This is a genomic window from Blastococcus saxobsidens (assembly GCF_002938435.1).
GTDB classification, from domain to species: domain Bacteria; phylum Actinomycetota; class Actinomycetes; order Mycobacteriales; family Geodermatophilaceae; genus Blastococcus; species Blastococcus saxobsidens.
On sequence record NZ_POQT01000026.1, the window covers coordinates 1 to 55,927 of the forward strand.

Below are 55,927 nucleotides of genomic sequence, written 5' to 3' on the forward strand. Positions count from 1 at the left end.
CCTGCCGGCCCGGGACCGCACCTGCCGGCACCCCGGCTGCACCGTGCCCGCCGGCTGGGCCGACCTGGACCACGTCATCCCGCACGCCGCCGGCGGGGAGACCTCCTGCGACAACCTCTGCTGCCTGAGCCGCCGACTCACCACCGGCTCAAGACCCACGCACCGGGGTGGGTCCACACCCTCGACGACGACGGCGTGCTCACCGTCCTCACGCCCTCCGGCGTCACCCGCACCAGCCGACCACCCGGCTACCGAGTGCTTCCCGAACCACCCCAACCGCCACCCGGACCCGGCCGAGGATCCGCCGCCCTTTTGAGGTGGACGGCTCAGCGGGGGAGGACCTCGGTGAGCCAGGACATCGCTGCCGCGGCGACGAGGTGGGGGTTCTGCTTGAGCGAGTGGTCGCCCGGCACCGCGTACACCGATGCGCCCGCGTGCTGCGCCAGAGCCGCGGCGACCTGCTCCGGCCGGCCGAAGGCGTCGGTCTCGCCCTGCACCACCAGCAGCGGCACCGCCACGGCCGTCAGCTCCGGCGCGCGGCTCTTCTCCGGCTTGCCCGGCGGGTGCAGCGGGAACGCCAGCGTCAGCACCCCGGCGGCGCCCTGCCCGGCCGCGGTCCGGCAGGCCACCCGGGCGCCGGCGCTCCGGCCGCCCAGCACCAGCCGGCCCGGCAGCCGGTCCAGAGCCCTCAGCCGGTCCAGCACCGCCTGCCAGGCCTCGTCGAGCCGAGGCGGCGCGGGGGCGATGCGCTTGCCCGCCACGCGCCACGGCTGGTCCACCCGGTGCACCAGCCAGCCCGCGTCCGCCGCCTCGCCGGCCAGCGCCGCCAGGTCCGCGGACTCCGCACCACCCCCGGCGCCGTGGCCGAGCACGAGGGTGCCTGCGCGACCGTCGCCCGCGCTGGTCACCCGGGCGGGGCCGTGCGGGGTGTCGACGAGGGTGGGCTCCCCGGTCATCCCGGCAGCGCGAGCAGGGCGTCCACCGCGCCCGCCAGGTCCGCCGCCTGCACGTGGGGGGCGTCGAAGACGGCCGGGTACGTGCGCTCGCTGCGCGGGAACCACGCGCCGGTCAGGCCGGCCCGCTGGGCACCCAGCACGTCCCAGCCGTGCGCCGCCACGAGCGCCATCCGGTCCGGCGCCACGTCGCAGGTCCCCGCGGCCCACAGGTACGCCTCGCGGTTCGGCTTCCAGGCGCGGATCACCTCGCTGGACAGGCTCCGCTCCACCAGCGGTGCGATCCCGCCCCGTTCCAGCCCGGCCTCCGCCACGCCGGGAGAGCCGTGCGACAGCGTCACCACCCGCACGCCGGCCTCCACCAGCCGCCGCAGCGCGGGCTCGACGTCCGGGTGCGGGGACAGCTCCCGGAACGTGTCGGCGACCGATCCCCGCGCCTCTTCCGACAGCTCCGTCTCCTGGGCCAGCGCCGCATCGAAGGCGCCGCGGAACGAGCACCAGGACCCGACGGTGGCGGCCGCGAAACCGGTGAGCAGCGTGCGGGCGAACACGGTGCCCAGCAGCGACCCGGGCTGCCCGGCCTCCACCAGTGCGGCCCGCACCGGGGACAGGTCCAGCAGCGTCTCGTTGACGTCGAAGGCGACGACGTCCGGGCGGCGGCGGGTCACGCCTGGTCGCGGTGATCGGCGGGGAGGTCCGCGCCCGCCGTGGGCGGACGGTCCAGCTTCCCGCTCACCTTGCGGTAGACCAGCCAGCTCACCGCGGCCACCACCGCGGCCACGACGACGTAGTCCAGGTACTTCAGGTTCTGCTCGATGAGGTCACCGGCCGCCACGCCGAGCCCGATGAGCACGCTGTTCCAGATGAGGCTGCCCGCCGCGCTGAACAGCACGAACTGCCAGAAGGGCATGCGCACGACGCCCGCCGGCACCGAGATGAAGCTCCGCACGATCGGGACCATCCGGCCGAAGAACACCGCCGAGCGCCCGTGCCGCTCGAACCAGGCGAACGTCTTGTCGACGTCCTCCGTGCTGACCAGGGGCAGCCGGTCGAGGAAGGCGTGCGAGCGGCGTGGGCCCAGCGCCCGGCCCGCGTAGTAGAAGAAGATCGCGCCCAGGATCGAGCCCAGGGTGGCGAACAGGACCACCGGCACGATCGACAGGCGGCCCTGGTTGATCAGCACCCCGGCCAGACCCAGCACCGCCTCGCTGGGGATCGGCGGGATGACGGTCTCGGCCAGGATGCTCAGGCCCACGCCGACGGCGCCCAGTCTCTCGACCAGATCGAGCAGGAAACCGGTGATCCCACCCTCGTCGGAAGAGGCGGCGGCGAGGAGGTCCATGGCCCCACGGTATCGGCGGCCCGCCGGCGCCGCCGCGACGCCGCGTGGGCACGGCGCTAGCGTCGGCAGGTATGCGCCAGCGTTTCACCGCCCGGGCCGTCGTGATCGGCGACCGCGCGGGAACCGTCGTCCCCGAAGCGGTGGTGGACGTCGCCGACGGCCTCATCACCTGGACCGGCCCGGCCGCCGAGGCGCCGCCGGTGGGAGACGCGCAGGTCACCGACCTGCCCGGCGTCCTGACCCCCGGCCTGGTCAACGCCCACTCGCACGCCGCCATGGTGCTGTTCCGCGGTCAGGGGGAGGGGCTGCCGCTGGACCGCTGGCTGCAGGAGGTGATGTGGCCGCGCGAGGCACGACTCACCCCTGAGGACGTCGAGGTCGCCATGACCGCGGCCTCGGCGGAGATGCTCGCGAACGGCATCACCACCAGCGTCGAGATGTACTTCCACCCCGAGCGGATCGCCGCCGCCGTCGCCATCACCGGTGCCCGTGCGGTCATCGCCACCCCGCTGCTGCCGCTCCCCGGCATGCCGCCCATGGCCGAGCAGCTCGCCGCCGCCGTCGCCCTGGCCCGCACCGCACCGGACGACGGCACCGTCGAGTACGGCATCGGCCCGCACGCGGCCTACACCGTCCCGCTGCCCGTCCTCGCCGACGCCGCCCGGGCCGCCCGCGAGCACGGCCTGCTCCTGCACCTGCACGTCGCGGAGACCGCCACCGAGGGGCAGGACCTGCTGGCTGCGCACGGCCTGTCCGTCCCGGCGCTGCTGGCCGCCTACGACGTGCTCGGCGGCCGGGTGCTCGCGGCGCACTGCGTGCACATGGACGACGCCGACCTCGAGCTCTGGCAGGAGTACGACGTCGCCGTCGCCCACTGCCCGGCCAGCAACGCCAAGCTCGCCAGTGGCGTCGCGCCGCTGCGCCCCATGCTCGACCGGGGCATCCGCGTGGGCCTGGGCACCGACGGCCCGGCGTCCAACGACTCCCTGGACCTCTTCGCCGACCTCCGCCTCGCCGCCGGCCTGGCGCGGTTGCGCGAGCGCTCGGCCACCGCCCTCACCGCGGCGGAGGCGTTCTGGCTGGCCACCGGCGGGGCGGCCGACGCGATCGGCCGGCCCGACCTCGGCCGGCTCGAGGCCGGACGGCGGGCGGACCTGGTGCACATCGACACCCGCGACCTGGTCTTCGAGCCGGTGGGCGACGCCGCCGACGTCCTTGCCCACCTGGTGTGGTCCGGCGCGGGCCGGCACGTGCGCGACGTCTGGGTCGGTGGCCGCCCCGTCGTGCGGGACGGCACCTCGACCACGGTCGACGTCGAGGCCCTCCGGAGCGACGTCGCCGCCCGCGCCGCGCGCCTCGCCGCCGGCTGAGCTCAGCCGGCCGCGGCCTGCAGGGCGTCGTCGGTCCAGGGGTAGAGCCGGTCGGCGAGCACGACGGTCACCCCGGCAGCGGGCAGCGCGCCATCCGGTCGTGGGCGACACTGGCGGCATGCTTCCGGTGCCGGGACGTCTTCGCAGGAGCTTGCGGCGCCTTGCCGACCGCACCCGACCGGTGCACCCGGAGACCGCCCGCGCGCTCGCCGAGCGGTGGGCCGCCCTGCCCGAGCACGTCCGGACCCCTGCCCAGACGCTCGGCCGGCACGCCGTCGGCTGCGAGGGCACCCACGGTGTCTTCCCGAAGTGCAATCTCACCTGCACGCCGTGCTACCACTCGGCCGATGCCAACAAGGTGCGCGTCGACGGCGCGCACACGGTGCGCGAGGTCGGCCGCCAGATGGCCTACCTGCGCGAGCGCCGCGGCCCCTACGCGCACGCCCAGCTCATCGGCGGGGAGGTCAGCCTGCTGGCCCCCGACGACCACGCCGCCGCCCTGCAGGTGATGCGCGACGCCGGGCGGTCACCGATGTCGATGACCCACGGCGACTTCGACCCCGACTACCTCCGCGCACTGGTCACCGGCCCCGACGGAGCCCTGCGCTTCGACCGGGTCAGCTTCGCCGCGCACGTCGACTCCCTCATGCGGGGCCGCCGGGGCGCGGTCCGCCCCCGCAGCGAGGCCGAGCTGAACCCCTTCCGTGCGCGGTTCGTGCAGATGTTCCGCGACCTGCGCGCCGAGACCGGGCTGCGCTTCTACCTGGCCCACAACATGACGGTGACGCCCGCCAACGTCGGGCAGGTGGCCGAGACCGTGCGCGAGGTGGTCGGCATGGGCTACTCGATGATGAGCTTCCAGCCGGCCGCCCACATCGGTGACGAGCGGCGGTGGAAGGAGTCCTACACCGCGGTCGATGCCGACGCCGTGTGGGCCGAGCTGGAGAAGGGCCTGGGCCAGCGGATCGCCCACGAGGGCGTCGAGTTCGGCGATCCGCGTTGCAACCGGCTGGCCTTCGGCTTCCTGGCCGGCGGACGCTGGACGCCGTTCGTCGACCCCGACTCCGCCGCCGACCGTGCCGCCCGCGACCGCTTCTTCGCCCACTGGGGCGGGCTGGCCTTCAGCGCTACCCCGCCGGTGCTCCTGCTGCTCAAGGTCGCCCGCGTCCTGCGGCACCACCCCGGCGACGCTGTGGTGGCCGTCCGCTGGGCCGCCCGGCTGGTGCGCCGGGCCGGCGGAGTGCGCCACCTGGTGCGGGCCGGACGGGCCGGCACGCTGGGGCTGATGACGTTCGAGGTGCACAGCTTCATGGACGCCGCCGACGTGGGGCCCGCGTGGGAGCTGATGCAGCAGGGCGTCGAGGCCGACGACCCGCGGATCAGGGCCACGCAGGAGCGGCTGGCGGCCTGCACCTACTCGATGGCCCACCCGGAGACCGGGCAGCTCGTCCCGGCCTGCGCCCAGCACTCGGTGCTCGATCCGGCCGAGAACGCCGGACTGCGCCGGCTGCTCCCGCTCACGCCGGTCTGACCGCGGCGGTCAGCCGGGCGGTGCGTCGCGCCCTTCCTCCCGCGCCGGCGGCGCGGTGGCCTCGACGGCGGTGAGCTCCTCGAGGATCTCGTAGGTGTGCTCGACGCCGGCCGGCACGACCCACGAGTCGCCGGGTCCGAGGTCGAGCGTGTCGTCGCCGGCCACCAGCCGGGCCCGCCCGGACACGACGTAGCCGACGGTCTCGTACTCGCGTGCGGCCTGCGGCTTGCCACTGCTGGTCGGCTGGCCGGACCACAGCCGCATGGCCACCCGCGAACCGGAGGCCAGGTACCGCTGGCCCATCTCGCCGGTGCTCGCCGCGGTCACCGTGATCTTGTCGACGCCTGTCGTCTGCTCGCTCACGGCAGGGCCCCTACCCCGACCGGTCGCGGCGCATGCCGGAGGCGCCGGCGGGCGGGCGCGCGGGCTCGCCCGCCGCGCCCTCCACCGGCACCACCCAGCGGGCCTCGACCGGCAGGCGCAGCCCTACGGGACGCCCGGTCGGCGCGTCGGAACCGGGCTCGAGCTCCGCCTCCACCGTGGCCTCCCCGCCCGCACCGACGACCTCGACGGTCACCAGCGCGCGCAGCCCCCGGCGTCGCGCGCGCACGACGGTGCCGACGACGTCGGCGGCCGGGTCGGCGGAGCCGGTGACGCGCACCGCCTCGTGCCGCACGACGAGCACCGCCGGGCCGTCCGGCACCTGCTCGGGGAGGTCCAGCGCGCCCAGCGGGGACTCGTGCCGCCCGTCGCGGACCACGCCGCGGACCTCCGTGCGCCCGCCCAGCAGCCGGCTGACCACCAGCGACGCCGGCCGGGCGTACAGCGAGCGCATCTGCCCCTGCTGCCGCAGCCGGCCTGCGTCGAGCACGGCCACGGTGTCGGCGAGGGCGTCGGCCTCGGCGTGGTCGTGGGTGACCAGCAGGATCGTCGGGTCCAGCCGCATGCGCAGATCGGCCAGCAGCTGGTGCATCTCCTCGCGCAGCGCCGCGTCCAGGGCGCTGAACGCCTCGTCCAGCAGCAGGACGCGCGGCTCGGCGGCCAGGGCCCGCGCCAGCGCGACCCGCTGCTCCTGCCCGCCCGACAGCGCCCGCACCGGTCGCCCGCCGTAGCCGCCGAGCTGGACCAGCTCGAGGAAGTCCTCCGCCCGCTGTCGCGCGACCTTCCGCGGTACGCCGCGCACCCGGTCGGCGAAGGCCACGTTGTCCCGGACGGTCAGGTGCGGGAACAGCAGCGGCCGCTGGAAGACCATGGCCATGCCGCGCCGCTCGGGGACCACCCCCGCCAGGTCGACGCCGTCGACCCGGACCGTGCCGGCAGTCGGCTCGTCGAGGCCGGCGGTGAGGCGCAGCACCGTGCTCTTGCCCGAGCCCGAGGGGCCCAGGACGGCGACGCACGAGCCGGCGGGCACGTCGAGGCTGAAGTCGTCCAGCGCGGGCGGCTGCCCGGCGTGGTGCACCCGGGTGAGCCCGGTCAGCTGCAGCGAACCCCCGGTCATCGGCGTCCCCTCCGTCCCAGCAGGGTGACGACCGCCAGCAGGGCCACCGGCGGCAGCACGGAGGTGAGCGAGAGGACCGCCACCTGGGAGTCGTTGCCGGTGGCCGACGCGGCGGAGGCCAGCACCAGCGGCAGCGTCGTGAGCCGGCCGCCCCCGATCAGCAGGGTGACGACGTAGTCGCTCCAGCCGACGAGGAAGGCGAGGAACGCCGCCCCCGCCAGCGCCGGCGCCAGCAGCGGCAGCTGCACCGAGCGCACGGTCCGCCAGCGGGAGGCGCCCAGGAGGCGGGCCTCCTCCTCGAAGCCGCGGTCGTGCGCCGCGTAGGCGGCCCGCATGGTGATCGTCGTGTAGGGCAGCGCCGCCACGACCAGCAGGACGACGACGCCGAGCACGGCGGGCACGCGCAGCCGCAGCAGCAGCACGTCCAGCCCCAGCGCGACGGCGAAGGGCGGCAGGACCAGCGGCGACATCAGGACCGCCAGCACCGCGGTGGACCCGGGCACCTGGCGCGAGGCGAGTGCCCGGCCGGCCATGGCCCCGAGGGGGGTGGCCAGCACTGCGACGACGGCCCCGAGCAGCGTCGAGCGCAGGAGCGCCGCCCCGGCGCCCGAGGCGGCGGCCTCGGTCAGCCCCCGCACCCCCCATTCCTGCGGGAGCAGCGCCGGGAAGCTCCAGCGGTCGGCGAAGGCCCAGAGCAGCAGCGGGACGACGGGCAGCACCAGCCACAGCCCGAGCAGCCCGCGTCCCACGCGGGAGGCGGCCGGCACCGCGGGCGCGGCGCTCACCGCTCGGCCGCCAGCCCGCGCAGCGCCCGCAGCGCGAGCAGGACGACGACCAGCGCGAGCAGCGCCGTCGTCACGGCGACCGCGGCCGCCTGCGGGCGGGCGGTGAGGTCGATGGAGGTGAACAGCCGGAAGGCGAGGACTGCCAGCGGTTCGGGATGGGCGCGGCCGAGCAGCGCGGCAACCTCGTAGGAGCCCAGCACGTAGACGAAGCTGATCGCCGCGGTGGCACCGAGCGCGGGCGCGGCCAACGGCAGCGTGACGTACCGCAGCCGGGCCCAGCGGCCGGCGCCGAGCAGCGCGGCGGTCTCGCCGTAGGACGCCGCCCGCGAGGACAGCACGCCGGCCACCACCAGCGCGATGAAGGCCGACTCCTTCCACGCGTACTCCGCCACCACGGCGAGCCACAGCCGTCCGCCGACCAGCGGCGGCCACGAGGAGGGGTCGACCCCGAGCAGCCGGGACAGGAAGCCGGCGTCGGCCAGCAGCAGGCCCATCGCCGCCGCGCCGACCAGGTGGGGGATGGGGATGGTGAGCGCGGCGAGCGTGCCGAGGAGGCGGCTGCGCCGGACGGCGGCGGTGACGGCCAGTGCAAGGCACAGCCCCACGAGCGTCGCGACGGCGGTGGCCGCCGCGGCGATCCCCAGCGAGACGCGCAGCGAGGTGCCCAGGTCGGTGGCGACGGCCCGGTAGGCGTCGAGGGAGAACGCCGGTTCCCCCACCAGCGGGGCCAGCCCGACGCTCAGCAGCAGGGCCGAGGTGAGCCCGGCGCCCACGACCGCCACGACCGGCACCACGGCGGGCAGCACCAGCAGGAGGGCGCGGGTGCGCGGCCGGGCCCGGCGCCGGGGGGCCTCGGGCGGCGCCGGGCGCTTCGTCGTCGTCACCGCGGGGCGCGTCAGCCGGCGGCGATCTGCCGGCGCCAGCCCTCGTCCAGCGCGGTCACCCATCCGGCGTCGACCTCGGGGTCGGCGCCGTCGCTGAGCTCCTCGTAGGGGGGCACGACCTCCGACTGCGGCAACCCGGCGAATCGTTCCCGGAACTCGCCGGGGAGGCGCTGCGGATCGAGGACGGTGTACTGGCCCCACACCTCCGGCCTGGCCTTCTGGAACTGCTGCTCGGGCGAGAGGGCCAGGTCGGCCACCACCATCGCACCGGCCTGGCTGCCCGAGGTGGCGGGGACGGCCAGGAAGGACGCGTTGCCGATCGTGCCGTCCTCGACCAGCAGCACCCGGGTGGTCGCCGGGAACGTGCCCTCGGCCACCAGGTCGGGCAGCGTGGCCGGGCCGTAGGTCATGGTGAAGTCCACCTGGCCGTCGGCGTAGAGCTGGTCCAGCTCGCCCAGCTCCTGGGGATAGCTCGAGCCCTCCCGCCACAGGGCCGGCTCGAGCTCCGCCAGCCGGTCGAACAGCTCCGGGGCGAGCTCGTCGTACGCCTCCGCCGAGAACTCCAGCGGCACCTCCCCGACCCCACCGGACACCGCGTACAGCACCTGCCGCACGAAGACCGAGCCGGTGAAGTCCGGGGGCGCCGGATAGGTGAACCGGCCCGGGTGCTCCTCGATCCAGGCCAGCAGCTCCTCGACGCTGCCCGGCGGGTCCTCGACCCGCGCCTCGTCGTAGACCAGCGCGAACTGCGCCTTGTGCCACGGCGCCTCGCAGCCGGCCACGTCGAGGCCGAAGTCCGTGCTCACCAGCGGATCGTCGGGGTCCACGTACTCCATGCTGGGCAGCATCGACGTCCAGCCGCACAGCCACGCCCCGGCTTGCTGCCCGGTCGCGAAGTTCTCCCCGTTGAGCCAGACCAGGTCCACCTCGCCGTCGGTCACGTCGGCCTGGCGCTCGGACAGCACCCGGTTGACCGCGTCACCGGTGTCGGCGATCGGCACCCGCTCGAGGGTGACGCCGAGCTCGGCGGCCGCGGGGGCCAGCACGTCGTCGACGTAGGCGTTGCCCTTGTCGTCGCCGCCGTACATCCACAGCCGCACCGTCTGCCCCTCGGCCTCGGCGAGGACGTCCTCCCAGTCGCGCGCCGTCGCGGTCGTCGGCTCGCTCGCGGGCGCGGAGCAGCCGGTGAGCGCGAGCAGGCCCGCCACCAGCGCCGTTCCCCGCGCTCGCCGGTCGGCGTGGCGCCGTGCGGACATGGACGTCTCCCGGGGCTCGGTCGCGGGCGCCGGCCGGTGCCCGCAGTCTGTTCGGCGCCGACCGCGGATGCGGATGCGGATGCTGCGGCGCGTGCGAAAGGATCGTGCCCCAGCAGATGGCGCGCCGCCACGGCGGCCGACCCGGGAGGTGCCAGTGCTGGACGCGACCGCCCGGCGGATCCTCGACGTGCCGCTGGCCCGCGCGGCCGCGGCCCTGGACCGGCCGTGGGTGAGCCCGGACCGGCTGACCGCGGCCGGGCTGGTGCTGGGCCTGGGCTCCGCGGTGGCCGCCGGCCTCCAGGCGTGGACGACCGCGCTGCTGCTGTGGCTGGTCTCCCGGCTGGCCGACGGGCTCGACGGCCCGCTGGCCCGGCGCCGGCGCGCGGCCGGGGCGGCTGCCGATGCCGGCAGCGGCGGGTTCTTCGACATCACCGCCGACTTCTGCGTCTACGGCAGCACGGTGCTGGGCGTGGCCATCGGGGCCACTCGCGGGTTCGACGCCCCGTGGGAGCCCTTCGCCGTCGTCCTGCTGGCCTACTACGTCAACGGGACGGCGTTCCTGGCGTTCTCCTCGATCGCCGAGCGCGCCGGCCGGCAGCTGGACGACGGCCGGTCGCTGTCGTTCCTCGGCGGGCTGGCCGAGGGCACCGAGACGATCGCGGTGCACGCGCTGTGGCTGCTGCTGCCCGCCGTGGCCTGGCAGGTCGCGTGGGTCTGGGCGGTCGTGGTGGCGATCAGCGCCGCGCACCGGATGCGGGTCGGCTACCGCTCGCTGCGCTGAGCGTCCCGCAGGCGCCCGCGCACCCACACCGCCGCCCGCAGCGCGCCGCGGACCAGGGGACCCGCCAGCCGGGCGCGGACGTCGTCCAGCGCGGCGTCCACCAGGGCGTCGTTGTAGGTGGGATAGGCGTGGGAGGTGCCGGCGAGGTCGGCCGTGGTGAGCCCCTTGCGGATCGCCAGGGTCAGCTCGCCGAGCGTCTCCCCGGCCCGGGGGCCGACGACGACGCCGCCGACCAGCCGGTGCCGGCGGTCGACCACGAGCGAGGTGAACCCGTCCGTCGCCCCTTCGGCGACGGCGCGGTCGACCGTGCCGTGCTCGACCCGGCGGACGGTCAGGCCGCGCTCGCGCGCGTCGGCCGGGGAGATCCCCACGGAGGCCACCTCGGGGGAGGTGTAGGTGACGCGGGGGACCACCGGGTCCACGGCGCGGCGCAGTCCGAGGACGGCGTTGCTGGCCGCGATGCTGCCGTGCATCCCGGACCGGTGGGTGAAGAACGGCCCGCCGGTGACGTCACCGGCGGCCCACACCCGGGGATTGCTGGTGCGCAGCGTGCCGTCGACGGCCACGGCGCCCCGCTCGTCCAGCTCCACGCCCGCGAGCTCGAGCCCGACGTCGTCGGTGCGCGGCCGCCGGCCGACGGCGACCAGCAGCCGGTCGAAGGCGACGGAACCGCCGTCGTCCAGGTGCAGCAGGCCGGGCTCGACGCGCGTCCCCTCGGCCCCCAGGCGCAGCCGCACGCCGTCCCGGCGCAGGGCGGCGGCCACCAGGGCGGCGGCGTCGGCGTCCTCCGGGCCGAGCACCCGGTCCGCCCCGTCGACGACGGTCACCTCCGAGCCCAGGCGGGCGTAGGCCTGGCCCAGCTCGCAGCCGATCGGGCCGCCGCCGAGCACGACCAGCCGGCCGGGCAGCTCGGCCAGGTCCCAGACCGTCTCGCTGGTGAGGACCTCGACGGCGTCGATCCCGTCGATCGGCGGCACCAGCGGAGCCGCGCCGGTGGCCAGCAGGGCCGCGCGGAAGCGGACCGGCCGGCCGTCGACGAGCGCGGTGTCGGGGCCGGTGAGCACCGCGGCGCCGAGGACGACCTCGACGCCCGCCTCGGCCAGGGACGCGGGGGAGTCCTGCGGCTGGATCGTGGCGATCGCGCGCTGCACGTGCGCGCGCACCCGGGCGAAGTCGACGGTCACCTCGCCGGTGCCGATGCCCAGGGCGCCGGCCCCGCGCGCGTCGGCGGCGGCGGTCGCGGCCGCGAGGACCGCCTTGGAGGGCACGCAACCAGTCCACAGGCAGTCACCGCCGGTGCGGTCCCGTTCGACGAGCACCGTGCGGGCGCCCAGGGCCGCGGCGGTGTGCGCCGCGACGAGCCCTGCGGTGCCACCTCCGATGACCAGGAGGTCGACGGGATCGGTGCGCAGACGGGTCACGCCCGCCACGCTAGGTGCGCCGGGGAGGATGGGCCCGGTGAGCAGGCAAGCGGGAGTTCTCGACGTCCTCGTGGTCGGGGCCGGGCAGGCGGGCCTGGGCACCGCCCACCACCTGTCCCGGGCGGGTGTCCGCGACGTCCTGGTGGTGGAGGCCGACGAGACGATCGGCCAGGTCTGGCGCGACCGGTGGGAGAGCCTGCGGCTGTTCACCCCGCGCCGGTTCAGCTCGCTGCCGGGCCTGCCCTTCCCCGAGGGGCCGGGCGCGACGCCGTCGCGGCTGGAGATGGCCGACTACCTGGCCGGGTATGCGGCGCGGTGCGGGGTCGAGGTGCGGGCGTCCGCACCGGTGCGCCGGCTCTCGGTCGACCCGGCGGGCTTCGCGGCCGAGATCCCGGGCGGCGTCGTGCGGGCCCGGCACGTCGTGCTGGCCACCGGTGCCTACCGCAGTCCCCGCGTGCCCGCCGCGGCGCGCGACCTGGACGGGTCGGTCCACCAGCTGCACTCGTCGTCCTACCGGGTACCCGCCGACCTGCCCGACGGGCCGGTGCTCGTGGTGGGCGGCGGCAACTCGGCCGCCCAGCTGGCGCTCGAGCTCGCGGAGCACCAGGAGGTGACCGTGGCCGCCCCGGTCGTCCCGCGCTTCCTGCCCGAGCGGGTGCTCGGCGTGAGCATCTACTGGTGGCTGCTGCTCAGCGGGGTGCTGAACGCCGGCGCGACGACGCCGGTGGGCCGGTTCCTGCACGAGCGGCACGAGGCGGTGCTGGGCCGGCAGCTCCGCCGGGCGATCCGGTCCGGCGCCGTGCGGCTGATCGCCTCGCCGGTGGTCGCCGCCGACGGTCCGCGGGTGCGGCTGGCCGACGGCACGGCCCTCCGGCCGCGGACGGTGCTCTGGTGCACCGGTTTCGCCCCCGACACCGGGTGGATCGACGTGCCCGGTGCGCTGGTCGACGACGGCGCTCCGCGGCACGAGCGGGGCGCCTCGCCGGTGGCCGGGCTGCACTGGATGGGCCTGCCGTGGCAGACGCGCGTCAACAGCGCGCTCATCGACGGCGTGGACCGGGACGCCCGGCGGACCGCCCGCCGCATTTCCGCCGCGCTCCGCGCGGACGCCGCCGTCAGGCGCGCAGGCTGATCGTCTCGCCGCGGTGCGCGGGGCGCACGGTGCCGGGCAGCCGGCGCCGCGCCACCTCGGCGACGAAGTCGCCCAGCGGCGAGGCGAACCGGGCGTAGTCGTCGTAGTGCACCGGCACCGTCACCGGCGGCTTCAGCAGCTCGACGAGGTCGGCGCCCTGCCGGCCGTCCATCGTGACCGTCAGCCCGAGCGCCTTCGTGCCGCCCAGGTGCGGGATGACGACGTCGAGCGGCCCGCACCGCTCCAGCACCTCGCCGAGGAACGGCCGGAACAGCGTGTCGCCGCTGATGTAGCCGCGCCAGCTCACCTCGCCGTCGCGGACGAGCTCCAGCACGCTGCCCATCACCTGCGGGAGCACCCGCGCCAGCGGGCCGGGCCCGTGCACGCCGGGCACCGAGGTGACCCGCAGCGTCTCGGGGCCGCGGGTGAACACGTGCGTGTCCCAGGCGCGCAGCTCGGCGGTGCCCGTGAACCCCCGGTCGGACAGGCACGTCGCCGCCTCCGGCGTCGTGACGACCGGCGTCTCCTTGGGCAGGGTGCGCGTGGCGACGCGGTCCCAGTGGTCGCCGTGCATGTGCGACAGCAGGATGCCGTCGAGCTCCGGCAGCTGCGTGGGCATCAGCGCCGGGTCGGTCAGCCGCCGGCTGCGCAGCCCGTACCCCAGGTGCGCCCGCTGCCCGCGGTGCAGGAAGTTCGGGTCGGTGAGCAGCGTGAAGCCGCCGATCCGCAGCAGCATCGTCGCGGTGCCGCCGAAGGTCATGGTCACGTCGTCCTCGGGGTGGGCCATGTGCACGCGGTTACCCGGGGCGTACCGCCTCACCCCTGCCCCGACGCTGGTAGACAAGGTCCGTGCCAGCACCCCGCGCCATCGACGAGGCGTTCCTCGCGCTGCCGCTGTCCGCGCTCACCGACGCCGCCCTCACCCGCGCGGTCGACCTCGGCTGCGAGCACGCCGACCTCCGCGTGGAGCGGATCCGCACCCAGGCGATCAGCCTGCGCGACGCCCGCCCCGAGGCGTTCACGCACGGCGAGGACCTCGGCCTCGCCGTCCGCGTGGTCCACGAGGGCACGTGGGGGTTCGCCGCCGGCGTCGTCCTCACCGCTGCGGAGGCCGTGCGGCTGGCGGAGGAGGCGGTCGCCGTCGCCCGGGTGGCGGCCGCGCTCAACCGCGACCGGGTGGAACTCGCCCCCGAGCCGGTGTACGCCGACGTCGAGTACGTCTCGGCCTACGACGTCGACCCGTTCACCGTCCAGGACGCCGACAAGACCGCCCTGCTCGCCGACTACTCCGAGCGGCTGATGGCCGCCGACGGCGTCGAGCACGTGCAGGCCAGCTGCCTGGTGGTGAAGGAGCAGAAGTACTACGCCGACACCGCCGGCACCCGCACCCGCCAGCAGCGCGTCCGGCTGCACCCGGAGGTCACCGCGCTGACCGTCGACCGCGCCACCGGCTCGTTCGAGAGCATGCGCACCCTCGCCCCGCCGGCCGGCCGCGGCTGGGAGTACCTCACCGGCACCGGCTGGAACTGGTCCGCCGAGCTGGCCGAGCTCCCCGAGCTGCTGCGCGAGAAGACCAAGGCGCCCTCGGTGCAGGCCGGCCGCTACGACCTCGTCGTCGACCCGTCCAACCTCTGGCTGACCATCCACGAGTCCATCGGCCACGCCACCGAGCTGGACCGGGCCCTCGGCTACGAGGCCGCCTACGCCGGCACCTCGTTCGCCACCCCGGACAAGCTCGGCACCCTGCAGTACGGCTCGCCGCTGCTGAACGTCACCGGCGACCGGACCGCGCTGCACGGCCTGTCCACCATCGGCTGGGACGACGAGGGCGTCGCCGGGCAGCAGTGGGACATCGTGGAGGACGGCGTCCTCGTGGGCTACCAGGTCGACCGCAACATGGCCCGGCTGCAGGGCATGGATCGCTCCAACGGCTGCGCCTACGCCGACTCGCCCGGGCACGTGCCCGTGCAGCGGATGGCCAACGTGTCGCTGCAGCCGGCGCCCGACGGGCCGAGCACGCAGGCGATCATCGGCGGGGTCGAACGCGGCATCTACGTCGTCGGCGACAAGAGCTGGTCGATCGACATGCAGCGCTACAACTTCCAGTTCACCGGCCAGCGCTTCTACCGGATCGAGAACGGCCGGCTGGCGGGGCAGCTGCGGGACGTCGCCTACCAGGCCACGACCACGGACTTCTGGGGCTCGATGCGCGTCGTCGGCGGCCCGCAGACCTACGTCCTGGGCGGCGCCTTCAACTGCGGCAAGGCGCAACCGGGGCAGACGGCGGCGGTCAGCCACGGCTGCCCGACCGCGCTCTTCGAGGACGTGAACATCCTGAACACCGTCGAGGAGGCCGGGCGATGAGCCAGCACCGCGCTCAGGACCTGGTCGAGCAGGCGCTGGCCGCCTCCACGGCCGACGGGCAGGTCACCTTCGTGGTCGAGGGCTCCGAGGCGAACCTGCGGTGGGCCGCCAACAGCCTCACCACCAACGGCGCCATGCGCTCCCGCCAGGTCGTCGTCGTCTCCTTCGTCGACGGCGGCGCCGGCATGGCCGCGGGCACGGTGACCCGCTCGGGCACCCCGGACATCGCCGACCTCGTCGCGGCCAGCGAGCAGGCCGCCCGCGACGCCGGCCCGGCCGAGGACGCGATGCCGCTGGTCAGCGACACCCCGCCGGGCTCGGCGGACTGGGACGCCGATCCCGCGGAGACCTCCATCGGCGTCTTCGCCGACTTCGCCCCCGCCCTGGGCCAGGCGTTCGGCGAGGCCGCGGACCGTGGCGAGCTGCTCTTCGGGTTCGCCGAGCACCAGATGGCGACCACCTACCTGGGCAGCTCCACCGGCCTGCGGCTGCGCCACGACCAGCCCACCGGCCGGGTCGAGCTCAACGGCAAGAGCTCGGACTTCGGCCGTTCCGTGTGGGCCGGCACCGGCACGCGGGACTTCGCCGACGTCTCGGTGGCCGACCTCGCCGCCGACGTCGAGCGGAAGATGGCCTGGTCGCAGCGGCGGATCGAGCTGCCCGCGGGGCGGTACGAGACGCTGCTGCCGCCGTCGGCCGTCAGCGACCTGATGATCTACCTCTACTGGACGATGGAGGCCCGGGACGCCGACGAGGGTCGCAACGTCTTCGCCCGGCCCGGCGGCGGCAACCGCATCGGGGACCGGATCGCCGGGCTGCCGCTGACGCTGCGCAGCGACCCGCAGTACCCGGGCCTGGAGGCCGCGCCGTTCCAGGTGGTCGGCGCCTCCTCGGGCGCGGCGTCGGTGTTCGACAACGGCATGGCCACGCCGGCGGTGGACTGGTTGCGGGACGGCGTCCTCGCCAACCTCGTCCGGCCGCGCGCGTGGGCCCTGAAGACGACGGCGCCGGCCACCGCCGCCGTCGACAACCTGGTGCTGGAGGACCCGACGGCGACGGCCACCCAGGAGGAGATGCTGGCCGCGACCGACCGCGGCCTGCTGCTGACGACGCTCTGGTACATCCGCGAGGTGGACCCGCAGACGCTGCTGCTGACGGGCTTGACCCGCGACGGCGTCTTCCTGGTGGAGAACGGCGAGGTGACCGGCGCGGTGAACAACTTCCGTTTCAACGAGTCGCCGGTCGACCTGCTGGGCCGCGCCGTGCAGGCCGGCCGGACGGAGCGGACGCTGCCCCGGGAGTGGAACGACTGGTTCACACGGACGGCGATGCCGACGCTGCGAGTGCCGGACTTCAACATGAGCAGCATCAGCCCCGCGAGCTGAGGCTCGGCGCGCCGCCAGTTCGATAACAATTGCGCCAAGTGGATCTCTGCACCCTGGCGGAAAGTGACGGCGACGAGCCGTGGTCACCGGCTTACTCTCGGTGGTGGAACACGAGCGAACAATTTGCTTCACCCGAGAGTCGGTTCTGCCGAAACCTCTCGTAGCTCGGAAAGTTCCGCACACCGCACGCAGGTCCCTCTTCCCGGGGGCCGTCGAGGGGAGGACTCCGTGAGCAGGAGTCGCAAGCCGTCCGTCTTCCAGGTGGGCAAGGTCCGCGACGACGGGCACACCGTCGTCATCTCCGGCTGGGGCCTCGGCCTCTGCGCCGCTGCCTGCGCCTGCCACCGCCACCCGTCCGCCGGGCACCTCGCCATCGCCGAGGACCAGGCCGGTGGCTCCATCGGTCTGGTCAGCTTCCGCGAGGACGGCTGCGACTGCTGCGAGCCGTGGACGTCCGAGGAGCTCTCGGCGATCCTGCGGGACTTCCAGGCCCTCTCCGGCCTGGCGGCCCAGGAGCCGCTCGCCGGCTGACGACGACCCCGGCTCCGTCCCCGCGGGTGCGGGGGCGGAGCCGCTGGGCAGGGACGTCCCCATGGTGGGATCCGCTGCCCCGCGAGGCGCACTGGCCGTGACGGGCCGCCCGTCCGCAACCACCTCGTGCACCGGGGCACCGGCGCCGCCGTCGGTGCCCTTCGTGGCGTCTGGGCCGCGACCGGCCTGCGGCTGCCGGGCCTCGGTCTGGCACGCCCCCGTCCGGCCGGCCACCCACCAGACTCAGGAGTTCGCCACCGGCGTCGGCGCGCCCCCGTGGACGTGGTCCCGGCGTGACCAGGTCGTCGACGTCGCCCACAAGGCCGTCTACTCGCTCGTCACCGGCGCCGTCGCCGATCGGGCTGGTGCCGTCGGCCCTCGACCGGGACGCCACCGGCACCGCTCGAGGGCCGCGTCGCTGATCCGGCACCCCCGCGTGACGGGTGCTGCCGCCCGGGGCGCGTGTGACCAGCGGGGCGGGCTCGCGGCCCCCGCCCGCGCGCCGCCCGCTACATGTCGACACCGGCTCCCTACCGTCCGTGCTGACGCGCATGGTTGAAGTCCCTTCCCCGGGCTCGGCGCGGGTGATCGGAGGCCACGGTGCAGTCGCAGCGCACAACCACCCGTCGCCGCTCGCGCGCCGTCCTCGCGGCCGCCGCCGCCGTGATGGCAGTCGCGACGGCCGTCCTGGGTTCGACGACGGCGACCGCCAACCCCGGCTCCGCCGCCGAGGCCGCGACGCTGATGGCCGAGGCCGCCCAGCAGCTGACCCTGGTGGAGGCGCAGGTCCACGAGGCCGAGGAGATCGTCGCCGCCCAGCAGGAGGCCGCCGCGACGGCCGCCGCGCAGGCGCAGGCCGCCCGCGACGCGCTCGCGGTCCACGAGCCGCAGATCCGGGCGATCGCGCAGAGCAGCTTCACCGAGAAGACCCAGTCCCGGGTGGCCGCGTTCCTCACCAGCGAGTCCGCCGACGAGCTCGTCCAGCAGATGACGACGCTGGACATGATCGCCGCGCACACCAACACGGTCATCAGCGACGCCGCCGCCGCTCGGGTCGTCGCGGAGCAGGCGCAGCAGGCCGCCGACCAGGCCGCCGCCACCGCCCGGGCCGGGCTCGACCAGCTCAAGGCCCAGGAGGCCGAGGTCGAGCGCCGGGCGGCCCAGTACCAGTCGGACTACGCCCGGCTCAGCGCGGCCGAGCAGGACCGCGTCTCGACGCTCGTCGCCGGCCCCAAGCTGCAGGCGCCCTCGGTCGCGGAGCTGCCCATCGCCCCCGGCAGCGCCGCGGCCACCGCGATCGAGGTCGCGCTCTCCAAGGTCGGCTCGCCCTACCGCAGGGGGGCCACGGGTCCCGATGCCTTCGACTGCTCCGGGCTCACGTCCTACGCCTACGCCGCCGCGGGCATCACGCTGCCGCGCACCAGCTCCGGCCAGTCCAAGATCGGCCCGCCGCTCTCCCGCGGGGAGCTGCAGCCCGGCGACCTGGTCTTCTACTACGAACCGATCAGCCACGTGGCGCTCTACATCGGCAACGGGATGATCGTGCACGCCCGCACCTACGGGACCCCGCTGTCGGTCACGACCGTCGATCAGGGTGGCTTCCGGTTCGGGGTCCGCCCGACCGGCTGACCCCCGCCGAGCGCCTGCACCGCCGCGGCGATCCGCTTCGCCCGGGTGGCCGGGGTCGTCGCGGTGTGCACCCGCCACAGCACCGAGTACCGCTCCCCGCTGCTCAGCCCGTCGAACACCGCCCGCGCCGCGGGCACGGCGTCCAGTGCCGCCGCGAGGTCGTCGGGCACCGTGACGGTGGCCGGACCGGGGTAGGCGCGTTCCCAGCGGCCGTCGGCCTTCGCCGCCTCCACCGCGGCCAGGCCGGCCGGGCGCATCCTGCCCTGCTCGATCAGCCGGGCGACCGTCTCGACGTTCCTGCGCGACCACACGCTGCGCGGTCGCCGCGGGGTGATCCGCTGCACGTACCAGGCGTCGTCCAGCCGGTTGGCCCGGCCGTCGATCCAGCCGAAGCACAGCAGGACCTCCACCATCCCGGCCCAGTCGACCGACGGGATGCCGGAGCCCTTCTTCGCGATCTTGACGTAGAGCCCGGGGGCGGTCGCGTGGTGCTCCTCCAGCCATGCCTCCAGTGCCGCCTGGTCGGCGAAGGGCAGCACGGGCAGATCGGTCGGTTCGGGCACGTCGCCATGGTGGTACCGGGGGGTGACAGAAGCGCCGTCGGCAGCCGGCGTCCGCCCCCTCGCGACACGCCCCGGTCGGGCCCGCCGTAGGTTCGGCGTTCTGCAGGCGAACCACAGCAGGAGGAGATCGGCGTGAACGGCGAGGTCCCGGCGAGCGTCCAGGCCATCTACGACGAGGTGCTGCACCGCAACGCCGGTGAGACGGAGTTCCACCAGGCCGTCCGCGAGGTGCTGGAGTCGCTGGCGGTCGTGCTCGACCGGCACAGCGAGTACACCGAGATGAAGACCGTCCAGCGCATCTGCGAGCCGGAGCGGCAGATCATCTTCCGCGTGCCGTGGCAGGACGACCGCGGCGAGGTGCAGATCAACCGCGGCTTCCGCGTGGAGTTCAACTCCGCGCTGGGCCCCTACAAGGGCGGCCTGCGGTTCCACCCGTCGGTGAACCTGGGCATCGTCAAGTTCCTCGGCTTCGAGCAGATCTTCAAGAACGCGCTCACCGGCATGCCCATCGGCGGCGGCAAGGGCGGCTCCGACTTCGACCCCAAGGGCCGCTCGGACGCCGAGATCATGCGCTTCTGCCAGTCCTTCATGACCGAGCTGTACCGCCACCTGGGCGAGTACACCGACGTCCCGGCCGGTGACATCGGCGTGGGCGCGCGCGAGATCGGTTTCCTGTTCGGGCAGTACAAGCGGATCACCAACCGCTACGAGTCCGGCGTCCTCACCGGCAAGGGCCTGGGCTGGGGCGGGGCGCTCGTGCGCACCGAGGCCACCGGCTACGGCGCGGCCTTCTTCGCCGAGGCGATGATGAAGGTCCGGGGCGAGTCGTTCGACGGCAGGCGCGTCGTGGTGAGCGGCTCCGGGAACGTCGCCGTCTACGGCATCGAGAAGGTGCACCAGCTCGGCGGGACCGCCGTCGCCTGCTCGGACTCCACCGGCTACGTGGTCGACGAGCAGGGCATCGACCTCGAGCTGCTCAAGCAGGTCAAGGAGATCGAGCGGGGCCGCATCGCCGACTACGCCGAGCGCCGCGGGTCCGCCGGCTTCGTCGCCGGCGGCAGCATCTGGGACGTGCCCTGCGACGTCGCGATGCCCAGCGCCACGCAGAACGAACTGGACGGCGACGCCGCCGCCGTCCTCGTCCGCAACGGCTGCCGCTACGTGGTGGAGGGCGCCAACATGCCGGCCACGCCGGAGGCGGTCGACGTCTTCCGCGAGGCCGGGGTCGGCTTCGCCCCCGGCAAGGCGGCCAACGCCGGCGGCGTGGCGACCTCGGCGCTGGAGATGCAGCAGAACGCCTCGCGCGACCGCTGGACCTTCGAGCACAGCGAGGCGCGGTTGGCCGAGATCATGCGCGACATCCACGCCCGGTGCCACGAGACGGCCGAGGAGTACGGCGCTCCCGGCGACCTCGTGCTCGGCGCCAACGTGGCAGGGTTCCTGCAGGTGGCCGAGGCAGTGCACGCCCACGGCCTGATCTGAGGGGATCTGCGTGACGGACAACTACATCGGGGCCCTGGAGTTCGGCTCACCCCAGATCGACGACGAGGCCTTCGTCGCGCCCACGGCGGTCGTGGTCGGGGCGGTCACGATGGGGCCGCGGTCGAGCATCTGGTACGGCGCGGTGGCCCGTGCCGACGCCGAGGTGATCGAGATCGGCGCCGACTCCAACATCCAGGACGGCTGCACGCTGCACTCCGACCCCGGCTTCCCGCTGGTCGTGGGCGAGCGCGTCTCCGTCGGGCACCGGGTCGTGCTGCACGGCGCGCGCATCGACGACGACGTGCTGGTCGGCATGGGCAGCATCGTCATGAACGGCGCCCACATCGGGTCGGGCTCGATCGTGGCCGCCGGCGCCGTCGTCACCCAGGGCAAGGTGTTCCCGCCCCGTTCGCTCATCGCCGGCGTCCCGGCCAAGGTGCTGCGCGAGGCCACCGACGACGACCAGCTGCACATCCAGGGCAACGCGATCAGCTACACCGACCGGCTGGCCTCCGCGCGGCAGGTGCGCCGGCTCTGATCAGCCGGCCAGCCACTCCCGCAGGCCGGTGAGCAGCCGGTCGACGTCGTCGTCGTCGCTGTAGGGCGCCAGGCCCACCCGCAGGCCGCCGGTGTCGCCGAGCCCTAGCCACCGGCTGGCCTCGATCGCGTAGAACGAGCCGGCCGGCGCGTTGACGCCCCGGCCGGCGAGGAACCGGTAGGCGTCGGCGGCGTCCCGCCCGTCGACGGTGAGCAGCAGCGTCGGGGTGCGCTCGGCCGCGCGCGACCACAGCCGGACGCCGGGCAGCGCGACCAGCCCGGCCTCCAGGCGCTCGCGGAGCCGGTCCTCGTGCTCCTCGACCGCGGTCATGGCGGCGACGAGCCGCTCCCGGCGGGTGCTGCCGTCACCGAGCGCGGCGAGGAAGTCCACCGCGGCAGTCGTCCCGGCGAGCAGCTCGTAGGGCAGCGTGCCCAGCTCGAACCGCTCCGGCACGGCGTCCGAGGACGGCAGCAGCTTGCCCGGCCGCAGGGTCGCCAGCAGCGCGGGGTCGGCGGCCAGGACGCCGCAGTGCGGGCCGAGGAACTTGTACGGCGAGCAGAGGTACACGTCGGCGCCGAGGGCGGCGACGTCCACCGGGGCGTGCGCGGTCAGGTGCACCCCGTCGACGACGAGCAGGGCGCCCACCGCGTGCACCCGCCCGGCGATCGCCGGCAGCGGCGGGCGGGTGCCGATCAGGTTGGACGCGCCGGTCACCGCCACCAGGCGGGTGCGGTCGGAGAGCACCGAGGCGACGTCGTCGGCGGTCAGCTCGCCGGTGGCCGGGTCGAAGGCCGCCCACCGCACGGTCGCCCCGGCCGCCTCGGCGGCGAGCACCCAGGGCCGGATGTTGGCGTCGTGGTCCAGCCGGGTGACGACGACCTCGTCGCCGGGGCCCCAGCCGGCCGACATCGTGCGGGCCAGGTCGAAGGTGAGCGCGGTGGCGCTGCGGCCGAACACGACGCCCTCGGCGTCGACGGCCAGCAGGTCTGCCATCGCGGCCCGCGCGGCCAGCACGGTGGCGTCGGCGAACCGTTCGGCCCCGGTGACCGAGCCGCGGTTGCTGATCGGCGCGGTCAGGGTCGCGGCCACCGCCCGGCCCACCGCCTGGGGAACCTGGGTCCCGCCGGGGCCGTCGAAGTGCGCCGTGCCGGCGGCCAGCGACGGGAAGCAGGTGCGCAGCGCGGCGACATCGAGGCCCATGTCCGCCGACGCTATCCGCGGCCTGCCAGCTCGGCTATCGCGGTCCGGATCTCCACCACGGTCAGGGCCAGCGTCGCGTCGCCGACCGGCAGCTCCACCCGGACGACGGCGGGGTCGCCGGTGGGCACGGCCTGCGGCCAGGTCCACAGGCCCTCGTCGGCGGCCAGCGCCCGGGCGGCCGCCGTGAAGGCGTCCGGGGTGGTGCGCAGCAGCAGGTGCAGCATCGGCGTCTGCGGGGGATCGGGGACGACGGCGACGCCGGGCAGGTCCCGCACCGCGTCGGCGATCTCCCGGGCGCGCTGCAGGTAGGCCGGCATCAGCGGCAGCCGGCGGCGCAGCGAGGTCAGCGCCGAGGCAGCCCCCGGCCACATCCCGAACAGCGTGCCGCCCAGCCGGCGGCGCCACTCCCGGACCTCGCCGACGACGTCGTCCGGTCCGGCCAGGCAGCACCCGGCCAGGGCGCCGATGCCCTTGTAGAAGCTGACGTAGGCGGTGTCGAACAGCCCGGCGATCTCGGCCGGCGTGCGGTCGTACCCGGCGGAGGCCTCCCACAGCCGGGCGCCGTCCAGGTGCGCCGCCGCGCCGCGCTCGCGCGCCCAGGCCACCTGCTCGACGAGGTCCGCCCACGGCGGGAGCTGCCCGCCGAGGTCGCGCTGCGGCAGCTCCACCAGCAACGCCGCCGGCTGCTCGGCCACGGCGTCGAGGCCGGCCCGCAGCAGCAGCCCGTGCCGGTCGCCCACCGGGCGCAGCACCATGCCGTGCAGCCGCTCGAACGCCTGCTCCTCGTGCCGGATCAGGTGGCTCTCCGGGTGGCAGACCACCGTGCGCCGGCCGCGCCGGTCGGCGTGCACCCGCAGCGCCGCCTGCTGCGCCATGACCCCGCTCGGCAGGTACGCCGCCGCGGGCAAGCCGAGCAGCCCGGCGACCTCGGTCTCCAGCTCGGTCACGACGCCGCCGTCGCCGTACCGGTCGGGTGCGGCGTCGGCCGGGATGGTGGCCAGCAGCTGGTCGGCCCGCCACTCGCCGTGCCCGGTCAGCGAGCGGTCGCAGGCGGCGCGCAGGGCGGTCAGGTCGTCGTCCACGCCGGTCAGTCTGCGGGAGGCGGTCAGCGCTCGGCGGCTCGCCGCCGGATCAGCCGTCGAGCAGCTCGCGCATCAGGGACCCGACGGCGTCGGACTCGAGCAGGAAGCCGTCATGGCCGTAGGGGGAGGGGATCAGGCGCAGCGGCACGCCGAGCGCGTCGGCCACCCGCTGCTGCTGCTCGGGCGGGTACAGCCGGTCGGTGTCCACGCCGGCCACCAGCGCCCGGGCGGTCACCCCGGCCAGCGCGGCCTCCACGCCGCCCCGGCCGCGGCCGACGTCCCAGCTGTTCATCGCCTCGGTCAGCACCACGTAGCTGCCGGCGTCGAACCGGCCGGTGAGCTTGTCGGCGTGGTGGTCGAGGTAGGAGGCGACGGCGTACCGGTCGTCGTCCTGCACGGTGCTGCCGAACCGGGCCTCCAGCTCCAGGCCGCTGCGGTAGGTGAGGTGGGCGATCCGCCGGGCGATGCCCAGGCCGTCGGCCGGCGGGTCGTCGAGCGGGTAGTCCCCGTTCCGCCAGCGGGGATCGGCCCGGACGGCGGCCTGCTGGGTGGTCTGGGTGCCGATCTGGTCGGCGGAGGCGACGGCGGCCGCCGCCAGGAAGAACAGCGCACCCACCCGGTCGGGCTCGGCGACCGCCCACTCCAGCGCCCGCATGCCGCCCATGGAGCCGCCCGCCACGGCGGCCCAGCGGGTGATGCCGAGCGCGTCGGCCAGCGCGGCCTCGACGCGGACCTGGTCCCCGACCGTCACCTCCGGGAAGCGGGCCCCCCACCGGCCGCCGTCCGGGGTGGCCGACGACGGTCCCGTCGTGCCCTGACAGCCGCCGAGCACGTTGGCGCAGACGACGAACCACCGGTCGGTGTCCAGCGCGGCGCCCGGGCCGACCAGGCCGCTCCACCAGCCGGCGGTCGGGTGGCCGGGGCCGGCCGCGCCCACCACGTGGCTGTCCCCGGTGAGCGCGTGCTCGACCAGCACGGCGTTCCCGGCGTCCGGGGCGAGCGTGCCCCACGTCTCGTAGGCGACGCGGACCCCGGGCAGCCGGCCGCCGCGCTCGAGGGCGAAGGTGCCGGGCAGGTCGAGGAAGAGCCGGTCGCCGACCGGATCGCCCTCGACCCACCCGGGCACGTCAGGCGGACTTCGCCGCGCGGAAGCCGGCCTCGAGGTCGGCCAGGATGTCCTCGATGCCCTCCAGGCCGACGGCCAGCCGCACCAGGCCCGGCGTGACACCGGTGGTGAGCTGCTCCTCGGGCGTCAGCTGCGAGTGCGTCGTCGAGGCCGGGTGGATCACCAGGCTGCGCACGTCACCGATGTTGGCCACGTGGCTGTGCAGCTCCAGCGCCTCCACGAACTTCTGGCCGGCCTCCCGGCCGCCGTGCAGCTCGAAGGTCAGCACCGCGCCGGCGCCCTGGGGGGCGTACTTCTGCTGGGCGGCGTGCCACGGGGAGGACTCCAGCGCCGGGTAGTTCACCCGGTCCACCTCGTCGTGGGCCTGCAGGAACTCCGCCACGCGCGTGGCGTTCTGGACGTGCCGCTCCATGCGCAGCGACAGCGTCTCGATGCCCTGGACCACGAGGAACGCGTTGAACGGCGAGATCGCCGGACCGAGGTCGCGCAGCAGCTGCACCCGGGCCTTCAGCGCGAAGGCCGGCGCACCCAGGTCGGCGTAGACGACCCCGTGGTACGTCGGGTCGGCCGTGGTGAACATCGGGTGCCGGCCGCCGGTCCAGTCGAACCGCCCCCCGTCGACGATGATCCCGGCGATGGCCGTGCCGTGGCCGCCCAGGTACTTGGTGGCGGAGTGGACGACGACGTCGGCGCCGAACTCGAACGGCCGGATGAGGAACGGCGTGGCGACGGTGTTGTCCACGATCAGCGGGACGCCGTTGCGGTGCGCGACCCCGGCGACGGCCTCGATGTCGAGGATGTCGCCCTTGGGGTTGCCGATCGTCTCGCCGAAGAACGCCCGGGTGTTCTCCTGCACCAGCGCCTGCCAGGCCTCCGGGTCGTCCGGGTCCTCCACGAAGGAGACCGTGATGCCCATCTTCGGCAGCGAGTGGTGCAGCAGGTTGTAGGTGCCGCCGTACAGCGAGGCCGACGCCACGATGTGGTCGCCGGCCTCGGCGAGGTTGAGGATCGCCAGCGTCGTCGCGGACTGGCCGCTGGACACTGCGAGCGCGGCGACCCCGCCCTCCAGGGAGGTCACGCGCTGCTCCAGCGCGTCCTGCGTCGGGTTCATGATCCGCGTGTAGATGTTGCCCATCTCGGCCAGCGCGAACAGGTCCGCGGCGTGCTGGCTGTCGCGGAACTGGTAGGCGGTGGTGGCGTAGATGGGCAGCGCCCGGGCGCCGGTCGTCGGGTCGGGGCTCGTGCCGGCGTGGATCTGCCGGGTCTCGAAGCTCCAGGCCTGGGGGTCGGTCATGCGCCGTCTCCTCGTCGCTCGCGGGAGATCCCGCGGCGCGCGGGAACTCCGTCCTTGCCGGGCGGCGGGCGCCGTCCAGCCGGCTCTTCCCCTGGAGCACCTCAGACGGAGTTGAGGTTGCCGGGCAGCCAGCCAGGTGCTTTGCACTGCCTCTCGTGAGCCACTGCGAATCGTAGGCGACGGATGTCCCACGTGAAACATCCGTCCCACGGCCCGGGACGCCGCGGGCTCAGCCGGGAGGGGAGCCCGGCGCCGTCTCGTCCGTCGGCTCGTCCACCGGTGGCGACGGCGTCGTGCCCGTCGTCGGCTCGGGCGTGCCCGTGGGCGTGGTCGACCCGGTGCCGGTGGGCGGCGTCGTGGTCGGCTCGCTCGACGTCGTCCGCGGAGCCGTGGTGGTGGGCTCCGCGGGCTCCGTGGGCGCCGGGTCGGTCTCCTCGGGGAGGCCGGGGACCACGGGGGCCTCCACGTTGCCGGGGTCGCTGGGCGGCCGCTCGCTGCCGTCCGTGGGTGGGCGGACGTTGAGCCAGAGCGCGAAGATCGCGACGAACAGGACGCCCAGGACGACGGTCGAGGTGCGGGCGCGGCCCAGGTGCCTGGGCACGTTGGACCACCAGCGGTGGGCGGGGGAGACGTCGGGGGTGCCGTCCGTCCCGGCGGGGGCGGTGCTCACGGTGGGGGCGGCCGGCGTCGTCGGCGTCCGGTCCTGGTCCGGCGCGCTCATCGCACCGGCTCCTGCTCGGTCGCGCCGCCGTCGGCCGCGGGCTCGTGGATGCTCGACGGCTGCGGCACCTGCATCCCCTGGCTCCGGAACGCCTGCACGACCCGGGCGCGGATGTCGCGGCCGACCTCGAACTGCTTGCCCGGCAGCGTGCGGGCGACGACCCGCACGTTGACCTCGTCCAGGCCGAGCGTCTCCACGCCCATGACGGTGGGGGTGTCGAGCAGCAGCGGGCGCATGGCCGGGTCGCGGAACGCCTGCCGGCCCACCTCGCGGAGGATCTCGTTGGCCCGGTTCACGTCCACGCTGGTCGGCACCGGGACGTCGACGACGGCTCGCGCCCAGTCGCGGGACAGGTTGACGACCTTGACGATCTGCCCGTTCGGCACCGTCACCACCTCGCCGTCGGGCGAGCGGACCCGCGTCACCCGCAGCGTGACGTCCTCCACCGTGCCGGCCGCGGGGTCGCCACCGCCGACCACCTGGATGGAGACGACGTCACCGAAGCCGTACTGCCGCTCGGTGATGATGAAGAAGCCGGCCAGCACGTCGCCGACGATGCGCTGGGCGCCGAAGCCCAGGCCCACGCCGAGCACGGTGGCCGGCGCGACCAGGCCGGTGATCGGGACCCCGATCCGGTCGAGGACGAAGAACACCGCGATCGAGTAGATGAGGACGATCGCCGCCCAGGTGAGGACCTGGGTGAGCGAGTGCCGGTGCTTGGCGGCCTCCGAGCGGACCAGCGCGTCGCCGCCGGTGGCGTTGCGGTCGATCCGGTCGGTGATCCGGGTGCCGGCCCACGAGACGAAGCGCGCCAGCAGCACGGACCCGACGATGATCAGCACCACCTCGAGACCCCGGCCGGCCAGCCAGTCCAGCACGTCTCTCAATGCGGCCACGGGCGAAGCACTCCGATCGTCGGGGGAAGAGTCGACCCCCACCCTCCCCGAAGCCCGCCGTCCGGTGCCAGTGGGACCCGCGGGTTCCGGGCGAGATGGGTCACGCCTGTGCGCGCGGCTCCACGAACAGCGACTGGCTGGACCGCCCGATCGGCCCGGCCTCGTCGAACAGCACCGCGAAGCACTGGGCTGCGCCGGTCCCGCCCAGCACCGTCCGGGCCGCCATCCCCAGCCACTCGCCGCGGGGCGGGCGGTGCAGGGCCACGCCGAGGTCGACGTTGGCGAACGTCGCGGTGTTCCAGTCCAGCGCGGCGGAGATGCCGCTGGCCGCGTCGGTCATCACCAGCAGGTGCTGCAGCGGGGTCATCGGCTCGCCGGCCACGAGCTCCGAGCGGGTGCGCGTCCAGGCGGTGGCCGGGCCGGGCGCGTTGAAGCTGCCCTCGGCGAAGCGCCACTCCAGCGCGCGGTGGTAGGCGACGTCGGTGGTGAAGAAGGCCGGCACCTCGGGGCGGCTGCCCGCCGGTTCCAGCGGGGCGGGGTGCGGCTCGGCGTCCCGGGCGACGGCGGCCGCGGGGTCGTCGGCGCGGGTGCGCATCCGCCAGGCCGACAGCCGCATGAGCGGTCGCTCCCCGACCTCCAGCACGGTCTCCACCAGTTCCACCCGCCGGCCGGGGCGGACGACGGAGCCGCGCACCCGCACCGGCCCGACCGGGACCGGCCCGCAGATGTCGTAGGCCAGTCGGACCGTCTGCCCGCCCTCGATGCCACTGACCCGCTCGGCCTCGCGCAGCAGCAGCGCCGCCGGGGGGCCGGCGTGCTGGAGGGTGACGTCCCACGGGCCGATGGTCAGCGGGGTGGCAGTGAACCCGCCGTCGTCGCCGGGCAGGTAGAGGGCGGTGGGCAACTCCATGCCCGCAGTCTGACGAGGTGGCTCAGTTCCCGGCCCGCCGGGTCTCCCGCACCGCGTACGCCGTCCAGCCGGCGGCGGCGACCGCCACCAGCGTCCAGATCCAGCGCTGCGCGGCCGTGGTGGACAGCAGCAGGAGCACCGACACCACGAACGTCGAGCCGGCCACGGGTGCGGAGCGGGCCAGCGTGCCCGCCGTGCCGGGCCCGGGGACGGCGACGAAGACGACGAGGGCAGCGACCAGCAGGAAGGCGCACAGCGCGGCGAGGAACCCGGCGGTCACGCCGTACCGGTCGGGCAGGCCGACGGCACCCAGGCCGCCGAGGACGGCGCCCATGGCGAGGACCAGCAGCGTGCGGCGGCGACGGTCGGACCACGGCGGTCGATCCCTCATGCGCATCCTTTCGCGGTGCGGCCCGTCCCTCCGTTGTAACTCGTTCGGCTACATAGATCCATGAGGTCGAGGCGCAGGCGCCCTCGGAGAGGCGTAAGCGCACGATTGCGGGCGCAGTGCCAGGCGCTGGCATCCCTCTTGTTCTCTTCTCTCACGAAGATCGACTAGGCGCCATGGCCTCGCGGCCCGACCTAGTAGGCCGTACAGTCGCCGACCGAAAGATCGACTTCGATCCGACGACGGCCGCCGCACCGACAGCTGATGACGGTGCGGACTGTGAGGACGTGAGATGAGTCCACGCCTGCAATTCATGGTGTTCCTTGCCGGCTCGGTCGCCGCGGGAATCTTCGGGGTCGTCTGGGGCCTGCAGGCCGGGGGATGGCGAGGCACGGCTGTCGTCCTCATGGCCGTGGGTCTATTCGTGCTCCTTGCCGTATTGCTCCTGGTCATGGCCCGGAAGGAGGGCTTCAAGAACCTGGGTGGTCCTGGGCCGGGGTCGTGAGAAGTGTCTGAGTGGGGGGTGGCGTGCTCGTAGCGGCGCACCGCCCGGCCGGAGATCGGAGTCATCCAGATGGCGGCGGCCCCAACTCCCGACATCTGTGGGTCGACCCGTCCATGTGGTCCTGCGCCGTCGTGTCGCTGTGGCCGGAGGGAACCGGCCGGTAGGCGGCTAGGTGACGGTTGCCCGCTACAGTGCCGCCGTGAGGTTCGCCGCTCGCCCCGGAATCGGATACGCGCTGACGCTGGCGGCCGCCGGGTTCTTCGCGATCAACGGCACCGTCTCCACGCTGGCGCTGGAGGCAGGCATCTCCGCGCCGCGGCTGACCGCGCTGCGCTGCACCGGTGCCGCCGTGGGCCTGCTCGCCGTCCTGCTGGTGGTGTCGCCGGGGCGGCTGCGGGTGAGCCGGCGGGAGGTGCCGCTGCTCGCGGTCCTCGGCGTCATCGGCATCGCCATGACCCAGTACCTGTTCTACGTGGCGATCAGCCGGCTGCCGGTGGGCATCGCGCTGGTGTTCGAGTTCACCGGGACGGTGCTCATCGCGCTGTACGTCTGGCTGGTCCGCCGCGAGCAGGTGCGCAGCCGGGTGTGGCTGGCGCTGGTGCTGTCGCTGTCGGGCCTGGCGCTGGTCACCGAGATCTGGACCGGTGGCGGATCGCTGGACGCGGTGGGCGTGGCGGCCGGGCTCGGGGCCGCCGTCGCCCTGGCGACCTACTACCTGATCGGCGAGCGGGGCACGGTCACCCGCGACCCGGTGACGCTCACCTGCTGGGCGTTCGTCGCCGCGGCGGTGTTCTGGGCCGTGGCCGCGCCGTGGTGGCAGTTCGACGCCGAGGTGCTGGGCCGCCGCGTGCCGATCTCGATCGGCGCGCTGGAGCTGCCGCTGTGGGTGCTGGTCGCCTGGATCGCGGTGATGGGCGCGATCATGCCGTTCTGGTTGTCCATCGCGGCGCTGCGCCACCTGTCGCCCACGGCGGCCGGGCTGGTGGCCACGGCCGAGCCCGTGCTGGCCTCGATCGTGGCCTGGTTGTGGGTGGAGCAGGTGCTCGGCGGCTGGCAGATCCTCGGCGGCGCCGTCGTCCTCACCGGCATCCTGCTCGCCCAGACCGCCCGCACGGCACCGTCGTCGCCCGTGCCCGAGACCCCCGCTCCGCTCGCGACGTGAGCGGGGGTCCCCGGCCGGGGTCCTCCTTCAGGCGGTGACGTCCTCCGCCTGCTCGAGGTAGCCGGCCAGCTCCTCCATGTAGGCGGCCTGGGAGACGTAGTCCGGGCCGATGTACTTCCACGGGTGCAGTTGCCCGGCCCGGACGGCGGGGAGCGCGGCGGCGGTCGGCTGCGCAGCGATCTCCTCGGGCGTCATGCTGAACCGCAGCGAGTAGAGCAGCACGTCGCTCGGGAAGCCGGGCACCTCTTCCCAGCCCACGGGCTGCCAGAAGTAGTCCTCGCCGCCGGGGTCGACGAAGGTCACGCCCAGGTCGGCGTACATCTTCAGCTGCGGGTCGTCCTGCGCCTTGGCCATCCACCAGCCGTCGGCCTGGGTGGCGAACACCGGCAGCACGCTGACGCCGCTCGACGCGGCCTCGGCGAGCGTCTCGGAGGCGGCCTCGAAGTCGGCGCGCGCCTCGGCGACCTCGCCGCCGTCGGTGTCCACGCCCAGCGCCTCGGCCAGCTCCAGGACCCGCTCGATCACGTCGGCGGCCGAGCCGGTGTAGGCGATGCGGATGATCGGCGCGATCTCGGCGACCTGCGCCTCGTGGTCGAGGTCGTCGAAGCCGTACCCCTCCTTGCCCTCGGGGATCTCGCCGGAGGAGTCGTCGGGGTAGATCGTCGCCACGATGACGTCGGGGTCCGCGGCGGCCAGCGCCTCCAGGTCGATCTCGCCGTAGGCCGAGCCGACGATCGCGACGTCGCCGAGGTCGCGGCCCTCGAAGGCGACGTCGTCCTCGGCCGACGTCTGGCCGAACGTGGCGACCGGCTCGATGCCGTAGTTCCACAGGGACGCGGTGAGGTCGTTGAGGCCGGCGATCCGCTCGGGCGCCTCGTCGAGCCTGACGGTCCGGCCCGTGTCGTCGGTGAACTCCCAGCCGCCCTCGGCGGCGGGCTCCGTGCCGGCGGCGGCGCCGCAGGCGGTCAGGCCGGCGGTCAGGCCCAGGGCGAGCAGGCCGCGGCGAAGACGGCGAGACGTGCGGTGCAACGGAACTCCCTCGGTGCGGGGATGCATGATCATCCCGATCACGAGGAAGGTTAGCCTGACCTAACCTGGTGCCGGCAGAGGGTCAGCGCAGCCGGCGCACCGGGACGACCATGGGCGTGCCGGCCACCGGGTCGGGCAGCACCCGCGCCTCCAGGTCGAAGACGTCCGCGAGCAGCTGCTCGGTGAGCACCTCCTCCGGTGTCCCGGACGCCACCAGGGCGCCGTCCTTCATGGCCACCAGACGCTTGGCGTACCGCGCCGCCAGGTTCAGGTCGTGCAGCACCACGACGACGGTGCGGCCGCGTTCGGCGTGCAGCCGGCCGACCAGCTCCAGGACGTCGATCTGGTGCGACAGGTCCAGGTAGGTCGTGGGCTCGTCGAGCAGCAGCAGGTCGGTGCCCTGGGCCAGCGCCATGGAGATCCAAGCCCGCTGTCGCTGCCCGCCGGAGAGCGCGTCGACCGGCCGCTCGGCGAGGTCAGCCATGTCGGTCCAGCTCAGGGCCTCGGTGACCACCGCCTCGTCGTCCCGGGACCACTGGCGCAGCCAGCTCTGGTGCGGGTGCCGCCCCCGGGCCACCAGGTCGCCCACGGTCAGCCCCTCCGGGGCCACCGGGGCCTGCGGCAGCAGCCCCAGCACCTTGGCCACCTCGCGGGTGGGGGTGCGGGCGATCGAGCGGCCGTCGAGCAGCACCTGGCCGGCGGCCGGGCGCAGCAGCCGGCCGAGCGCGCGCAGCAGCGTGGACTTGCCGCAGCCGTTCGGGCCGACGATCGCGGTGAACGAGCCCTCGGTGAGCTCCAGGTCGAGGTCGTCGACCACCACGCGGTCGTCGTAGGCCAGCCGCACGTGCTCGGCGGCCAGCCGCACCGGCGCCGTCGGGGCGGGGTCGCCGGTGCGCTGCAGCTCGGGGTGGATGTCGATCGTCCTCAGGTGAACCGCCGCCTTCCGCGGACCAGGAGCCAGAGCAGGTAGGGCGCGCCGATGGCGGCGGTGAGGATGCCGACCGGCAGCGCCTCGGGGAGCACGGTGCGGGTGACCAGGTCGGCACCCACGACGAGCAGCGCGCCGAGCAGCCCGGAGGCCAGCAGCGGCGGACGGGCGCCCCCGGTGAGCCGCACCGCGATCTGCGGGACGATCAGCGAGACGAAGGCGATCGGCCCGGCGGCGGAGACGGCGAACGCGACCAGCCCCACGGCGAGCAGCACGACGGCGGTCTGCGTGGGCGCCAGCCGTACGCCCAGCCCGCGCGCGGTGTCGTCGCCGAACTGCAGCACGGCCAGCAGCCGGCTCGTGGCCAGCGCGGCCGGCAGCAGCACCACCAGGGCCAGGGCCAGCGGCAGCGCGTCGTCCCAGGTCCGGGCGTTGAGCGAGCCGGTGATCCACACGTAGGCCGACGCCGCGTCGTAGATCTCGGCGTTGGTGAGCAGCCAGTCGGTGAGCGCGGTGCCCATCGCCCACAGCGCGATGCCGACCAGCACCAGCCGGTACCCGTCGATGCCCGCGCGCCAGGTGAGCAGGAACAGCAGGAACCCGGTGGTCAGCGCCCCGAGCAGCGCGGCCAGCGGGATGCCGAGCCCGCCCAGGACCGCCCCCGCCGACGTGCCCCCGGACAGCACGATCGCCGCCACGGCCCCGGCCGAGGCGCCGGTCGTGATGCCGAGGGTGTCGGGGGAGGCGAGCGGGTTGCGGGCGAAGGTCTGGAACAGCGCGCCGGCCATGCCCAGCGCCAGACCCACCAGCACCCCGACGACGACCCGCGGGGCGCGCAGCTCGAGGACGATGAACTCCTGCGGACCCTCGCCCAGCCCGGCCAGCGTGCGCAGCACGTCGACGACGCCGATGGGGAAGTCGCCGCGGCCCATGCTGACCGCCGACACCAGCACCAGCGCGATGAGCGCCACGAGCGGGACGGCGAGGTCGCGCCAGCGGACCACCCCGGAGACGCGCCCGAGCCGCACGACCCGCCCGCTGCGGACCGGCGGTGCCTGTGCCTCCGGTGCGTGGACCGGCGCCGCGACGCTCACAGCCCGGCCGCCTTGCGCCGGCGCACCAGCGCGATGAAGAACGGCGCGCCGATCAGCGCGAGCACGATGCCCACCTGCAGCTCCGCGGGCCGGGCGACGATCCGGCCGATCACGTCGGCGGCCAGCAGCAGCGCCGCGCCGAGCAGGGCCGAGCCGGGCAGCAGCCAGCGGTGGTCAGGGCCGGTCAGCGCCCGCACCACGTGCGGCACGACCAGGCCGACGAAGGCGATCGGGCCGCAGGCCGCGGTGGCCGCGCCGGCGAGCAGGGTGATCGCGGCCAGCCCGACCGCCCGGGCGAGCCAGATGCGCTGACCGAGGCCGCGGGCGACGTCCTCACCGAGGCCGAGCAGGTTGAGCGCCGGCGCGTTGACCAGCGCCAGCACCACGCCGACGGCGATGAACGGGGCGACCTGCCAGGCGACGTCGGCGCCGCGACCGGCGAGCGAGCCGACGACCCAGAACCGGAAGCTGTCCAGGGTCTGCTGGTCGCTGACCAGGATCGCCCGGACGAGGGCGTACATCAGCGCGGACAGCGCCGCGCCGGCCAGCGCCAGCGTCAGCGGGGTGGCGCCGCCGCGGCCGGCCGAGCCGATGGCGTAGACGAGCACGGTGCCGGCCAGCGCGCCGGCGAAGGCGAACCAGACGTAGCCGGCCGGGCTGGTCAGCCCCAGCAGCGAGATGGCCAGGACGACGGCCAGGCTGGCGCCCGCGGTGACGCCGAGCAGCCCCGGATCGCCGAGCGGGTTGCGGGTGTGGCCCTGCATGAGCGCCCCGGCCAGGCCGAGCGCCAGACCGACCATCAGGCCGAGCGCGGTGCGCGGCACCCGCAGCTGCCGGACGACGACGGCGTCGTCGGTGGTCAGCGCGGAGTCGAGGAGCGAGCCCCAGACGTCGCCGAGCCCGATGGACCGCGTGCCGACGGCGATGCTCGCCAGCGCGGCGGCTCCCACCAGCGCGAGCAGCAGCAGGAGCGTGCCCAGCCGCCGGGCGCGCAGCGGGCGCGCCGGCGTGCGCGCCGCGTCCCGGGCCGGGACGTCGACCGTGGTGGCCACGAGCAGCTCCCGGGACGGCGGTTGATCAGATAAGGCTTACCTTATCTCGCCGCGGCGGAGGTGCCCACCGGCGCCGTCACTTCTTCTGCCGCCGGCTGCCGCCGTGCCAGTCCTCCTCGACGCTGCCCTCGTCGGGTCGCCAGCCGAACCCGACCAGCTGCGGCCGCTCGCGGAGGCTGCGCTTGAGCTCGGCGAAGCCCGGGAACGAGGCCAGCCCGATGACGTGGTCCCACAGCGCGACGGCCTCCTCCTCGGCGGGCAGCCGGCTGATGACCGGGCCGAAGAACGCCACCCCCTCCGGCGGCTGGAACTGCAGGATCGGCGTGCCCACGTCCTTGCCGGTCAGCGACAGCGCCTCGTCGGTCTCCGCCTGGATCTGCGCGTCCCACGAGTCGTCGTCCAGGGCCGCGGCCAGGTCGATGGGCAGGCCGAGCCCGGCGAGGACCGGCTCGGCGAAATCGCGGGTGCCGCGGCGGCTCTCGTCGCCCGGCGCGTTCGGCGTCTCGAACACCTGCCCGCCGAGCGCCTCGTACAGCCGGGCGACGGCGTCCGGACCGTGCTCGGCGCGGGTGCGGGCGGCCAGGCGCAGCAGCCGGAGCCCCGAGGTGTGCCCGGCCTCGTACTCGGGCGGGAAGTGCGAGGCGTAGTCGACGTGCGCGTTGAGCAGCCGCAGCGAGATGAACCGCCACTCCACCGCGTACTCCCGCTGCGCGGCCACCATCCGGACCCACTTGCTGGTCATCCAGGCGAACGGGCACACGGGGTCGAACCAGAAGCGGAGATCGGCGTCGCTCATGGCCCGACGGTAGGGGGCGCGCCGGGTCCGCGCCGGACGACGTCAGGCGGGCAGGACCGACTCGATCGCGGCGCGGACCTCGGGCGCGTCGGGAAGGGTTCTCGGCCGGAATCGCGCGACGACCTGGCCGTGCCCGGAGACGACCCACTTCTCGAAGTTCCACGCGACCGGACCGGCCTCGCCGTCGACGTCGGGGGTGGTCGTCAGCTGCTGGAACAGCGGGTGCGCCCCCTCGCCGTTGACCTCGAGCTTCTCCGTCATCGGGAAGGTGACGCCGTAGGTGGCCGAGCAGAACTGCTCGATCTCCTCGGCGCTGCCGGGCTCCTGGCCCATGAACTGGTTGCACGGGACGCCGACGACGGCGAAGCCCCGCCCGGCGTACTCCTCGTGCAGCGCCTCCAGCGCGGTGTACTGCGGGGTCAGCCCGCAGCGGCTGGCCACGTTCACCACCAGCGCCGGGCCGCCCCGGGTCAGCTCCCGCAGGGTCGTGGGCTCGCCCTGCAGCGTGGTCACGGGCACGTCGAGGAGGTCGCTCATGGCCGCGGCAGCACCGCGGCGCCCGGCCCTATTCCAGGCTGCTGGCGTCGTCGGGCACGTCGACGGCGTGCCGCCGCAGCGCCTCCATCGGCACGATCTCCAGCGCGCGGGCGTTGGTCGCGGCCAGCACCACGCCCGACGCGGCGCCGGCCTGGTAGGCCTGCAGCCAGCGGACGGCGACGACGCACCAGCGGTCGCCCGGCTTGAGGCCCGGGAAGCCGTACTCCGGGCGCGGGGTGCTCAGGTCGTTGCCCAGCTCGCGCTGCATGGCCAGGAACTCGGTGGAGACGACGGCGCACACGGTGTGCCGGCCCAGGTCGTCGGGCCCGGTGGTGCAGTGCCCGTCGCGGTAGAAGCCGGTGACCGGGTCGGTGCCGCAGGGCTCCAGCGGGCCACCGAGGACGTTGCGCTCGTCGTCGGGATCGGGCAGCACGGTCGCTCCTGGGGGCCGGGACGGTCGGCGCCGTGGCCGGCGCGCGCCCAGGATGGCATCGTGCGGCCGTGACCGCCGCACCGTCGTCCCCCGAGGTCCTCTGGCAGCCCACCCCGGACTCGATCCGGGGCACGCAGATGGCCGCCTTCGCCGCCTTCGTGGCCGGGCGCCGCGGTCTCTCCTTCGGCGACCCGGTCGACTACGACGCCCTCTGGCGCTGGTCGGTCGAGCACCTCGACCAGTTCTGGGGCGACCTCGCGCGCTGGACGGGCGTGCTCGACGTCGCCGACGACCAGGTGCTCCCCTCGCGGGGAATGCCCGGCGCCGTCTGGTTCCCCGGGGGATGCGTGAACTACGCCGAGCAGGTGTTCCGGGCCGCCGCCGGTGGCCGGCCGGCGCTGATCGCCGTCGCCGAGGACGCCGGGCCGCGCGAGGTCAGCTGGGCGGCGCTGCGCGGGCAGGTGGGCGCGTTCGCCGCCACGCTGCGCCGGCTCGGCGTCCGCCCCGGCGACCGGGTGGCCGGCTACCTGCCGAACGTGCCCGAGACGGTCGTGGCCTTTCTCGGCGCCGCCTCGATCGGGGCGGTGTGGTCCTCCTGCGCGCCGGACTTCGGCACCCGCGCGGTGCTCGACCGGTTCGCGCAGATCGAGCCCACCGTGCTGGTCGCCGTCGACGGCTACCGGTGGGGCGGCCGTGAGCACGACCGGCGGGACGTCGTCGCCGAGCTGCGCGCCGGGCTGCCGACCGTCCGGACGACGGTCGCCGTCCCCCGGCTGTTCCCCGGCGAGGTCCCCGAGGGCGCCCTGGCGTGGGCCGACGCCGTGGCCGACGAGCAGGACCCGGTGTTCGAGGCGACGCCGTTCGACGCCCCGCTGTGGATCGTCTACAGCTCGGGCACCACCGGGCTGCCCAAGGGGATCGTGCACGGGCACGGCGGGGTGGTGCTCGAGCAACGCAAGTCCGGCACCTTGCACAGCGACCTGGGTCCCGGTGACCGCTTCTACTGGTACACCTCGACGGCCTGGATGATGTGGAACGTCGTGGTGTCCTCGCTCCTCAGCGGCGCGACCGCGGTGCTGCACGACGGCGCCCCGGCCCACCCGACGGTCGACGCGCAGTTCGCCCTCGCCGAGCGGGTGCGGTTCACCCACCTGGGCACGAGTCCCGGCTACCTCGCGGCCTGCCAGAAGGCCGGCGTCCGCCCCGGCGAGGACCACGACCTCTCCTCCGTCCGGGTGCTGTCCAGCACCGGGTCGCCGCTGCCGGCGGCGTCCTACGAGTGGGTCTACGACGCCGTGGGCGCCGACCTGCAGCTCACGTCGGCGTCCGGCGGCACCGACGTCGCGACCGGGTTCATCGGCAGCGCGCCGCTGCTCCCGGTGACGGCCGGCGAGCTGCAGCGGCCGATGCTCGGCGTCGCGGTGGCCTCCTGGAACGAGGAGGGGCAGCCGGTGGTCGGCGAGCTCGGCGAGCTGGTGGTCACCGAGCCGATGCCCTCGATGCCGCTGCACTTCTGGAACGATCCGGACGGCGCCCGCTACCGCGCCGCGTACTTCGAGCCGTGGCCCGGCGTCTGGCGGCACGGCGACTGGCTGGAGATCACCGAGCGCGGCACCTGCGTGATCACCGGCCGGTCGGACTCGACGCTCAACCGCGGCGGCGTGCGCATGGGCACCGCCGACATCTACGCCGCCGTCGAGGCGTTCCCGGAGGTGCTCGACTGCGTCGTCCTCGGCGTGGAGCTGCCCGAGGGCGGCTACTGGATGCCGCTGTTCGTGCAGCTGGCAGCGGGGGAGGAGCTCACCGCCGAGCTGGTCGACCGGCTCAGGACGGCGATCCGGACCCAGGCCAGCCCGCGGCACGTGCCCGACGAGGTCATCGCCGTACCCGGCGTGCCGCACACCCGCACCGGCAAGCGGCTGGAGGTGCCGCTCAAGCGGCTGTTCCAGGGCGTCGACCCGGCGAAGGCCGTCAACACCGGCACCGTCGACGACGCCTCGCTGGTCGAGCACTACATCGGCCTGGCGAGGGCGCGGCTCAGCTCCTGAACGGTCCGCGCAGCGCGGCCCAGTGCAGGAGCATCACGGTCTTCGCGTCGGCGATCCGGCCGTCGTCGACCATGTCCAGGGCCTCGTCGAAGGGCAGCTCGACGACCTCGATGTCCTCGCCCTCCTCGGCCAGCCCGCCGCCGGCGCCGGTGCGGTCGGCCGGCCGGTACGGGGCGGCGTAGAAGTGCAGCCGCTCGGTGACCGAGCCGGGGCTCATGAACACGTCGTACACGTGCTGGACCTCCCCGAGCGTGACCCCGAGCTCCTCCTCGGCCTCCCGCCGGATGGCGACCTCCGGGGCGTCGTCGTCCAGCAGCCCGGCGGCGGCCTCCAGCAGCAGCCCGTCCGGGTGCCCGTTGACGTAGACCGGGTAGCGGAACTGCCGGGTGAGCAGCACCGTGCGCCGTTCCGGGTCGTAGGGCAGCAGCGTCGCGCCGTTGCCCCGGTCGTAGGTCTCGCGCTGCTCGGTCACCCACTCGCCGTCGCTGCGGCGCCGGTCCAGGGTGGTCCGCCGCAGCACGTGCCAGCCGCTGGCCAGGAGCTCGACGTCCCTGACGACGACGTCGGGGTTGCCGGTCAGGTCGCGCCCGACCTGGTCCAGGCCGGTGCGGCCGCGGGAGTCGGGAACGTCGATGCCAGGCACGCTCACGGGGACATCTTGGCCGGTGAGGCTCGTCACCTGCGCGGATGATCGCGTCGTGCGCCGGGCAGTGACCACCGCCGAGGTGTACGTGCTCATCCGCCCGACCGAGGAGGCCGACGACGATGACGTCGAGCGCCAGCCCCGCCAGCGAGACCGCCGCCGAGATCTGGGAGCCGCAGCCGCCGGCGCTGCTGCCGCCGTGGCACACCCCGGAGCGCGAGGCGCTGATGGGGCAGGCGCGCCGGTTCGCGATGGACGAGGTGCTCCCGGTCGCCGGCGAGCTCGACCCGCAGAAGGGCGAGATCCCGGCCTCGCTCCTCTCCGGCATGGCCGAGCGAGGCTGGTTCGGCATCACCGTGCCGGCCGAGCAGGGCGGCCTGGGCCTCGGCGTCTTCGAGTACTGCATGGTCAGCGAGGAGCTGGCGCGTGCCTGGATGTCGACGGCCAGCATCCTGGCCCGCTCCCAGGGCCTCGGGACGGCGGTCCTCGACGCCGACCGCCGGCACGACCTGATGGCCCGCAGTGCCCGTGGCGACTGGATCGGTGCGATCGCCCTGTCCGAGCCCGACGCCGGGTCCGACCTCGCGGGCGTCACCACCCGAGCGGTCCTGGACGGCGACGAGTGGGTCGTCACCGGGCGCAAGCGCTGGTGCGGCAACGCCAAGGCCGCCGACTTCATCCAGGTGCTGGTGCGCGAGCGGGAGCCGGCCGACGGGGAGTCCCGCTCCGCCGGCCTGCTCAACCTGCTGCTGGAGAAGAAGCGCGGCGAGTTCCCCGAGGGCCTCACCGGCTCCCCGATCGACAAGATCGGCTACCACGGTTTCCTCACCTGGGACCTGACCTTCGACGGCGTCCGGATCCCTGCGGACAACGTGATCGACCAGGCCAGGGCCGCGCAGGAGGACAGCGCCGCGGAGGGCGACGCCGCCGAGCAGGCCGGGTTCGCCGAGGCGCAGAAGTTCCTGAACACCGCCCGCGTGCACACCGCCGCGCGTGCGGTGGGCCTGGCCCGCGCCGCGCTGGAGGACTCGATCCGCTACCTGCAGGAGCGCGAGCAGTTCGGCCACCCGATCGCCGACTTCCAGGCGCTGCGCTTCAACGTCGCCGAGATGGCCTCGCAGATCGAGCAGTCCCGCGCCTTCTACCGGCAGGTCGCCCACCTGCTCGACCTCGGGCTGCCGGTGGCCAAGGAGGCCTCGATGGTGAAGCTCGAGGCCACCGAGATGTCGATCCGCGTCACCAACCAGGCCATGCAGCTGCACGGCGGCAACGGCTACACGACCGAGCGGCAGGTGGAGCGGCACTGGCGCGACGCCCGCCTGACGACGATCTTCGAGGGCACCAGCGAGATCCAGAAGCGGATCATCAGCGACCGCCTGCTGCCCCGCTCGCCCCTCAGCTGAGCCGTTGCGCGCTGATCGACGTCTCGCCCCCCGCTGAGACGTCGTTCAGCGCGCACTCACGCCGGCCGGGCGGACCAGATCGCGAGCCCACCGCTGGGCAGGCACACGATCAGCTCGCCGTCCGGCCCGTCCAGCTGCCACGCCTCGTAGTCACCCTCGGGTACGCACCGGATCGTGGTTCCGGCCGCGTGAGCTGAGGGTTCCGTCCTCGCCGATGCCGACGGCGTCCAGGTCGGCGACCAGCAGCGGCATGTGCGCGGCCACGCAGGCGATGCTCGTCGGCTCGGCCGGGACCGTGTCGCCGACGCTCGTGGCGGCGCCGAGGCGCACCTCCCACGACGTGCTGGACCTGAGCACCAGCCCGCCCGCTTGGACGCCGAGCTCGTCGAGGTAGCCGCCCGCCATCGAGCGGATCATCCCGTTGGTGTTCGCGACGTCGTCCCCCCGGGCCACGCCGCAGCGTAGCCGCCGCGACTGTGCGCAGATCGTGGTGATGGAGCCGCGGTCACCACGATCTGCGCACGAGGGTCACGCCCCGCCCTGGCGGGTAGGGGCCAGCGGTGACGATGACCGCGGACCGCGCAGGATCCGGCCCTCCGCTCGTCCTCGTGCACGGTCTGGGCGGGTCGTGGCGCACCTGGCAGCCCGTGCTCGCCGGCCTGAGCGCGCACCGCACCGTCGTCGCCGTCGACCTGCCGGGGTTCGCCGGCGGCAGCCCACCGCTGCCCGATCCCTCCATGGGCACCCTCACCGACGCCCTCGAGCAATGGCTGCGTGCCGAAGGGCTGGCCGACGCGTCGCTGGTCGGGAGCTCGCTCGGCGCCCGCATGGTGCTCGAGCTCAGCCGGCGGGGGACGGGTGCGGACAACGTCGCCCTCGACCCCGGCGGGTTCTGGACCGACCGGGAGGCGGCGGTCTTCCGCGCCAGCATCGCGGCGTCGGTCGCACTCCTCCGCCGGATCCGGCCCGTCCTGCCCGCGTTGCTGGGCAACCCGGCCGGCCGGACGGCGCTGCTGGCGCAGTTCTCCGCACGCCCCTGGGCCCTGGACGCCGACGTGGTCCGCACCGAGCTCGAGGGCTACCTCGACTCGCCGTCCTTCGGCGCGGTGCTCGACGACCTGGCCCGCGGCCCGAAGCAGCAGGGGGCGCCGGCCGGCACGCTGCCGGGCCGCCTGACCATCGGCTGGGGCCGCCGGGACCGGGTCACCCTGGCCCGCCAGGCGGCCCGGGCCGCCGCGGCGTTCCCCGACGCGGAGCTGCACTGGTTCGCGAGGTCCGGGCACTTCCCGCTGTGGGACGAGCCCGAGGAGACCGTCCGGCTGGTGCTGGAACGCACGTCGGGCTGAGTCGCCCGCCGTGAGCGGCATGCCCACCCGTCGGGCCTCGACCCGGTCGAGGGTCAACAGTGCCCGATGGCGTGGTGCAGGTGGGGTCCGCGGGGTGGTGAGGGGAGAGCGGCGTCGGACCGTCGTGGCGTCGTCGGCCGCCGTGCACCCGCCGGACACCTCGGCTGCTGATCCTGGGCGCGTCCAGGACCCGCCATGGGCCCTCCGGCACGAGGGAAGACCCGCCGTGACCCCTGCGCGACCGCTCTCCCCACCCGGCCTCGGCAGGCGCGCGACGCCGGAGGGCCTGCGGGTCGTCGTCGTCGCCGAGACCTTCCGCCCGGCGGTCAACGGCGTGGCCGGCTCCGTGCTGCGCGCCGTCGACCACCTCGCCGTCCGCGGGCACGACCCGGTCGTCCTCGCGCCCAGCGGCCAGTCCTACGAGTCGGCCTGCGGGGCGCGGATCCCGGTCGTGACGGTGCCCTCGATGCGGCTGCCGGTGTACCGGCACCTGCCGTTGGCCCGCCCGGGCGTCGACGTCACGCGGGCGCTCGCCGACCTCGCACCCGACGTCGTCCACCTGGCCTCGCCGGCGGTGCTCGGAGCGGCGGCCGGCCGGGCGGCGCGGACGCTCGGCATCCCCTCGGTGGCCGTGTTCCAGACCGACCTCGCCGCCTTCGCGCGGCGCTACCGCGTGCCCGGCGGGACGGCCGCTGCCTGGCGGGCCCTGCGTGCGGTGCACGCGAGCGCCGACCTCACGCTGGCGCCGTCCTCGTCGGCCGCCGCGCTGCTGCGACGGCACGGCATCGGGCCGGTGGCGCTGTGGGCCCGCGGCGTCGACCTGGTCCAGTTCGCACCGGGACGGCGGGACGCGTGGCTGCGCGGCCAGCTCGCCCCGAACGGCGAGCTGCTGGTCGGGGTGGTGGCGCGGCTGGCCGTGGAGAAGCGGCTCGAGCTGCTGGCCGGGGTGAGCCGGCTGCCCGGCGTCCGACTGGTCGTCGTGGGCGACGGCCCCTGTCGCGGGCGGCTGGCCCAGGCGCTCCCCGAGGCGGTCTTCCTCGGCCAGCGCACCGGGGACGGGTTGGCCCGGATCGTCGCCTCGTTGGACCTCTTCGTGCACCCGGGGCCCGACGAGACGTTCTGCCAGGCGGTGCAGGAGGCGCTCGCCGCCGGCGTGCCCGCGGTTGTGGCGGCGTCGGGCGGGCCGCTGGACCTCGTGCGGCACGGCGAGAACGGCTGGCTGTGGGCGGGGCAGGACCCCGAGCTCCTCGCCGCGGTGGTCGCCGGGCTCCGGGACGACCGGCTGGCGCTGCGGGCCGCGGCGGCCCGCACCCGCTCGTCGGTCGAGCACCGCACCTGGGCCCGCGTCGGCGACCAGCTGATCAGCCACTACGGCGGCGTGCTCGCGCGCACCCCGCAGGTGGCCCCGCTGCGCAGCGCCTGAGCGGGGCGGTCCCGACCCTCAGCCCGCGCGGATCGCCTCGTCGGCGTGCGCGATGTGCGCCAGCTCCCGCCAGATGAGGACCAGGATGATCGCCGACCCCACGAAGGCGAACCAGAACGGGCCGGTGATGCCCCAGATCCTCGCGATGGCCCCGCCCAGCGCCTGGCCGACGACGATCCCGCCGAAGAGGCCGATCATGTAGAGGCTGCCCACGCGTCCTTGCAGCTCGGCCGGCACCGCCCGCATCCGGACCGTGCGCGACGTCGTCCCCCACACGAAGATGTGCGCCCCGAAGACGAACATGATCAGCAGGGCGACCCAGCCGGTCGTGGCCAGTGCCAGGCCCAGGTGGGTGAAGGTCTCGACCAGCAGGCCGGCACGCATGATCGAGCCCAGGCTGGCGTGCCGCTCCAGCCAGTCGTAGGCCGGGGAGGCGACCAGCCCGCCGACCGCCCCGGCCGTCGTGAGCAGGCCGAAGCCCACCGGGCCCATGTCGAGCCGCTCGGTCGCGTAGAGCACCAGCACCGACCAGGCCGCGCCGTAGGTGACGTTGAACGTGACGATCGTGAGCGTCAGGGTCCGCACCGCGCGGTTGCCCCAGGTCCAGCGGAACCCCTCGGCGATGTCGCGGCGCACGTGCCGGGGGCCCTGCGGGGCGGGCAGCCGGGGCACCGCCATCCGTGCGACCAGCAGTGCGCCGAGCAGCAGGCACACCACCTGGACGACGAACGGCCAGGCCAGGCCGGCGGCGAAGAGGGCAGCGCCAAGCGCGGGGCCCACCAGCTCGTTCATCGTGATCCGCGCGGTGGTCAGCCGGGCATTGCCGATGCCGAGGTCGGCCTTGGCCACGACCATCGGCAGCAGCGTGCCGGTGGTGGTGTCGACGAAGACCTCGGCGGTGCCCAGGAGGAACATCGCGGCGAGCACCACCGGCACGTTCACCGCGTCGGTGACCAGCGCGGCGACGAGGACGACCAGGACGACGGCGCGCAGCAGATCCCCGACGATCACCACCCGGCGGCGGTCCAGCCGGTCGGCGAGGACGCCGGCGTGCAGCCCGAGGAGCAGCCACGGCAGCCGCTGCAGCAGACCGGCCAGCGCGACGAGCAGCGGGTCGGAGGTCTGCGCGGCGACCAGCAGCGGGCCCGCCGCCAGCGCGATCCCGTCGCCGAGGTTGCCCACCCAGGCGGAGCCGACCAGCCAGCGGAACGGCGTGCCCATGCGGACCGGGAGCACTGCATCGACGACCCGGCCCACGAGGAGGAGACGGTAGGCGATGTCCGGACCGGCGGGAACGCCCGTGTCAGGCAAGTCGCCGGGCGCGGGCCTCCCGGGGCCGGGCTCGACCGGGCCGCGGGTCAGGCATCGTCCGCCGGACGGACAGCGGTCAGCGACCGGCGGACGTTGTCCACGATGTTCCCGGCCTCGAACAGGTCGTCGTCGGAGGTCGCCCGGGCGCGGCGCAGCTCGGCGGTGAACTCCGCCACGGCGGCGTCGGCGGCGCGCATGGCCCCGATGTCGGCGGCCGCGCCGTCGACCGAGCGGAGGACGTCCGCCAAGGCCGCGAGGGTGCGGGCCGCCGCCGGGCGCAGGTGCGGTCCCAGGGCCACCCGCTCGTTCTCCGCGATCTCGGTCTCGGCGATGACCAGGGTGAGGTCCTCGACGAGCAGGGTGAGGCGCTCGAGCGCGCGGGCCTGCCGGTACAGCCGGTCGGCGGCGTCCCGGTAGCGCCCGGCGCGCCGGTTCCCGCGGCGGGCGTCGTCGGTCTGCCGGACGGCCGCGCGCATCTGGGCCAGCAGCGGGTCGATCGTGCGGATCCGCCCGCGCCACTCGTCCTGCGTCGGCGGGTGCTCCTGCCGCAGCCCGTCCACCACGTCGTCGAGCTGCCCGGCGAGGGTGTCGCGCAGCGTGCCGAGGGACTGCTCCGCGGGCGCCAGGGGCAGGGGTGGGAACGCGGCGTTCACCAGGATGCCGACGACGGCCCCGCCGAAGGTCAGCCCGGCGAAGCCGAGGACGTACCCGGCCGGGTTCTGGGCGCCGAGGATCAGCACGAACAGAGCCGCCGTCGGCAGCCAGCTGCTGGAGCTGCCGAGCCGGGTCCACCCGGCGAGCAGGACGCCGGCGGCGACCACCACGGCCAGGGTCAGCAGCTCGGGACCGAGGACGGCGTCGCCCACGAGCGCGACCGCCGCGCCCAGGACGATGGCGGTCACCGTCTGCAGCGACTCCCGGACCGAGCCCGCCAGCGTGGCGGCGGTCGTGGCGATGACCGCCCCGAGCGGCGCGTAGTAGGGGTAGTCGTCGAGCGGTCCGGGCACCAGGTGCGCCAGCCACCAGGCCGCCGTAGCGGCGATCGCCGCCCGGACGGCCAGGCCGATCCGCGGCTGGCGGGCCCAGATCCGCGGCGCCGACGCCCAGCCGCGGAGGCGGCGCTCGGCGCCGGCCGTGCGCTGCTGCATCGTCGTCCCACCCGTCCCCGGTCGCTCGTCGGCCCGGTCCGGCATTGCACCACGGCGAACCGCCGACCCCGTCGCGGGAGGTGCGCCCGGCGGGCCAGGTGCGCGTCGCTCCCTGCGGCGGGTTCACCAGGTGGGTGGGGTGAGGCCGTAGCGCCGGAGGACGTCGGCCTGCCACTCGGGCTCGCCGAACTCCAGGCCGTAGGAGGCGGCGACGGCGACGAAGGCGGCCGGGTCGGTCGTGCCCGCCTCGGCGAGGTCGGCGACGTCGCGGAAGAACAGCTCGAACCCCGCGGGGCTGATGATCTCGATCATGCGCGCCGGCGTCGACCCGGCGTTCCACATGGCGTGCATCTCGCCGCGTGGCTTGGTGATGTAGCCGCCGGGCCCGAGCACCGCCTCCCGGTCGCCGGACCGGAAGCCGATCTCGCCCTCGACGACGATCGAGTACTCGTCCTCGCGGGTGTGCAGGTGCGCCGACACGTAGGCGCCCACCGCGAACGGGTGCTCGACCACCGCCACCGAGCCCCCGGTGTCCGCGCCCCACAGCTTGAAGGCGACGCCGACGCCGTCCCCCAGGTCGGCCGTGCGGCCCTCGCCCGGCCGCACGACGGTCAGCGGCGGTGCGCCGTCGTCCATGGTCGCTCCCGGGGCTCGGATCGCGCTCATCGTGGAGCCGGGGACCCGCCCGTGTCGAGGGGCCGGGTCACGGCAGGCGCAGGACGCGGGCCTCCCACGGGCGCAGCTCGGCGGGGTCGTCGTCGGCCATGTTGCCGAGCACCAGCTCGGCGGCCGGTGCCTCGGGCAGCAGCTCGGCCAGCCGGTACGGCGTCCGCGACAGGTTGCAGACGACGAGCAGCTCCGCCCCCTCCAGCGAGCGGGTGAACGCGTACACCTCGTCGTGGTCGGGCAGCAGCATGGTGAAGTCGCCCAGCGCCACGACGTCGTCGCTGTGCCGGAGCGCGATCAGCCGCCGGTAGTGGGCCAGCACCGAGCCGGCGTCGTCCCGCTGCGCCGCCGCATTCCACTCGACGGAGTCGGGGTTCACCGGCAGCCACGGCGTCCCGCTGGTGAACCCCGCGTTCGCGGAGGCGTCCCACTGCACCGGCGTGCGGGCGTTGTCCCGGCTCATGGTGCGCAGCGCCGCCAGCACGTGCGCCGGGTCCTCACCGGCCGACACCGCCTGCACGTGGTGGTTGAGCGACTCGACGTCGGCGAAGTCCTCCAGCGAGGTGAACGGGAAGTTGGCCATCCCGATCTCCTCGCCCTGGTAGACGTACGGCGTCCCGCGGTGCAGGTGCAGCAGCGTGGCCAGGCAGGTGGCGGAGTGGCGCCGGAACCCGGGGGAGTCGTCGCCGAAGCGGGAGACGGCGCGCGGCTGGTCGTGGTTGTCCCAGTAGAGGGAGTTCCACCCGGCGTCGGCCAGCCCCGCCTGCCAGCGGCCGAAGGATGCCTTGAGGTCGCGCATCCGCAGCGGTCGGACGTCCCACTTCGACATCCCGTGGTCCAGGCCGACGTGCTCGAACTGGAAGACCATGTCCACCTCGGCGCGCGCCGGATCGGTGAACAGCCGGGCCTCCTCGACCGTGACGCCGGGCATCTCGCCGACAGTGAGGAACGTTCCGTCCCGACCGGCGAACACCTCGCGGTGCATCTCGGCCAGGAACTCGTGGATCCGCGGCCCGCACAGGTAGGAGGCCGAGCCGTCACCCAGCGACGACCCGGGCAGCGGCGGGCCGTCGTGCAGGTGGCCGTCCGCGGCGACGTCCTTGCTGATCATGTTGATGACGTCCATGCGGAAGCCGTCGACCCCGCGGTCGAGCCACCACCGCATCATCGCGTGGATCGCGTGCCGGACCTGCCGGTTCTCCCAGTTCAGGTCGGGCTGCCGGCGGTCGAACAGGTGCAGGTAGTACTCGCCCGAGGCCTCGTCGAGCTCCCAGACCGGCCCGGAGAAGAACGACTGCCAGTTGGTCGGCTCGGCCCCCGGGGCGCCGGCCGCCATGCCGCCGCGCGGCGGGCGCCACCAGTACCAGTCGCGCTTGGGGGAGTCCTTCGACGAGCGGGACTCCAGGAACCACGGGTGCTGGTCGCTGGTGTGGTTGACCACCAGGTCCATCAGCAGCTTCATCCCGCGCTCGTGCAGGGCGGCGATCAGCTCGTCGAGCTGCTCCAGCGTGCCGAACAGTGGGTCGATGCCCTGGTAGTCGCTGATGTCGTAGCCGTTGTCGGCCTGCGGCGAGGGATAGACCGGGGACAGCCACAGGACGTCGACGCCGAGGTCGGCCAGGTGGTCGATCCGCTGCAGCACCCCGCCGAGGTCGCCGATGCCGTCGCCGTCGGAGTCCTGGAACGAGCGCGGGTAGACCTGGTAGACGACGGCGCGGGTCCACCACGCGGGCTGGTCAGCGGCCATGGGCCCAGCCCAGCACGCGGCGGGGCGGCCCGCACGGTCAAGCCGGCGGGAGCCGGCGAGCGCGACCGCTCCCCGGCACCCGTCGCGATGCGCTGCTTGGATGGGGGACGACGGCGCCGGGACCGACCCGGCGCGGGGAAGGAGAACCGTGCCCGAGCTGACCCGACCCGAGGTCGAGCCGCCGACCGGGCCCGCCCCCGACGACCTGGTGATCGAGGACCTCGTCGTCGGCGAGGGCCAGGAGGCCGAGGCCGGCGACCTGGTGAGCGCGCACTACGTGGGCGTCACGCACGACGGCGGCGAGCAGTTCGACGCCTCCTGGGACCGCGGCGACCCGCTGGAGTTCCGCGTGGGCGTCGGCATGGTCATCCAGGGCTGGGACGAGGGCATCGTCGGCATGAAGGTCGGCGGCCGCCGCCGGCTCACCATCCCGGCGCACAAGGCCTACGGCGAGCGCGGCGCCGGCGGCGTCATCAAGCCCGGCGCCACCCTCGTCTTCGTGGTGGACCTCGTCGGCATCCGCTGACCCGGAATCGTCGAGCAGGCACACGACGTTGGGCCGGGCATGCAGGTAGAGGTCTGGTCCGACGTCGTGTGCCCGTGGTGCTACATCGGGAAGCGCCGCCTGGAGGCCGCGCTGGAGAAGTTCCCGCACCGCGACCAGGTCGAGGTCGTCTGGCGTTCCTTCCAGCTCGACCCCACCGCTCCCGAGGGGGAGGTGCACCCGACGCTGCCCGCGCTGGCCGCCAAGTACGGCACCAGCGTCGAGCAGATGCGGCAGAACATGGCCCAGGTCGAGCAGGTGGCCGCCGGCGAGGGCCTGCAGTACCACCTGACGGACGCCGTCAGCGGCAACACCCTGCTGGCCCACGAGCTGCTGCACCTGGCCGCCGAGCACGGCAGGCGCAACGAGCTCAAGGAGCTCCTGCTGCACGCCTACTTCGAGAAGGGCCGGTCGGTCTTCGACGTCGACTCCCTCGTCCCGCTCGCCGTCCAGGTGGGCCTCGACGAGGCCGAGGTGCGCGAGGCGCTGGGGGACCGGCGCCACCTGGCCGCCGTGCAGCAGGACAGCGCCACCGCGCAGTCGCTGGGCGCCACCGGCGTCCCGTTCTTCGTGGTCGACCGCACGTACGGCGCCGCCGGCGCCCAGCCCGCCGAGCTGCTGCTCCAGATGCTGGAGCGGGCCTGGGCCGACGCGAACCCGCTGATCACGGTCCCGGCCGCCGAGGGCTGCACGGAAGACGGCTGCGCGGTCAGCTGAGCCCGCGATTGCGCGCCGAGGGACGTCTCGGGGGCCTCCGAGACGTCCTCCGGTGCGCATGGGCGCGACGGCGGTTCAGTCCAGCAGGTCGGGCACTTTCCGCAGCGCCTGCTCGGCGTCCTGGGTGAGGGTCCGGACGACGTCGGTGGCCGAGCGCTCCTCGGTCACCAGGCCGACCGACTCCCCGGCGTAGAGCGGCGCATGCTCCAGGTCGTCGCTCTTCCGCGCCTCGACCACCCGTCGGGACGCGTCGTCGTCGTGCTCCAGCGCGTCCTCGCGGCCGTGCCAGGCGCGGCTGAACTCGTTGACCAGCGCCCGCCCGGGCCAGCGGGCGGGCCAGGCCAGGCGCTGCGCCACGTCGAAGGCGCGGGTCAGCACCGTCTCCTCCCCCGCGGCAGCACGCACGCGGGCCCGCGCGGCGGGGGAGTTCAGGCCTTCCGGGCAGGCCAGCAGCGGCGTCCCGATCCAGACGCCGGCGGCCCCGGCCGCGAGGACGGCGGCCATCCCGCGCCCGGTGGCGATCCCGCCGGCGGCCACCACCGGCAGGTCGGTGAGCGTCAGGACCTCCTGCAGCAGCGGCAGGGTGGCGCGGTGGCCCGTGTGCCCGCCGGCCTCGCTGCCCTGGGCGACGACGAGGTCGACGCCGGCGGCCACGGCCCGCTGCACGTCGGCCACGGTGTTGACCTGCGTGGCCACCGCGATACCGGCGTCGTGCAGCGGCGCCACGTACGGGCCGGGATCACCGAAGGAGACCGACACCAGCGTGGGCCGGGCGGCGATCGTCGCCTCCAGCAGGTCCGGGCGGTCGTCGAGCACCCAGGCCATCAGCCCCACGCCGAACGGCAGGCCGGCCGGTATCGCGCACTGCTCGGCGACGAAACCGGCGGAGTGGTTCCCCGCGACGCCGATCATCCCGAGGCCGCCCCCACGGGAGACGGCGGCGGCCAGCGCACCACCGGAGACGCCGGCCATCGGCGCACCGATGACCGGCGTCCCCAGGGAGAGGAGACGGGTCAGCGCAGTCCTGATCACGCCGCCATCCTGGTCCGGGCGTCACTTGGCCGCAGGGCCGCCCTGCTCTGTGCCCTGCAGGCGGCCGAGGAACTCGTGGCACCTCGCGGCGCGCTTGGAGTCCTGCTTCATCACCTTGCGGAAGAACTCGGCGACGTCGTCCAGACCGGCGTTCTCGGCGTCCCGGACGTACTGGCCGTAGTCGTGCCCGGCCTTGAGCGAGTGGTATTGGACGGAGATCAGGTCGTAGTAGACGTCCTCGAAGCCGGTCTCACCGGTGGCCATCGGTCCTCCTCGGGATGCAACGGGTGTGGTGGCGGCCACATACCCGCCAGGACCGGTCCGTCACACCGTCAGGTGGACGGGTCGTCGGAAAGCGCCCCGCCGGTGACGTCACCGCCGCCCGCCTCGTCGGCGAGCGTCTCGCTGGTCGCCAGCTCCTCCTCGCCGGTGGCCGCCGGGTCGTCGGCGGTGGACGCCAGGTCGTCGCCCTGGCCGTAGGCGCCGGGATCGGCCTGCGTGGTGCGGGGGTCGTTGAGCGGGTCCGGGGTGTCGGGATCGGTGACGGTCATGCACGGGGTCCTATCCCGGCGTCCCGGAGGCGAACCCCTGGCCCGATGCGCAGCCGATGTGCTGCGCATCCACCCGTGGAGGCACTCCAGGCGCTCGCCGATCCGACGCGGCGCGAGCTGATCGGCCTGCCGGCGGCGCTCGGAGAGGTGACCCGCGACCATCCCGGCCCACGCCTGGGCGCCGAGCAGGTGGTACGGAGCGCTGATCGCCGTACCGAACCACCACGAGTCGCGGGCGACGTGGTCCGGCCTGCCCGTCATGAACGGCACGTCGTGGTGCAGCCGCCGACGGAGGGCGCCCACCTGGCCGGCGAGACCGGCGGCGAGCTGGATCGACGAGGCGCCCGGGAGCGCCGAGGAGTACGCCATGCGGGGAGACCGTAGGGCCGATCGCCGCGGGCGCGGGAGGCTTCCCGGGCCGGTCGACCGTCGCCTGCCGCAGGCCCGGGGGAGCGGGTGGCTCGCCGTCCACCAGGGTCTTCGGACCCGCGGACCAGACGTCCTAGACGTAACATGTCTCACGGTTGCATCGGCGTGAACCGCCGGTAGCCTCACGTGATCCGACGTTGCGCCAGCACCGACGCCGGGTTCACCGCACCAGCGCCGGTGCCAGAGTCGCCCGGCTACCCAGAGGATGGAGAAGCCGTGACTTCAGTGGCCACCCCCGGTCTCGACGACGCCCCCACCGCGCACGCCCGGCTCCTCGCCTGGGTGCGTGAGATGGCGGAGCTGACCACCCCGGATCAGGTGGTGTGGGTCGACGGCTCCGACGAGGAGTGGGAACGGCTCACCCAGAAGCTGGTCGACGCCGGCACCTTCACCCGCCTGGCCAAGAAGCCCAACTCGTTCTGGGCCGCCTCCGACCCCAGGGACGTCGCCCGGGTCGAGGACCGCACCTACATCTGCTCGGTCGACGAGGCCGACGCCGGGCCCACCAACAACTGGATGGCCCCCGACGAGATGAAGGCGGTCATGACCGGGCTCTACCGGGGCTCGATGCGTGGCCGCACGATGTACGTCATCCCGTTCTGCATGGGCCCCGTCGAGGCCGAGAACCCGATGTTCGGTGTCGAGCTCACCGACTCGGAGTACGTCGTGGTCTCCATGCGCGTCATGGCGCGCATCGGCCAGTACGTCCTGGACGCCATGGGCACCGACCGGCCGTTCGTGCCGGCCATGCACTCCCTGGGCGCCCCGCTCGAGGACGGCCAGCAGGACGTGCCGTGGCCGTGCAGTGACACCAAGTACATCGTCCAGTTCCCCGAGGAGCGGGCCATCTGGTCCTACGGCTCCGGCTACGGCGGCAACGCGCTGCTGGGCAAGAAGTGCTACTCGCTCCGGATCGCCTCGGTCATGGCCCGCGACGAGGGCTGGCTGGCCGAGCACATGCTGATCCTCAAGCTGACCAGCCCGCAGCAGAAGACCTACTACATCGCCGCCGCCTTCCCCAGCGCCTGCGGCAAGACCAACCTGGCGATGCTCGAGCCGACCATCCCGGGCTGGAAGGTCGAGACCCTGGGCGACGACATCGCCTGGATGCGCTTCGGCGAGGACGGTCGCCTCTACGCCCTCAACCCCGAGTTCGGTCTCTTCGGCGTCGCGCCGGGCACCGGCTGGGACACCAACCCCAACGCGATGCGCACCATCGACCAGGGCAACTCGGTGTTCACCAACGTCGGGCTCACCGACGACGGCGACATCTGGTGGGAGGGCATGACCGAGGAGCCGCCGGCCCACCTCATCGACTGGAAGGGCCGCGACTGGACGCCGGACAGCGACGAGCCCTCCAGCCACGCCAACAGCCGCTTCTGCACCCCGATCACGCAGTGCCCGATCCTGGCGCCGGAGTACGAGGACCCGAAGGGCGTGCCGATCTCGGCGATCCTCTTCGGCGGCCGCCGCAAGACCACCATCCCGCTGGTCAGCGAGGCCCGGGACTGGAACCACGGCGTCTTCCTGGGCGCGACCCTGTCGTCGGAGACGACCGCCGCCGCCACCGGTGCCGTCGGCGTCGTCCGCCGCGACCCGTTCGCCATGCTGCCGTTCATCGGCTACAACGCCGGCGACTACCTCGGCCACTGGGTCGAGACCGGCAAGCAGCACGACGCCAGCAAGCTGCCGCGGATCTTCTACGTGAACTGGTTCCGCCGCGACTCCGACGGCGGCTTCCTCTGGCCGGGCTTCGGCGAGAACAGCCGCGTGCTCAAGTGGGTCGTCGAGCGCCTCGAGGGGACGGCGGCCGCCGTCGAGACCCCCGTCGGTCACGTGCCCACCGTCGACTCGCTCGACGTCTCCGGGCTGGACATGACGCCCGAGCAGGTCGAGCAGGCCCTCGCCGTCAAGCCCGAGGAGTGGCGCGAGGAGATCCCGCAGATCACCGAGTGGTTCGAGAAGTTCGGCGACAAGCTGCCCAGCACCATGTGGGACGAGCTGGAGATCCTGAAGAGCCGCCTCGCCTGAGGCGTCGAGCGGGGGGCCCGGACCGCGGCCGGTCGGGGCTCTCCGCCGTCCGTGCCCGCCCCGCCGCCACGATCAGGGACCCTGATCACGGGGTGTCCTCCCTCACGGTGGGCGATGAGGGAGGACGCTCCACGATCAGGGGCCCTGATCATCGCCGGGAGTCGGGCGGCGCCACGGGTCGCCGTCGCGGCGCGCGCGGCCACCGTCGGTTAGCGTGGCTGGGCCCCATCCCGTTCTGCGGAGGCGTCCTCCCTCGTGCCCAATCCCTACCTGCAGGTGCTGCGGACCCCGCACGCCCTGCCGATGGTGCTCGCCGCCTTCATCGGCCGGCTGCCGCTGTCGATGGTCGGGCTCGGCTCGGTCCTGCTGGTCGCGTCCGAGACCGGCTCCTACGGCCTCGGTGGTGCAGTGGCCGCCGTGGGCGCCGTGACGACGGCCATCTCCGGGCCGCTGCTGGGCCGGTGGGCCGACACCCACGGCCAGCGCCGGGTCCTGCTGCCGGTGCTGGTGGTCTTCGTCCTCGCCGGGCTGGTCTTCCTCTTCTCCGTGCGCGAGGCGTGGCCGCTGGGGATCGTCTTCGTCTCCGCCGGTCTGGCGGGGGCCTGCATCCCCCCGGTCTCCTCGATGATCCGGGTCCGCTGGACCCACCTCCTGCGCGGCAGCCACCGGTTGCACACGGCGCTGTCGATGGAGTCGGTCGTCGACGAGTTCGTCTTCATCGTCGGCCCGGTCCTGGTCACGTTCCTGTCCACCACGGGGCACGCCACGTCCGGCGTCGTCACGGCGTTCACCCTCGCCACCGTGGGCAGCCTGCTGTTCGCCGCCCAGCGCCGCACCGAACCGGAGCCGCACGGGCACGCCAGCCGGCAGGGTCCGTCGGCGATCCGCACCCCGGGACTGCGGGTGCTGTTCGTCGTCGGGGCGGCGGTGGGCGCCATCCTCGGCACGCTGGAGATCGCGCTGGTCGCCTTCGCCGACGAGCAGGACGCGATGCCGCTGTCCGGCGTGCTCATCGCCGGCCTGGCGGTGGGGTCGATGGCCAGCGGTATCGGCTGGGGCGCCGTCCACTGGCGGGTGCCGCTGCGGCGGCGGCTGGCGGTCGCTCTCGTGGTGCTCACCGTGCTCACCGTGCCGCTGATGCTCGTCGGCGACGTCTGGCTGATGGTGCCGTTCGTGATCGTCGCCGGGATCGCCGTCTCGCCGTCGCTCATCAGCTCGTTCACCCTCGCCGAGCTGCTCGTCCCCCGGGCCGCGGTCACCGAGGCCTTCACCTGGATCGGCACGGCCCTGGGGCTGGGTGTCGCCCTCGGCGCCTCGGTGGCCGGCAAGCTGGTGGACGTCCACGGCGCCAACACCGCCTTCGTGGTGGCCGTCGTGGCCGCCGGGATCGCCGCGATCGTCGTCGCCACCTTCCAGCGGCTGCTGCACGTGCCGGCGGAGCACGCCACCGAGCCGGCGCTCGCCGGCTGAGCGGGCGATGACCCGCCCCCGGCCCGCCGCGGGTGGTGGCCGGCAGCTCGGGGTGGCCCCCGAGCGGCTGGGGCGCTGGCTGGACGGCGTCGCGACCCGGCACGGCGCCTTCACCGAGGTGCAGCCGGCCGACGACGGGTTGCGCATCGTCTGCGCGGACAGCACCACCGTCGTCCTGCGGGCCCCGTTCGGCTGGACGCCGGAGACACCGCTGCTGGCCTCCTTCACCGCCGCCGCCGCGGGCCGCGCCCGGCGCGCCGCTGTGCTGCTGGTCCGCCGCGGCCGCTGGGCGGTCGGTGTCTTCGACGGCAACCAGCTGGTGGTGTCCAAGGTGGACGCCCGGCAGGTCCAGGGCCGGACGGCGGCCGGCGGGTGGTCGCAGCAGCGGTTCGCCCGCCGGCGCGCGAACCAGACCGACGCCGTCGTGGAGCACGCGGTGGAGACGGCCGTACGGGTGCTGCTGCCGCACGCCGACGGGCTGGCGGCACTCTTCCCGGGTGGGGACGCGGGGCTGGTCGACGAGGTCCTGGCCGACCCGCGGCTACGCCCGCTGGCCGCGGTCCGCCGAGGCGGCGCGCTCGACGTCGGCGAGCCGACCAAGGCGGTGCTCCTGGAGACGCCGAAGCAGTTCCGCGCCGTCGCCGTCCACATCGTGGAGCCGCAGGACCGTTCCTGACCGGCGGGGTCAGCCGGCGGCGGCCACCGGCGGGGACCTCACCTCGGCGACGATCGGGAAGCGGCTGCCGATCCCCAGCCGGGCGAGGTCGTCGGGACCGCCGTCCCCGGCGGCCGCCGGGTCCAGCCCGACGCCGATGCCGTC

Annotated in this window: 58 protein-coding genes and 1 riboswitch (1 of these 59 cut by a window edge); of the genes, 21 read left to right on the forward strand and 37 right to left on the reverse strand. The window is 74.6% G+C overall.

Features of this window, described 5'->3' with window-relative positions; translation table 11 throughout:
* Positions 1-326: 326 nt before the first annotated feature.
* From C5507_RS15080 to C5507_RS15090, 3 genes are read right to left on the reverse strand one after another with little or no spacing between them, the layout of a single operon-like run.
* Positions 327-956, reverse strand: coding sequence for an alpha/beta hydrolase family protein (locus C5507_RS15080; protein ID WP_104529341.1), 630 nt, complete (start codon positions 954-956; stop codon positions 327-329).
* Complete coding sequence (locus C5507_RS15085; protein ID WP_104529342.1) at positions 953-1,621, reverse strand: HAD-IA family hydrolase; 669 nt, start codon at positions 1,619-1,621, stop codon at positions 953-955. Before C5507_RS15085 ends, C5507_RS15080 begins: the two co-directional genes overlap by 4 nt.
* A complete protein-coding gene (locus C5507_RS15090) occupies positions 1,618-2,295 on the reverse strand; it encodes a DedA family protein (RefSeq protein ID WP_104529343.1) in 678 nt (225 codons plus the stop codon). The genes C5507_RS15085 and C5507_RS15090 overlap by 4 nt, the downstream gene beginning before the upstream one ends.
* A 71-nt stretch (positions 2,296-2,366) precedes the next feature.
* Between C5507_RS15090 and C5507_RS15095 the strand changes: the two genes are divergently transcribed.
* Together C5507_RS15095 and C5507_RS15100 are read left to right on the forward strand one after the other, a co-directional pair.
* Positions 2,367-3,665: an amidohydrolase family protein gene (locus C5507_RS15095; protein WP_104529344.1), complete on the forward strand. Its 1,299-nt coding sequence runs from the start codon at positions 2,367-2,369 to the stop codon at positions 3,663-3,665.
* A 181-nt stretch (positions 3,666-3,846) separates the two neighbouring features.
* On the forward strand, positions 3,847-5,196 hold the full coding sequence (locus tag C5507_RS15100; RefSeq protein WP_207225868.1) for a radical SAM domain-containing protein: 1,350 nt from the start codon (positions 3,847-3,849) through the stop codon (positions 5,194-5,196).
* Between the two features lie 9 nt (positions 5,197-5,205).
* Here the strand turns inward: C5507_RS15100 and C5507_RS15105 are convergent, their stop codons facing one another.
* From C5507_RS15105 to C5507_RS15125, 5 genes are read right to left on the reverse strand one after another with little or no spacing between them, the layout of a single operon-like run.
* Entirely contained in the window at positions 5,206-5,559 is a 354-nt protein-coding gene (locus C5507_RS15105; protein WP_104529346.1) for a cupin domain-containing protein, read from the reverse strand.
* 10 nt (positions 5,560-5,569) lie between these two features.
* Complete coding sequence (locus C5507_RS15110; RefSeq protein WP_104529347.1) at positions 5,570-6,694, reverse strand: ABC transporter ATP-binding protein; 1,125 nt, start codon at positions 6,692-6,694, stop codon at positions 5,570-5,572.
* Positions 6,691-7,479 carry an ABC transporter permease gene (locus tag C5507_RS15115; RefSeq protein ID WP_242611223.1) on the reverse strand — a complete coding sequence of 263 codons (789 nt, stop codon included), beginning with the start codon at positions 7,477-7,479 and terminating at the stop codon, positions 6,691-6,693. The genes C5507_RS15110 and C5507_RS15115 overlap by 4 nt, the downstream gene beginning before the upstream one ends.
* A complete protein-coding gene (locus C5507_RS15120; protein WP_242611222.1) occupies positions 7,476-8,363 on the reverse strand; it encodes an ABC transporter permease subunit in 888 nt (295 codons plus the stop codon). The genes C5507_RS15115 and C5507_RS15120 overlap by 4 nt, the downstream gene beginning before the upstream one ends.
* An 11-nt stretch (positions 8,364-8,374) precedes the next feature.
* Positions 8,375-9,619 (reverse strand): ABC transporter substrate-binding protein, encoded by a 1,245-nt coding sequence (locus C5507_RS15125; protein WP_104529349.1) that lies wholly within the window; start codon positions 9,617-9,619, stop codon positions 8,375-8,377.
* Positions 9,620-9,773: 154 nt separating this feature from the next.
* Between C5507_RS15125 and C5507_RS15130 the strand changes: the two genes are divergently transcribed.
* Entirely contained in the window at positions 9,774-10,400 is a 627-nt protein-coding gene (locus C5507_RS15130) for a CDP-alcohol phosphatidyltransferase family protein (RefSeq protein WP_104529350.1), read from the forward strand.
* Here C5507_RS15130 and C5507_RS15135 read toward each other — a convergent pair.
* Positions 10,382-11,821: a dihydrolipoyl dehydrogenase family protein gene (locus C5507_RS15135; protein ID WP_104529351.1), complete on the reverse strand. Its 1,440-nt coding sequence runs from the start codon at positions 11,819-11,821 to the stop codon at positions 10,382-10,384. The genes C5507_RS15130 and C5507_RS15135 overlap by 19 nt on opposite strands.
* A 37-nt stretch (positions 11,822-11,858) precedes the next feature.
* On the opposite strand from C5507_RS15135, the gene C5507_RS15140 reads away from it, so the two are divergent.
* Positions 11,859-12,953, forward strand: a complete 1,095-nt coding sequence (locus tag C5507_RS15140; protein WP_158657622.1) for a flavin-containing monooxygenase — start codon at positions 11,859-11,861, stop codon at positions 12,951-12,953.
* Here the strand turns inward: C5507_RS15140 and C5507_RS15145 are convergent.
* Entirely contained in the window at positions 12,937-13,740 is an 804-nt protein-coding gene (locus C5507_RS15145; RefSeq protein ID WP_104529353.1) for an MBL fold metallo-hydrolase, read from the reverse strand. The genes C5507_RS15140 and C5507_RS15145 overlap by 17 nt on opposite strands.
* A gap of 62 nt (positions 13,741-13,802) precedes the next feature.
* Here C5507_RS15145 and C5507_RS15150 point away from each other — a divergent pair, with 62 nt between their 5' ends.
* From C5507_RS15150 to C5507_RS15170, 4 genes are all read left to right on the forward strand, one after another.
* The gene (locus C5507_RS15150) at positions 13,803-15,317 is read left to right on the forward strand and encodes a TldD/PmbA family protein (protein WP_104529354.1); all 1,515 of its coding nucleotides are present in this window, start codon (positions 13,803-13,805) and stop codon (positions 15,315-15,317) included.
* Positions 15,314-16,702 (forward strand): metallopeptidase TldD-related protein, encoded by a 1,389-nt coding sequence (locus tag C5507_RS15155; protein WP_104529355.1) that lies wholly within the window; start codon positions 15,314-15,316, stop codon positions 16,700-16,702. The genes C5507_RS15150 and C5507_RS15155 overlap by 4 nt, the downstream gene beginning before the upstream one ends.
* 228 nt (positions 16,703-16,930) lie before the next feature.
* The gene (locus C5507_RS15160; protein WP_104529356.1) at positions 16,931-17,233 is read left to right on the forward strand and encodes a hypothetical protein; all 303 of its coding nucleotides are present in this window, start codon (positions 16,931-16,933) and stop codon (positions 17,231-17,233) included.
* 600 nt (positions 17,234-17,833) lie between these two features.
* Entirely contained in the window at positions 17,834-18,862 is a 1,029-nt protein-coding gene (locus C5507_RS15170; protein ID WP_104529357.1) for a C40 family peptidase, read from the forward strand.
* On the opposite strand, the gene C5507_RS15175 is transcribed toward C5507_RS15170, so the two are convergent.
* Positions 18,823-19,425: a YdeI/OmpD-associated family protein gene (locus C5507_RS15175; RefSeq protein WP_104529358.1), complete on the reverse strand. Its 603-nt coding sequence runs from the start codon at positions 19,423-19,425 to the stop codon at positions 18,823-18,825. The two genes, C5507_RS15170 and C5507_RS15175, sit on opposite strands and share 40 nt — an antisense overlap.
* A gap of 132 nt (positions 19,426-19,557) precedes the next feature.
* Between C5507_RS15175 and gdhA the strand changes: the two genes are divergently transcribed.
* Together gdhA and C5507_RS15185 are read left to right on the forward strand one after the other, a co-directional pair.
* Positions 19,558-20,907 carry an NADP-specific glutamate dehydrogenase gene (gdhA, locus tag C5507_RS15180; RefSeq protein WP_104529359.1) on the forward strand — a complete coding sequence of 450 codons (1,350 nt, stop codon included), beginning with the start codon at positions 19,558-19,560 and terminating at the stop codon, positions 20,905-20,907.
* Between the two features lie 10 nt (positions 20,908-20,917).
* Positions 20,918-21,445: a gamma carbonic anhydrase family protein gene (locus tag C5507_RS15185; RefSeq protein WP_104529360.1), complete on the forward strand. Its 528-nt coding sequence runs from the start codon at positions 20,918-20,920 to the stop codon at positions 21,443-21,445.
* Here the strand turns inward: C5507_RS15185 and C5507_RS15190 are convergent, their stop codons facing one another.
* The 8 genes from C5507_RS15190 to C5507_RS15225 form a co-directional block, all read right to left on the reverse strand.
* Positions 21,446-22,645, reverse strand: coding sequence for a cysteine desulfurase-like protein (locus C5507_RS15190; RefSeq protein WP_104529361.1), 1,200 nt, complete (start codon positions 22,643-22,645; stop codon positions 21,446-21,448).
* Between the two features lie 11 nt (positions 22,646-22,656).
* Positions 22,657-23,727 (reverse strand): threonine aldolase family protein, encoded by a 1,071-nt coding sequence (locus tag C5507_RS15195; protein WP_104529362.1) that lies wholly within the window; start codon positions 23,725-23,727, stop codon positions 22,657-22,659.
* A 49-nt stretch (positions 23,728-23,776) separates the two neighbouring features.
* Positions 23,777-24,853, reverse strand: coding sequence for a homoserine O-acetyltransferase MetX (metX, locus tag C5507_RS15200; RefSeq protein WP_104529363.1), 1,077 nt, complete (start codon positions 24,851-24,853; stop codon positions 23,777-23,779).
* Between the two features lies 1 nt (position 24,854).
* Positions 24,855-26,147: a bifunctional o-acetylhomoserine/o-acetylserine sulfhydrylase gene (locus C5507_RS15205; RefSeq protein ID WP_104529364.1), complete on the reverse strand. Its 1,293-nt coding sequence runs from the start codon at positions 26,145-26,147 to the stop codon at positions 24,855-24,857.
* Between the two features lie 45 nt (positions 26,148-26,192).
* Positions 26,193-26,308: riboswitch (SAM riboswitch) on the reverse strand.
* A 68-nt stretch (positions 26,309-26,376) separates the two neighbouring features.
* Positions 26,377-26,868, reverse strand: coding sequence for an Rv3103c transmembrane domain-containing protein (locus C5507_RS15210; protein ID WP_104529365.1), 492 nt, complete (start codon positions 26,866-26,868; stop codon positions 26,377-26,379).
* The gene (locus C5507_RS15215) at positions 26,865-27,764 is read right to left on the reverse strand and encodes a mechanosensitive ion channel family protein (protein ID WP_242611221.1); all 900 of its coding nucleotides are present in this window, start codon (positions 27,762-27,764) and stop codon (positions 26,865-26,867) included. Before C5507_RS15215 ends, C5507_RS15210 begins: the two co-directional genes overlap by 4 nt.
* Before the next feature lie 100 nt (positions 27,765-27,864).
* Positions 27,865-28,674: a thioesterase family protein gene (locus tag C5507_RS15220; RefSeq protein WP_104529367.1), complete on the reverse strand. Its 810-nt coding sequence runs from the start codon at positions 28,672-28,674 to the stop codon at positions 27,865-27,867.
* A 22-nt stretch (positions 28,675-28,696) separates the two neighbouring features.
* Entirely contained in the window at positions 28,697-29,065 is a 369-nt protein-coding gene (locus tag C5507_RS15225; RefSeq protein ID WP_104529368.1) for a hypothetical protein, read from the reverse strand.
* 289 nt (positions 29,066-29,354) lie between these two features.
* On the opposite strand from C5507_RS15225, the gene C5507_RS15230 reads away from it, so the two are divergent.
* Complete coding sequence (locus C5507_RS15230; RefSeq protein WP_104529369.1) at positions 29,355-29,567, forward strand: hypothetical protein; 213 nt, start codon at positions 29,355-29,357, stop codon at positions 29,565-29,567.
* 199 nt (positions 29,568-29,766) lie between these two features.
* Complete coding sequence (locus C5507_RS15235; RefSeq protein ID WP_104529370.1) at positions 29,767-30,729, forward strand: EamA family transporter; 963 nt, start codon at positions 29,767-29,769, stop codon at positions 30,727-30,729.
* A 27-nt stretch (positions 30,730-30,756) separates the two neighbouring features.
* Here the strand turns inward: C5507_RS15235 and C5507_RS15240 are convergent, their stop codons facing one another.
* The 7 genes from C5507_RS15240 to C5507_RS15270 all read right to left on the reverse strand — a co-directional run bounded on the left by C5507_RS15240 (position 30,757) and on the right by C5507_RS15270 (position 36,598).
* Positions 30,757-31,758, reverse strand: coding sequence for an ABC transporter substrate-binding protein (locus tag C5507_RS15240; RefSeq protein WP_207225867.1), 1,002 nt, complete (start codon positions 31,756-31,758; stop codon positions 30,757-30,759).
* Positions 31,759-31,840: 82 nt separating this feature from the next.
* Positions 31,841-32,623, reverse strand: a complete 783-nt coding sequence (locus tag C5507_RS15245; RefSeq protein ID WP_207225866.1) for an ABC transporter ATP-binding protein — start codon at positions 32,621-32,623, stop codon at positions 31,841-31,843.
* Positions 32,624-32,682: 59 nt separating this feature from the next.
* A complete protein-coding gene (locus tag C5507_RS15250; RefSeq protein WP_104529371.1) occupies positions 32,683-33,780 on the reverse strand; it encodes a FecCD family ABC transporter permease in 1,098 nt (365 codons plus the stop codon).
* Complete coding sequence (locus tag C5507_RS15255; protein ID WP_104529372.1) at positions 33,777-34,832, reverse strand: FecCD family ABC transporter permease; 1,056 nt, start codon at positions 34,830-34,832, stop codon at positions 33,777-33,779. The genes C5507_RS15250 and C5507_RS15255 overlap by 4 nt, the downstream gene beginning before the upstream one ends.
* 76 nt (positions 34,833-34,908) lie before the next feature.
* Entirely contained in the window at positions 34,909-35,628 is a 720-nt protein-coding gene (locus C5507_RS15260; RefSeq protein ID WP_104529373.1) for a mycothiol-dependent nitroreductase Rv2466c family protein, read from the reverse strand.
* 42 nt (positions 35,629-35,670) lie between these two features.
* Positions 35,671-36,165 carry a glutathione peroxidase gene (locus C5507_RS15265; RefSeq protein ID WP_104529374.1) on the reverse strand — a complete coding sequence of 165 codons (495 nt, stop codon included), beginning with the start codon at positions 36,163-36,165 and terminating at the stop codon, positions 35,671-35,673.
* A 28-nt stretch (positions 36,166-36,193) separates the two neighbouring features.
* Positions 36,194-36,598, reverse strand: coding sequence for a DUF2237 family protein (locus tag C5507_RS15270; RefSeq protein WP_104529375.1), 405 nt, complete (start codon positions 36,596-36,598; stop codon positions 36,194-36,196).
* Between the two features lie 68 nt (positions 36,599-36,666).
* On the opposite strand from C5507_RS15270, the gene C5507_RS15275 reads away from it, so the two are divergent.
* A complete protein-coding gene (locus tag C5507_RS15275) occupies positions 36,667-38,646 on the forward strand; it encodes an acetoacetate--CoA ligase (RefSeq protein WP_104529376.1) in 1,980 nt (659 codons plus the stop codon).
* Here the strand turns inward: C5507_RS15275 and C5507_RS15280 are convergent.
* A complete protein-coding gene (locus C5507_RS15280) occupies positions 38,636-39,295 on the reverse strand; it encodes an NUDIX domain-containing protein (protein ID WP_242611220.1) in 660 nt (219 codons plus the stop codon). The two genes, C5507_RS15275 and C5507_RS15280, sit on opposite strands and share 11 nt — an antisense overlap.
* A 116-nt stretch (positions 39,296-39,411) precedes the next feature.
* On the opposite strand from C5507_RS15280, the gene C5507_RS15285 reads away from it, so the two are divergent.
* Entirely contained in the window at positions 39,412-40,692 is a 1,281-nt protein-coding gene (locus C5507_RS15285; RefSeq protein WP_104529378.1) for an acyl-CoA dehydrogenase family protein, read from the forward strand.
* 56 nt (positions 40,693-40,748) lie between these two features.
* Here the strand turns inward: C5507_RS15285 and C5507_RS23530 are convergent, their stop codons facing one another.
* The gene (locus C5507_RS23530; RefSeq protein WP_428839421.1) at positions 40,749-40,865 is read right to left on the reverse strand and encodes a DUF6188 family protein; all 117 of its coding nucleotides are present in this window, start codon (positions 40,863-40,865) and stop codon (positions 40,749-40,751) included.
* The gene (locus tag C5507_RS15290; protein WP_104529379.1) at positions 40,843-41,145 is read right to left on the reverse strand and encodes a hypothetical protein; all 303 of its coding nucleotides are present in this window, start codon (positions 41,143-41,145) and stop codon (positions 40,843-40,845) included. The genes C5507_RS23530 and C5507_RS15290 overlap by 23 nt, the downstream gene beginning before the upstream one ends.
* 113 nt (positions 41,146-41,258) lie before the next feature.
* Here C5507_RS15290 and C5507_RS15295 point away from each other — a divergent pair, with 113 nt between their 5' ends.
* Together C5507_RS15295 and C5507_RS15300 are read left to right on the forward strand one after the other, a co-directional pair.
* Positions 41,259-42,038, forward strand: coding sequence for an alpha/beta fold hydrolase (locus C5507_RS15295; RefSeq protein ID WP_242611390.1), 780 nt, complete (start codon positions 41,259-41,261; stop codon positions 42,036-42,038).
* Positions 42,039-42,264: 226 nt separating this feature from the next.
* On the forward strand, positions 42,265-43,461 hold the full coding sequence (locus tag C5507_RS15300) for a glycosyltransferase (protein ID WP_242611219.1): 1,197 nt from the start codon (positions 42,265-42,267) through the stop codon (positions 43,459-43,461).
* A gap of 18 nt (positions 43,462-43,479) precedes the next feature.
* Here the strand turns inward: C5507_RS15300 and C5507_RS15305 are convergent, their stop codons facing one another.
* The 4 genes from C5507_RS15305 to C5507_RS15320 all read right to left on the reverse strand — a co-directional run bounded on the left by C5507_RS15305 (position 43,480) and on the right by C5507_RS15320 (position 48,333).
* Positions 43,480-44,718 (reverse strand): MFS transporter, encoded by a 1,239-nt coding sequence (locus C5507_RS15305; RefSeq protein ID WP_104529381.1) that lies wholly within the window; start codon positions 44,716-44,718, stop codon positions 43,480-43,482.
* A gap of 101 nt (positions 44,719-44,819) precedes the next feature.
* Positions 44,820-45,920 carry an FUSC family protein gene (locus tag C5507_RS15310; protein WP_104529382.1) on the reverse strand — a complete coding sequence of 367 codons (1,101 nt, stop codon included), beginning with the start codon at positions 45,918-45,920 and terminating at the stop codon, positions 44,820-44,822.
* Between the two features lie 123 nt (positions 45,921-46,043).
* Positions 46,044-46,556 carry a cupin domain-containing protein gene (locus C5507_RS15315; protein ID WP_104529383.1) on the reverse strand — a complete coding sequence of 171 codons (513 nt, stop codon included), beginning with the start codon at positions 46,554-46,556 and terminating at the stop codon, positions 46,044-46,046.
* A 67-nt stretch (positions 46,557-46,623) separates the two neighbouring features.
* Entirely contained in the window at positions 46,624-48,333 is a 1,710-nt protein-coding gene (locus C5507_RS15320) for a glycoside hydrolase family 13 protein (protein WP_104529384.1), read from the reverse strand.
* A gap of 148 nt (positions 48,334-48,481) precedes the next feature.
* Here C5507_RS15320 and C5507_RS15325 point away from each other — a divergent pair, with 148 nt between their 5' ends.
* Both C5507_RS15325 and C5507_RS15330 read left to right on the forward strand, forming a co-directional pair.
* Positions 48,482-48,859, forward strand: a complete 378-nt coding sequence (locus C5507_RS15325; protein WP_104529385.1) for an FKBP-type peptidyl-prolyl cis-trans isomerase — start codon at positions 48,482-48,484, stop codon at positions 48,857-48,859.
* Between the two features lie 39 nt (positions 48,860-48,898).
* Complete coding sequence (locus C5507_RS15330; RefSeq protein ID WP_104529386.1) at positions 48,899-49,594, forward strand: DsbA family oxidoreductase; 696 nt, start codon at positions 48,899-48,901, stop codon at positions 49,592-49,594.
* A gap of 75 nt (positions 49,595-49,669) precedes the next feature.
* On the opposite strand, the gene C5507_RS15335 is transcribed toward C5507_RS15330, so the two are convergent.
* The 3 genes from C5507_RS15335 to C5507_RS23180 form a co-directional block, all read right to left on the reverse strand.
* On the reverse strand, positions 49,670-50,626 hold the full coding sequence (locus C5507_RS15335; RefSeq protein WP_104529387.1) for an NAD(P)H-dependent flavin oxidoreductase: 957 nt from the start codon (positions 50,624-50,626) through the stop codon (positions 49,670-49,672).
* Between the two features lie 21 nt (positions 50,627-50,647).
* The gene (locus C5507_RS15340) at positions 50,648-50,890 is read right to left on the reverse strand and encodes an acyl carrier protein (RefSeq protein WP_104529388.1); all 243 of its coding nucleotides are present in this window, start codon (positions 50,888-50,890) and stop codon (positions 50,648-50,650) included.
* 68 nt (positions 50,891-50,958) lie between these two features.
* The gene (locus tag C5507_RS23180; protein ID WP_242611218.1) at positions 50,959-51,546 is read right to left on the reverse strand and encodes a hypothetical protein; all 588 of its coding nucleotides are present in this window, start codon (positions 51,544-51,546) and stop codon (positions 50,959-50,961) included.
* Between the two features lie 276 nt (positions 51,547-51,822).
* Between C5507_RS23180 and C5507_RS15355 the strand changes: the two genes are divergently transcribed.
* The 3 genes from C5507_RS15355 (at position 51,823) to C5507_RS15365 (ending at position 55,783) form a co-directional block, all read left to right on the forward strand.
* On the forward strand, positions 51,823-53,637 hold the full coding sequence (locus tag C5507_RS15355) for a phosphoenolpyruvate carboxykinase (GTP) (RefSeq protein WP_104529389.1): 1,815 nt from the start codon (positions 51,823-51,825) through the stop codon (positions 53,635-53,637).
* Between the two features lie 255 nt (positions 53,638-53,892).
* Positions 53,893-55,107, forward strand: a complete 1,215-nt coding sequence (locus tag C5507_RS15360) for an MFS transporter (protein WP_104529390.1) — start codon at positions 53,893-53,895, stop codon at positions 55,105-55,107.
* Positions 55,108-55,114: 7 nt separating this feature from the next.
* On the forward strand, positions 55,115-55,783 hold the full coding sequence (locus C5507_RS15365; RefSeq protein ID WP_104529391.1) for an acVLRF1 family peptidyl-tRNA hydrolase: 669 nt from the start codon (positions 55,115-55,117) through the stop codon (positions 55,781-55,783).
* Between the two features lie 9 nt (positions 55,784-55,792).
* Here the strand turns inward: C5507_RS15365 and C5507_RS15370 are convergent, their stop codons facing one another.
* A protein-coding gene (locus C5507_RS15370) for a hypothetical protein (RefSeq protein ID WP_104529392.1) crosses the window boundary here: on the reverse strand, positions 55,793-55,927 show its 3' end. The gene runs 492 nt beyond the window's last position; 135 of the gene's 627 nt are visible here — the last part of the coding sequence; its start codon lies beyond the right edge, outside the window; it ends in the stop codon at positions 55,793-55,795.

Coding starts and splice junctions, on each gene's coding strand:
- C5507_RS15330 (WP_104529386.1), top strand. CDS start 48,899: ATGCAGGTAGAGGTCTGGTCCGACGTCGTGTGCCCGTGGTGCTACATC.
- C5507_RS15225 (WP_104529368.1), bottom strand. CDS start 29,065: ATGAGGGATCGACCGCCGTGGTCCGACCGTCGCCGCCGCACGCTGCTG.
- C5507_RS15190 (WP_104529361.1), bottom strand. CDS start 22,645: ATGGGCCTCGATGTCGCCGCGCTGCGCACCTGCTTCCCGTCGCTGGCC.
- C5507_RS15320 (WP_104529384.1), bottom strand. CDS start 48,333: ATGGCCGCTGACCAGCCCGCGTGGTGGACCCGCGCCGTCGTCTACCAG.
- C5507_RS15220 (WP_104529367.1), bottom strand. CDS start 28,674: ATGGAGTTGCCCACCGCCCTCTACCTGCCCGGCGACGACGGCGGGTTC.
- C5507_RS15260 (WP_104529373.1), bottom strand. CDS start 35,628: ATGAGCGACGCCGATCTCCGCTTCTGGTTCGACCCCGTGTGCCCGTTC.
- C5507_RS15155 (WP_104529355.1), top strand. CDS start 15,314: ATGAGCCAGCACCGCGCTCAGGACCTGGTCGAGCAGGCGCTGGCCGCC.
- C5507_RS15110 (WP_104529347.1), bottom strand. CDS start 6,694: ATGACCGGGGGTTCGCTGCAGCTGACCGGGCTCACCCGGGTGCACCAC.
- C5507_RS15145 (WP_104529353.1), bottom strand. CDS start 13,740: ATGGCCCACCCCGAGGACGACGTGACCATGACCTTCGGCGGCACCGCG.
- C5507_RS15295 (WP_242611390.1), top strand. CDS start 41,259: ATGACCGCGGACCGCGCAGGATCCGGCCCTCCGCTCGTCCTCGTGCAC.
- C5507_RS15080 (WP_104529341.1), bottom strand. CDS start 956: ATGACCGGGGAGCCCACCCTCGTCGACACCCCGCACGGCCCCGCCCGG.
- C5507_RS15365 (WP_104529391.1), top strand. CDS start 55,115: ATGACCCGCCCCCGGCCCGCCGCGGGTGGTGGCCGGCAGCTCGGGGTG.
- C5507_RS15210 (WP_104529365.1), bottom strand. CDS start 26,868: ATGAGCGCGCCGGACCAGGACCGGACGCCGACGACGCCGGCCGCCCCC.
- C5507_RS15090 (WP_104529343.1), bottom strand. CDS start 2,295: ATGGACCTCCTCGCCGCCGCCTCTTCCGACGAGGGTGGGATCACCGGT.
- C5507_RS15230 (WP_104529369.1), top strand. CDS start 29,355: ATGAGTCCACGCCTGCAATTCATGGTGTTCCTTGCCGGCTCGGTCGCC.
- C5507_RS15315 (WP_104529383.1), bottom strand. CDS start 46,556: ATGGACGACGGCGCACCGCCGCTGACCGTCGTGCGGCCGGGCGAGGGC.
- C5507_RS23180 (WP_242611218.1), bottom strand. CDS start 51,546: ATGGCGTACTCCTCGGCGCTCCCGGGCGCCTCGTCGATCCAGCTCGCC.
- C5507_RS15205 (WP_104529364.1), bottom strand. CDS start 26,147: ATGACCGACCCCCAGGCCTGGAGCTTCGAGACCCGGCAGATCCACGCC.
- C5507_RS15285 (WP_104529378.1), top strand. CDS start 39,412: ATGACGTCGAGCGCCAGCCCCGCCAGCGAGACCGCCGCCGAGATCTGG.
- C5507_RS15265 (WP_104529374.1), bottom strand. CDS start 36,165: ATGAGCGACCTCCTCGACGTGCCCGTGACCACGCTGCAGGGCGAGCCC.
- C5507_RS15310 (WP_104529382.1), bottom strand. CDS start 45,920: ATGCAGCAGCGCACGGCCGGCGCCGAGCGCCGCCTCCGCGGCTGGGCG.
- C5507_RS15340 (WP_104529388.1), bottom strand. CDS start 50,890: ATGGCCACCGGTGAGACCGGCTTCGAGGACGTCTACTACGACCTGATC.
- C5507_RS15095 (WP_104529344.1), top strand. CDS start 2,367: ATGCGCCAGCGTTTCACCGCCCGGGCCGTCGTGATCGGCGACCGCGCG.
- C5507_RS15125 (WP_104529349.1), bottom strand. CDS start 9,619: ATGTCCGCACGGCGCCACGCCGACCGGCGAGCGCGGGGAACGGCGCTG.